Source organism: Agromyces sp. NPDC029043 (assembly GCF_055564615.1).
This window is the reverse complement of sequence record NZ_JBVHVX010000010.1, coordinates 1-57,671: the sequence shown is the minus strand read 5'-3', so window position 1 is coordinate 57,671 and position 57,671 is coordinate 1. Positions and strand designations below refer to the sequence as shown.

Here is a 57,671-nt window from a genome sequence, read left to right as displayed (position 1 = left end):
TGGGCCGCGATGCGGCCGGGCCACGTGCCGACGGCGGCGAACTCGTGCGGCGGCCCGCCCGCGGCATCCGGCACCACCAGCGCGATGGTGCAGTGGAAGTGTGCGGTGCGGTGGGGGTCGCGGATGTCGGCGAGCTGGGCCAACAGCAGCTCGAGGTTCGCCTCGGCACCGCGGCCCGGCCCGGCCCAGCGGGCGGAGAAGATGCCCGGCGACCCACCCATGACGTCCACCGCGATGCCCGAGTCGTCGGCGAGCGCGATGCGGCCGGTGTGGGATGCCGCGGCGCGGGCCTTGATGAACGCGTTCTCGTCGAACGAGGTGCCGTCCTCGACGGGCTCGGGTCCGTCGTACGCCAGCACCGTGATCCCGGGCACGTGCTCGCCGAGGATGTGCTGGAACTCCGCGACCTTGTGCGCGTTGTGCGTGGCCAGCACGACCTCGAGCCCGGTCTGCGACATCCGCTCGCCCCCGTTCACCCGGCGCGGCCGGGGAGCGGCGCCTCGAGCGCGGCGCGCTGGACGGCGGTCAGCTCGGCCGTGCCCGCGAGCGCGAGCTCGAGCAGGTCGTCGAGCTCGCGGCGGTCGAACGGCGCGCCCTCGGCGGTGCCCTGCACCTCGACGAAGAGGCCGCGGCCGGTCGCGACGACGTTCATGTCGGTCTCGGCGCGCACATCCTCGACGTAGGCCAGGTCGAGCATCGGCGTGCCGTCGATGATGCCGACCGACACGGCCGAGACGGTGTCGATGAGCGGCGTCGACTTCTGGCCGATGAATCGCTTGCCGCGCGCCCACTCGATCGCGTCGGCGAGCGCGACGTACGCGCCCGTGATCGCGGCGGTGCGCGTGCCCCCGTCGGCCTGCAGCACATCGCAGTCGATCTGAATGGTGTTCTCGCCGAGCGCCTTCGTGTCGACGACGGCGCGAAGGCTGCGGCCGATGAGGCGGCTGATCTCGTGCGTGCGACCGCCGATGCGGCCCTTGACCGACTCGCGGTCGTTGCGCGTGTTCGTCGAGCGCGGCAGCATCGCGTACTCGGCGGTGACCCAGCCCTTGCCCTGGCCGGTCATCCAGCGCGGCACGCCGTTGGTGAAGCTCGCGGTGCACAGCACCTTCGTCTGGCCGAAGGAGATGAGCGCGCTGCCCTCGGCGTGGGCGCTCCAGCCGCGCTCCACGACGATGTCGCGCAGGGCGTCGGGAGTGCGGCCGTCGGCGCGCACGAGGTCGGGTGCGGGATGCTCGGTCACTGGGATCTCCTGTCGGTCGGAAGCGTGAGGGCGCCGGTCTGCACGAGCTCGACGCTCGAGATGTCGGGGCCGATGAGCCGGTGCGCGAGGTCGAGGAACGCGGCGGACGAGTCGCCGGTCGCCTCGAAGCGGTGGAACGGCGCGCTGGGACTGCGGCGCTCGAGCCCCTGCGAGACGAGCACGCGGTAGACGTCGTTGGCGGTCTCGACGTCGCTCGAGACGAGCGAGACGCCGTCGCCCATGACGTACGAGATGGCGCCCTTCAGGAACGGGTAGTGCGTGCAGCCGAGCACGAGCGTGTCGACCCCGGCGTCGCGCAGCGGCGCGAGGTACTCCTCGGCGACGGCGAGCACCTCGGGCCCGGTCGTGACGCCGGCCTCGACGAACTCCACGAAGCGCGGGCACGCGGCCGAGGAGAGCTCGAGGTGGGGCGCGGCGGCGAACGCGTCGTCGTACGCGCGCGACTGGACGGTTCCGGCCGTGCCGATCACGCCGACGCGGCCGGTGCGCGTGGTGGCGACGGCGCGCCGCACCGCGGGCTGGATGACCTCGACGACGGGCACGTCGTACCGTTCGCGCGCGTCGCGCAGCATCGCCGACGACGCGGTGTTGCACGCGATGACCAGCATCTTCACGCCCTGGGCGACGAGATCGTCGAGCACGGCGAGCGCGTAGCGGCGCACGTCGGCGATCGGCTTCGGCCCGTATGGGGAGTGCTCGAGGTCGCCGACGTAGAGGATCGCCTCGTTCGGGAGCTGGTCGCGCACCGCCCGGGCGACGGTCAGGCCGCCGACGCCGGAGTCGAAGATCCCGATGGGTGCGTCCGTCACGGTCATCCAGCCTAGACCGGCCGATCGCGCCGTCAGGCGGATGGCTCGGCGAGCGCGGCACGGATCGCCCGCGCGATCCGCCCGGTCGCGGGGTGCCGGTGGTTGCGGTGCCACGCCAGGCGGACCTCCATCGGCGGCGCGTCGGCGAGCGGGACGAACACGACACCGGGTCGCGGCAGGTGGTGTGCGGTCGCCTCCGAGGTGACGCCGATCGCGTCGCCCGCGGCGATGAGGTCGAGCCACTCCTCCACGTCGCCGGTCAGAACGAGCCGGGGCGCCCTCGCGCCGGTCGCCTCCCAGAGGTCGGGGGTCGTCGTGCCCGACCGCCGGTCGACCCCGACCTCGTACGGGGTGAGGTCGGCGAGCCGCACTGCGTCGTGCTCGGCCAGGGGATGGTCGACCGGCACGGCCACGACACGGCGCTCGCGCCCCACCACCTCGGCGTCCAGTTCGGGTCGGTCGAGCGGATGGCGCACCACCGCGAGGTCGACGTGGCCGTCGAGGAGCCCGACGTCGCGGGTGTTCAGCCGGACCAGCCGGAGCGGTCCAGCCGGATGCGCGCGATTCCAAGCGCGCAGCACCGGCGTGGTGTGGGCGCCGAGCGCCGCCCACGCGTACCCGAGGCGGATGACGCTGCGCTCGCCGCGCAACGCGGCGACCGCGCGGTCGAGCTCGCCCAGCACGCGCCGGGCGGTGCCCGCGAGCGACGCGCCCTGCTCGGTCGGCTCGACGCGGCGGGTGGTGCGATGCATGAGCGGCGCACCGATCTGGTGCTCGAGGGCCGCGAGCGAACGCGAGACGGCGGCCTGCGACATCCCGAGCCGGTCGGCCGCCGCGGTGAACGAGCGCTCCTCGTCGATCGCGACGAGCACGCGCAGGTGTCGCAGCTCGACATCCATGCGCTCAGCGTATCAATCGACCCGGATTGCATTTCTCCGGGCATCGATTTCGAACTAGCGTTGCCGCATGACCGCTGCACGCCGCGACCGACTCGACGCCGCGTCCGTCGTCGGCGGCGCCGCCTCCGTGCAGGTCGGCGCGGCACTCGGCGCCACGATCTTCCCGCTCGTCGGACCGGCAGGCGTCGTCGCCCTCCGGCAGGCGTTCGCCGCGGTGGCCCTCCTCGCCGTGTCGCGTCCCCGCGTACGCGGCCTCAGCTGGGCAGCGACGCGCCCGGCGATCGCGCTCGGCGCGGTGCTCGTCGTGATGAACTTCTCGCTCTACGCCGCCGTCGAACGCATCGGGCTCGGACCGGCCGTCACGCTCGAGTTCCTCGGCCCGCTCGCGCTCGCACTGCTCGCCTCGCGCCGGCGCCTCGACCTCGTCTGCGCCGTCATGGCCGCCGCCGGCGTCGCGTTGCTCACCGGCAGCGTGCCCGGCATCGACGTGCTCGGCGTCGGGCTCGCACTCACGGCCGCGGTGGCGTGGGCCGCCTACATCCTGCTCAGCCAGCGAGCCGGGCGCACGCTGCCCGGCGTGCAGGGCACCGCGATCGCCACGCTCGTCGCGGCCGTCCTCACCTCGCCGATCCTCGTGCTCGCCCTCGCCTCCCTCGAGGCGCACGAGATCCTCCTCGTGCTCGCGGTCGGCGCCGCGGCCGCCCTGCTCTCGTCGGCGCTCCCCTACTCGGTCGACCTCGTGGTGCTGCGCCGGATGCCACGACAGCGCTTCGGCGTCCTCCAGAGCGTGCACCCGGCCGCCGCCGCTCTCGCCGGGTTCGTGGTGCTCGGCCAGGCGCTCGCTGCGTGGCAGGTCGCCGGTCTCGCGCTCATCACGGTCGCGAACGCCGTCGCAGTGGGCGCGGCGCCCGCGGCCCGGGCGACGGCCGCTCCGCGGCATCCGGAACCCGCCGCACTAGGCTGAGCGGCGTGACCGGCTCCGCAGCGCTCTTCACCGACCGATACGAACTCACGATGGTGGACGCCGCCCTGCAGGACGGAACCGGCCACCGCGAGAGCCTCTTCGAGGCCTTCGCGCGGAGTCTGCCGAACGGCCGCCGCTACGGGGTCGTGGCGGGCACGGGCAGGCTGCTCGAGCTCATCGAGCGATTCCGATTCGACGACGCCGAGCTCGAGTTCCTCCGCGACCAGCACGTCGTGAGCGACGCGACCCTCGACTGGCTCGCCGACTACCGGTTCCGCGGCGAGATCTGGGGCTACCGCGAGGGCGAGGCGTACTTCCCGGGCTCGCCGCTGCTGACGATCCAGGGCTCCTTCGCCGAAGCCGTCATGCTCGAGACGGTCGTGCTGTCGGTGCTCAACTACGACTCGTCGGTGGCGAGCGCCGCCGCGCGCATGGTCTCCGTGGCGCTCGGCCGGCCCATCGCCGAGATGGGCTCGCGTCGCACGAACGAGGGGTCCGCGATCGCCGCGGCCCGAGCGGCGTACATCGCGGGTTTCGACGCGACGAGCAACCTCGAGGCCGGGCGATCCTGGGGCATCCCCACGATGGGCACGGCGGCGCACGCCTTCACGCTCCTCCACGACTCCGAGGAGGCCGCCTTCCGCGCGCAGGTCGACGCGATGGGAACCGGCACGACCCTGCTGGTCGACACGTACGACATCCCCACCGGCGTCGAGACCGCGATCCGGGTGGCCGGCACCGGCCTCGGCGCCGTGCGGATCGACTCGGGTGACCTGCCGACCGTCGTCGCCGACGTCCGCGCGCAGCTCGACGACCTCGGCGCGGTGAAGACGCGGATCACCGTGACGAGCGACCTCGACGAGTACACCATCGCCGCGCTCTCCGGCTCGCCCGCCGACGCGTACGGGGTCGGCACGTCGGTCGTGACGGGCTCGGGATCGCCCGCCGCCGGCATGGTCTACAAACTCGTCGCCCGCCGCGGCGACGACGGCGAATGGGTCGACGTGGCCAAGTCGTCGGCGAAGAAGCTGAGCATCGGCGGGCGCAAGAACGCCGCGCGGCGACTCGACGCCACCCGGACCGCCCGCGAGGAGCTCGTCTTCGTCGGCGACGGACCGGGCGGCACGGCCGAGTTCGAGGCGGGCGACGAGCTGCGCCCGCTCATGGTCCACCTCATGCACGAGGGCCGGGCCGACGCGGCGCACACCGGGCACGCCGGCGTCGCGGCCGCGCGCGAGCACCGCGCCGAGGTCATGCAGGAGCTGCCGGTCGATGCGTTCCGCCTGGGTCGCGGTGAGCCGGTGATCCCGACGAACTACCGCTGAGCCGGGAGCAGCCGAGCCGAGCTCAGCCCTTCTTCATGCGCTCGTAGATCTCCTTGCACGTCGGGCAGACCGGGAACTTCTCGGGGTCCCGGCCCGGCGTCCACTTCTTGCCGCACAGCGCCCTCACCGGCTTTCCGGTAACGGCCGACTCGAGGATCTGCTCCTTCTTGACGTAGTGGGAGAACCGCTCGTGGTCTCCGGGCTCGATGCCCTCCTCTTCGAGGAGCTTCTCGAGTTCGCGGTCGAGCACGGACGTGCCGCCGCCGGGCGCATCGGGGTCGGCGATGCTCGCCTGCACGGGTCGGATCATGCGGTCGAGTCTACGCCGCGATCACGCGCGCACAGCCGCCGCGAGGATCTCGGGACCGCGCCGCTCGAACACGCGGCCGCCCGCCCAGACGCCGAGCCCGAGCACGAGGATGCCGAGGCCGACGCCGGCCGCGAGCGACGCCGCGTGCCAGGACGGGTCGTCGAAGATGCCGAGCCACGCGAAGGCGATCGCGGGCGCCGCGACGAGCAGCGACCCGAACATCGTGAACGACTGCACGAGCGCCGTCACCGCGCCGGTGGACTGCGGTGCCTGGAACGGGCTGTCGCCCGGCTTCACGACGGGGTACGGCATCGCCGCCGAGGTGATCGACCCGATGCCGAGCCCCGCGAGCAACAGCGCCGTGCTCACTCCGAGCAGCGAGGGCAGCAGCCGCCAGTCGTCGAGGATGAACACCGTCACCGCGCTGCCGAGCCCGATCACGAGGATCCCCGAGATCAGCACGGGCACGAGCCGGCCGACACGGTCGGCGCCGCCCCGCACACCCGAGGCGACGTGGAGCCACACGGCCGTGCTGTCGTAGGCGGTGTCGTTGTGCAGGCTCCACCCGAGCAGCAGGCAGATGAGCGGCACCGGGATGAGCCCGAGGTACATGGCGGGCACGCCGGCGATGCCCAACGGCACGGCCACCAGGACGGGCGTGATCGGCACCATGAGCAGCGCCACCCAGTACCGCGCGTCGCGGAACCAGTAGGTGATGCTGCGGGCCGCGATGGCGCCGGTCGCGCCGTGCGGCATGCGCCCGAACCATCCGAGGCCGTGATAGCTGCGAGCGGATGCCTCGCGCCCCGGCGTCACGAGCATGCGGGCGACGAGCAACTCCCAGGCCTTCCAGGCGACCAGCACGGTCGCCGCGGCGATGACCAGCTTCAGGATGGCGGCGCCCCACTCCCCTGCCGCGGCATCGCCGGGCACGGCGAACGCGGCGCCGAGCGGCGTCCACGACAGCGCGCCGGCGATCGCCCCGATCGCCTGGGGAACGGAGGTCGCCCAGTCCACGGTCGTCAGCGCCACGAGGACCGGCGCGGCCATGACCACGAGCAGCACCCCGATCACCCCGGCGACCTCGCGGCTGCGCCGGGTCTCCAGCAGCATCCCCGCCAGGCCCGCCGCGAGGCGCGCGGCGAGCAGGCACGTGGCGAACGCGAGCACGGCGGAGAGGAGGGCGAGCAGCGTCTCGCCGACGCCGCGGGACCAGGTGACGACGGTGCCGCTCAGCGCGATGGCGAGCGCCAGCCCGGGAACGCCGATCGCCGCGGCGAGCGCGAGTCCGAGCGCGAGGGTGCGGTCGGGCATCCCGAACAGGGCGAACCGGCGCGGATCCATCGTGTCGTCGACGCCGAAGACGAGCGGTACGACCAGGAACGCCACGACCGTCGCGGCCCCCGCGACGACGAGGACGTCGCGGAGCAGCTCGACGTCGTCGAGCCCCCGAGCACCGGCGAGCACGGCGAACGCCAGTACGGCGGCGCCGAGTCCGTAGATCAGGCCGACGGCGATCCCCACGACCTGCCACGCGCTGCGCCGGAAGATGTTCCCGAGCAGCCGCAGCTTCAGTCGGAGAAGCTGTGCAACCATTCCATGCCTTCCGCTGCCTTGCGTCCGCCGGCGAGCTCGACGAAGCGGTCCTCGAGCGTCTGGCCGACGCGCACCTCGTCGAGGGTGCCGGAGGCGAGCACGCGGCCGCCGACGATGATCGCGGCCGAGTCGCACACGCGCTCGATGAGGTCCATGCCGTGGCTCGAGAGCAGCACGGTGCCGCCGCCGGCGACGTAGCGCTCGAGGATGTCGGTGAGGTTCGCCGCCGACACCGGGTCGACCGACTCGAACGGCTCGTCGAGCACGAGGACGCGTGGCGAGTGGATCATCGCGCAGGCGAGCGCGACCTTCTTCGTCATGCCGGCCGAGTAGTCGGCGACGAGGCGGTCGAGCGCGTCCTCGAGGCCGAACGCCGCGGCCAGGTCGGCGCTGCGCTCGAGAACGGTGCGGTGGTCGAGCCCGCGGAGCGAGCCGGAGTAGTACAGGAGTTCCGCACCCGTGAGCCGGTCGAACAGTCGCAGGCGGTCGGGCAGGACCCCCGTGACCCGCTTGGCGGCGCGGGGCTGCTTCCACACGTCGATGCCGTTCACGTGCACCGAGCCGGCGTCGGGGCGCAGCAGGCCCGTGATCATCGACAGCGTCGTGGTCTTGCCCGCTCCGTTGGGCCCCACGATGCCGTAGAACGACCCGGCGCGGACCTCGAGCGAGATCGCGTCGACCGCGGTGGTGTCGCCGAAGCGCTTCACGAGCGCGTCGACGGTCAGCACGCGGGGCGCATCGGCGGGCGGCGCCCCGCGAGCCACGCGCAGCGTCCGCTTCTTCCTCGGCGCCTGCCGCGCTGCCGCCAACGGGATGACGGCCACGCCGCGCTGGGCGCCGACCGCGCGGTCGCCCGCAGCAGCCACGTCGTCGGACGCCACCTCGGCGCCCTCAGCTGCGGGCTCGGAATCGGGCGCGGCGGCCGGCTCGGGCTCGGGCGCGGCAGGCTCGACGGCGTCGGGCTGCAGGGCATCGCCGGCGGCCACCGCAGCTGTCGACACCGACGCCGTCGCGGCCGCGAGGATCGCCGGGCCGACGTGGTCTTGCGCAGCCTGCGGTTCGGCCGCAGCCGGTCGATCAACCGCAGGAACAGGCTCAGCCGCGGGCACGGCGGGCGCGGGCTCAGCCACGGGAGCAGGCACAGCGACGTGCGCGGGCTTCGCGGCCGGCGCAGGCTCGACCGCAGTCGCCGGTTCGGCCGCCGGCGCAGGCTCAGCCGCCGGAGCAGTCTCGACGTCGGGAGCGGGGACCACCTCGGCGATCACCGCGGTCGTGACCTCCTCCGGCTGGGGCGCCGATTCCACGGCAGGAGCCCTATCGACGAGAGGAGCCGTATCGACTGCAGGAGGTGGGTCGACCGCGGGAGCAGGCTCGACGGCCGGCGAGGACGGCACGCCCGCCGCGCTCACGACGGGCTCCGTGGCATCCTGCCTGCGCGGGTTCCGCTCGGCCGCCGTCGTGTCGGTCGTCATCGCGGCCGCGACGCGTTGACGGGCCGGCGCGGCCTTCTGACGGGCATCGGTCGTGCGGGCGCGGGACTTCGCCGCGGACGACGACGGCGTCCGAGCGGCCTTCGCCGCCTCGCCGCGCGCCGCCGCCGCGCTCGCGGACGCCGCTCGCGAGGCCGCACTCCGCTTCGACGCCGGACGGGACTCGCCGGTCTCCGACGCGGAATCGGCGGCAGAGCCATCCGTCGCCGCCTTCGCCGCGCCGCGGGTGCTGCGAGGCGCCCGGGGCGTACTCGGCTCGGCGGCGCTGGACTTCGAGGGGTCGCTCGTCGCCGCTTCGGCGTGCGCTGCCCCGTCGCCCGACGGAGCGGTCCGTGACGCGGGCGCCTTCGACGCGGGCGCCTTCTCGGCGGAAGGCTTCTTCACGGCCGGCTTCTTCGCTGCCGGCTTCTTCGCTGCCGGCTTCTTCGCGGCCTGCGTCTTCGCGGCGGGCCGCTTCGCCGCGGCCGGCTCTCCGGCCGACGTCCCGGCGACGGCACGCGACGACCGCGTCCGCGGGGCTCGCGACGAGGCCGCGCGCCCCGGCGCGGGCGCGGCCAGATCCCCCCGATCGGCGGGCACCCCCGTGCCGGTGCCTCCGGGAGTCTCGTCGTCAGGCCCTGATCGCGAAACGGAAGTCACCCCGACAACCTACCAACCAGCGCCGTCCGCACGCTTGCGGGCTCGCGTGCCTGAGCGGAAACTGGGTGTCGCATCACGATCGGGCTACGGCTTGTCAACGGAATCGTCGGTCGCAGGAAGCCTCCGGTATCCTGTGAGTCGGCATAACGGCGTGTCCAGAAGTGAACTTGCGGATGAACTCCCGGCGAACTCGTGTGGAAACGAGGGCGTCGCGCCATCCGATCGACGAAGGAGATGCAGTGACCACGCAGATCGTGATCCTCGCAGCCGGCATGGGGAGCCGGCTCGGGCGTTCCCTCCCCAAACCGCTCACCGAGCTCAGCGACGGCCGCACGATCATGGGCCAGCAGTTCGACAACATCCACCACGCCTTCGGCCGCAACGCCAGCGTGACGATCGTCGTCGGCTACAAGCTCGAGCACATCATCGAGGCGTTCCCGCAGGCGTCCTTCGTCTACAACGAGGAGTACGACCAGACCAACACGTCGAAGTCGCTCATGCGCGCCCTGCAGGCGTCGCAGCCCGGCGGCGTGCTCTGGATGAACGGCGACGTCGTCTTCGACCCGCGCATCCTCGACCGCGCCCTGCCCTACATCGCGCGGGACCAGTCGTTCGTGACCGTCAACACCGCCAAGGTGTCCGACGAAGAGGTGAAGTACACGACGAGCGCCGAGGGCTACATCAAGGAGCTCTCCAAGACGGTCAAGGGCGGTCTCGGCGAGGCGGTGGGCATCAACTACGTGTCCAGCCGCGACAAGGCGACGCTGCTCTCGCACCTCGCGCGCGTCGGCGACCAGGACTACTTCGAGCGCGGCATCGAGCTGGCGATCGAGCAGAACGGCATGCTCGTCGAGCCGATGGACGTGTCCGACCTCTACGCGGTCGAGATCGACTTCGCCGAAGACCTGGAGCGCGCGAACCACTTCGTGTGACCTGCGACGCAATCCCACAGCACGAGAAGCGGATGCCACGAGGCATCCGCTTCTCGCATGTCAGGGCGCGGCACGGCGGGCCTCTACGATGATGAGCGTGATGAGCTACGCGGACTCGCATCCGTTCTCGCGGACGCCGTGGGCCGGGTACCGGCACTCCCTGTGGCTCCTCACCACCCGCGACCTGAAGGTGCGGTACTCGACGTCCGCCCTCGGGTACCTCTGGTCGATCCTCGACCCGCTCGTGATGGCCGGCATCTACTGGTTCGTGTTCACCCAGGTGTTCCAGCGGCCCGTCGGGACCGAGCCCTACATCGTGTTCCTGCTCGCCGCGCTGCTGCCGTGGATGTGGTTCAACGGGGCGGTGTCGGACTCGACGCGCGCGTTCCTGAAGGACGCGAAACTGGTGCGCTCCACCAAGTTGCCGCGGACGATCTGGGTGAACCGGATCGTGCTGTCGAAGGGGATCGAGTTCCTGCTGTCGCTGCCGGTACTCGCGCTCTTCGCGATCCTCTTCGGCGCTGAGGTCGGGTGGGCGCTGGTCTGGTTCCCGCTCGCGATCGCGCTGCAGGCCGCGCTGACGGCCGGCGTGGGCCTCGTGATCGCTCCGCTCGTGGTGTTCTTCCGCGACCTCGAGCGTGCGGCCAAACTCGTGCTGCGGTTCCTGTTCTACGCCTCCCCCATCGTGTACGGCACGAGCAACCTTCCCGAACAACTGCACTTCTGGGCGGCGTTCAACCCGCTCACGGGCATCTTCGGACTCTACCGGGCGGCCTTCTTCCCGTCCGAGCTCGACTGGTTCGCCGTGGCGGTCGCGGCCGGAATGTCGCTGGCCATCCTCGCGCTCGGGCTCTGGATCTTCCGCAACTCCGAGCGCCAGGTGCTGAAGGAGATCTGATGCCGGACGCCGCCATCCGAACCCACGACCTCGGCATCCGGTTCCGCCGCAACCGGCGGGGCCGGCGCTCGTTCAAGGACCTGCTCTCACGCCGCCGCCGCCGCGTGCAGCCCGACGAGTTCTGGGCGCTCCGCGAAGTGTCGATCGACGTGCAGCCCGGCGAGGCCATCGGAGTGGTCGGCCGGAACGGGCAGGGCAAGTCGACGCTGCTCAAGCTCGTCGCGGGCGTCATGCTGCCCGACGAGGGCGCCGTCATGGTGAACGGGGGCGTCGCGCCGCTCATCGAGATCACCGGAGGGTTCGTCGACGACCTCACCGTTCGCGACAACGTCTACCTCACCGCCGGCCTGCACGGCATGACCCGCCCGCAGATCGACACGCGGTTCGACGAGATCATCGAGTTCGCCGAGATCGGCGACTTCCTCGACACCCCGTACAAGCACCTCTCGAGCGGCATGAAGGTGCGGATCGCGTTCGCCGTGATCTCGCAGCTCGAGGAGCCCATCCTGCTCGTCGACGAGGTGCTCGCCGTCGGCGACAAGGCCTTCCGCGAGAAGTGCTACCGCCGCATCGAGGAGCTGCTCGCCGGCGGCCGGACGCTGTTCTTCGTCTCGCACAACGAACGCGACCTGCGCCGGTTCTGCACCCGCGGGCTGTACCTCGACAAGGGCAGGCTCGTGCTCGACGCCCCGATCGACGACGTGCTCGACCGGTACAACGCCGAGTACGGCACGGCGAAGTAGCGTCACCCGGCGCGGGGGCGGTGCTGCGGGTGCGTGGTGATCGTGCGCCCCGACGGACTTCGCCAGTGCACGACGCCGTCGTGGTCTTGATGGACGCGCCAGGCGGTGTGGTGCTTCACGCGGTGGTGCCTGCGGCAGAGGCTCGCGAGGTTGTCGTGGTCGGTCGGACCGCCGTGCTCCCACGCGCGTGTGTGATCGAGGTCGCTCCGCTCGGCCGGCGCCGTGCAACCCGGGAAGCGGCACCGTCCGTCGCGGTCGCGCACCAGGCCGGCGAGATCGGCGGGCACCCGACGGGTCGTGCGGCCGTACCGCAGCGTCGCGCCGGTCTCGGGATCGGTGAGCAGCCTGCGGAGGCTCGGGGCATGGGCGGTCAGCGCGGTCGCGGTGTCGATGTCGATGGGCTCGCCGTCGAGCGTCGCAGCCTGGTCGCCGTACCCGAGCAGCGTGAGCACGGGCACGGTGAGGTGGACGACGGGACGCACCGCCCCGAGGTCGCCTCGGGCGGGCCGAGTGGCGGGATCGTCGATGCCGAGCAGGAGCGCAACCGCGGCGTCGGCCGACCGTTGGGGTCGGGTACGTTCGTCGCCCTCGGCCCGGGTCGTCGTGATCGCATCGAGGCGAGCCCGGATCGCAGCGGCGTGCTCGCCGGCGCAGAACACCGACACCCACGCCATGCCGTCCGGAGCCGACTCGATCGCGACGCGCCGTTCGGTGACCGCACGCGCATGGCGGATCTCGGCCGCCTCCTCGACGTATCGGTGGCCGAGCCGGCGGAGCGCGGCCCGGAATGCGGGCGGCGTCATGCGTCTGGCCCGCTCGAGGGCCGCCGCGGCGAACTCGGCCTGACGGTCGACCGGCACGAGCTCGGCGGCGTCGGCCAAGTCGCGGAGGTGCCGCATCGAGATCTCGCCCGCCGCGAGCGCGGCACCGGCCTCGGGGAATCGGACCACGACGGTCTCGGCGTCGCGAAGCATCACGTGCGCGGTTCGCTCGTGCACGCCCACCGTGGTGGCGAGCTCGGCCGCGACCGAACGGGTCGCCCATTCCCGGTTCTCCCGCTCACTGCGCGAGGGATGCGCCTCGACGACGAGCGCGGCCGCGTGGGCCTCGTGGATGGCGGCACACTGCTCGGCCTGCAGACCCCGGATGGCACGCTCGAGCTCGGCCACACGCTCCAGCGCGGCGGCGAGTCGGCTCTCCGGATCCATGGCGACATCGCACCACGACCCGCCGACATTCGATTCGTGACCTGACCGGCTATTTTCCTGTGAACATCACGGTGCCGAAGCCACCTGTGGAGGACCAGTCGAACGGCGGCGACACGTGACGCCCCGCCCCGTCAAGCCCCCGAGCCGGATGGCGCGTCCCCGGGGGCTTCACACCCGATCGGCCTAGGATCATCGGCATGTCCGATCGCGTCCACCGCATCACGTCGATGAGCTCCGGCGCGCCGCACGAGGGCGAGTCGCCGCAGGGATCTCAGCCCGGTCCCGTCGGGTCCGACCCGGCCGACCGGGCCGCGGGCCTCGAGCGCAGCCTCGACCGCCTCCTCGCCATTCAGCGGCCCATCGTGATCGCACACCTGCGCAGCATCCGCCGCAACCACCCGGCCGCGACGCCTGATGAGCTCGTCCGCATCCTCGAGCGCCGCTACCTGACAGCCGTCACCACGGGCGGCGCGGCCGTCGGGGCGACCGCGGTCGTCCCGGGCATCGGCACCGGCGTCACGCTCGCGCTCTCCGGTGTGGAGACCGCGGGCTTCCTCGAGGCGACGGCGCTGTTCGCGCAGTCCGTCGCCGAGGTGCACGGGCTGCACATCGAGAACCCCGACCGCGCCCGCGCGCTCGTGATGACGCTCCTGATGGGTCGCGAGGGCGTCGACCTCGTGCGCCAGTTCGCGTCGCAGGCCACCGGTACGGGACTCAGCCGCAACGCGTACTGGGGCGAGGTCATCACCAGCGGGCTGCCGAGGGCCGTCATGGGCACGGTCGTCGACCGGCTCCGCCGCCTGTTCATCAAGCAGTTCGCCGTGCGCGGCAGCGCCGGCATCATCGGGCGCGCCATCCCGTTCGGCATCGGCGCCGCGATCGGCGGCGTGGGCAACCACGTGCTCGGCCGACGCGTGATGCAGCAGTCGCGGGTCGCATTCGGCGCGGCCCCGCCGGTGCTGCCGATCGAGCTCGAACCGCGGGGGCCGCGCGAGCCGGGCGCCGCGCGCGCCGTGCGTCGCGGTTCCGAGATCAGCACGGCGATCATCGCGGCGTCGAGCCGCGGCATCCGCTCGGCAGGGCGCGCGATCGGTCGCCGACGCGGCGGGCGAGCCGACGGCGGTCACGGCGAGATCGCCGCCGACGCCCCTCCTCCGACGGTACCCCCGACCGTGCCCCCGGCCGGCGACCGCCCCTAGTCGACCTCGAGTTCGTCGGACTGCTCGGCCGCCTCGCCCTCGGCGTCGTGGTCGTCGATGTCGGGATCGGCCGCGTGCAGCGCGGCGAACCGCTCCCACTCGGCCATGAGGTGGTCGACGGCGTCATGGAAGCGCGCAGTGGTCACGCCGGGCGTGGTGTCGCCGAAGTACCGCTCGACCCAGTAGCCGAGGCGGTCGAGCGCGGCCGGATCGTGCGCGACCTCGTCGACGCGGGCCGCCATCGCGTCGCCGTCGGCGGCGTCGAGCCACTCGCACGCCGACAGGTAGCCGCCGGTATCGATCTGGGCGTCGGGGTTCGCCGGCCGGGTCACGAGCAGGGGCTTCCCGGCGGCGAGCCGGTCGTAGACCATCGCGGAGATGTCGACGATCGCGACATCGGCCGCGGCGAGCTGCCAACCCAGGTCGGGTCCGGTGTCGACGACGTGGTGCGCGGATGGGTCGGCGGCGTTCGCCTGCTCGAGCATCCGCATGATCTCGCGGTTCGCGGCGCCGTAGTCGTGGTCGACCACGCCCGACCGCGGGTGCGGACGGTAGATCACGCGGTGCCGGCCGGTCGCGATGAGCGCCGTGACGAGCCCGACGCCGTGCGAGGCGATCGACCCGTACGCCGCGGCGCCCCGGTCGCCCTCCCACGTCGGCGCGTACAGCACGACATCGCGCTCGTCCTCGGGATAGGGCAGCGGCCGCCCGTCGAGGTAGTGGTCGGCCTGCGGACGGCCGATCGGAATGGCCCGCTTGTCGAAGTCGTAGTCCCACAGCACCTTCTCGAGACGCGCCCGAGCGGCGTCGCCCGCGATCAGGGCGTAGTCGTAGGCCTTGAACTGGTTCGTGGTCATGTACATCTTGTCGGACTCGCCGTGGTTGATGAACACGTGCCACCGCCGCCCGTAGCGCATCATCTGGAAGTTCTTGGCGTTCTGGTTGACGTAGAACACGACATGCAGGTCCTGGTCGTGGATGACCTGTTCGAGATCGGCGACGCGCCGCACGTAGGCGACGGGCAGCGGCGACTCCTCGAGGAGCTCGAGCGCGGCGCCCGAGGCGCGGCTGAGGATGAGCACCGGATGGCGCTGCGCGAGTTCGACGAGCGGCTTGTACCACTGGCGCAGCTGGTAGAGATTCACCTTGCCGTCGGCGAAGTAGACGCCGATGCGGTACCGGTGCGGCTCGGGCGCGGGAATGTCGGCCAGCCTCCGCTGGGCGCGGCGTGACCGGACGACGTTCTGGACCAGCTTCACGGCACGACGCGCGTCTCTGCTCAAACCCACCGTCCAAGGGTAGCCGTCGCGTCGGCGGGCGGACGGCTCAGATCACCGGCGGCCGCCCGGCACGCGTCATCCGCCACACGGTGCGCCAGCGCAGCGGATGCCGCGGTCCCGGGTCTTCGCGCCAGCCGGCGCGCCATCCGCCGAACCACGCCGTCAGCGCGGCCGGATCGCGGAACCAGCGCAGCACCTGGATGCCCGTCCACGAGCCGACGTAGAGCGGAATCAGCACCGCTGGCAGGTTTCGGCGCGCGAGCCACACGCGGTTCCGGGCGTTGAGCCGGTGGTAGTAGGCGTGGCGGGCCGGATCGATCACGGGGTGCGCGGCCTCGAGGTCGCCCGCGTACCAGGCTCGGTGGCCGGTGTCCCAGACCCGCCAGGCCAGCTCGATGCCCTCATGCGCGTAGAAGAACGGGTCGGCCCAGCCGCCGGTCGCCTCGAACACGGCGCGGGGCATGAGCACGGCGCCCTCCCAGCACGAGAACACGTCGCTCGAGTGCGCCGGGTCGCCCTTGCGGATGCGCGGGATCCAGCGGCGCGGCGCGGTGAGCCCGGTGGGGTCGACGACGCGCGGCTGCACGAGGCCGAGGTCGGGGTGCTCGGCGAGGAGGCGGCATCCGTCGGCCAGGAAGGTCGCGCTCGGCAGGAACGCGTCGTCGTCGAGGAAGAACAGCACGTCGCCCGTGACGTGCGGCACCCCTCGGTTTCGGCCCGCCGGGATGCCGAGGTTCTCGGGCAGGTGCACGGTGCGCACCTCAGGGGGCAGCGGCGGGTCGGCGGTCGCGGGGTCCCATCCGTTGCCGACGCACGCGACGTCGACCTCGACGCCGACCTGGTCGACCACGCTCCGGATGCCGCGCGCGAGCTCGGCCGGCCGTCGCCCCATGCTCAGGACGACGACGCCGACGCGCGGCAGCGGCGCGACCGGGTCAGGCGCGGACACGGCGGGACGCCATGATGGCGACGAAGTGGCCCACGAGCGCGAGGGCGGCCAGCGGCAGCAGCGCGCCGACGACGAGCCGGTCGACGAGCGGCTGGCCGGCGAACAGGCCGACGATCGCGGCGGCCAGCGCGATGAGGGTCAGCTCGACCGAGTGGTAGAGGCGGTGGAACGGGACGAACCGCGCCGCGCGACGCAGCTTGGCGACGAGCCCGGCGCGCGGCGCCGTCTCTCCGTGCGTGTCGGCGAGCTTGGGCAGGCCGGCGTTCGCGCGGGCGACGTGCACCATGTCGTTCAGCGCCTTGTTCAGGACGATCACGAGGGCGAGCATCGCGCCGACCGTGGTCCAGAGGAAGTCGGCGGGGAACTCCAGCGGGTAGGCGGCAGCACGGATGCCGAGCGCGAGCGGGATGAGCGCCTCGGTCGTGTAATGGCCGACCTTGTCGAGGAAGACGCCGGCCGGGCTCGACGTGCGACGCCACCGGGCGACCTCGCCGTCGCAGCAGTCGACGAGCATCTGGAGCTGGCCGAGCACGACCGCGAGGAGCGCCCCCCAGATGCCGGGGATGAGCAGCGCGGCGGCGGTCGACCACCCGACGAGGATCATGAGGCCGGTCACGCCGTTGGCCGAGATCCGAGTGCGCAGGAGCAGCCACGTGAGGTACGGCGAGAGGTCGCGCAGGTACAGCGACGCGGTCCAGTGCTCGGCGTTGCGTCGGCCCCGCACCTCGGGCGGCTGGGTCACCGCGCGGAGCTCGGCGATGCTCGTCGGCTTGCCGCGGTCGGGCTCGGTCTGCGTCATGCTCACCTTCCCGTGTGCGTCGCGATGTTGCTCGTGAGCGACAGGTAGCCGAGCACGAAACCGGTGCCCCAGGCGACGTGGATGCACGGCAGCACCACGAGGAACCACCCCGCGGTGCCGGGAGCCCGCCCGCGAGCGTACACGAGCGTCGCCACCACGACGAAGAGCAGGTACACGAGCGGCACGGCGAAGCCGACGAGCAGCCACGGCGTCTCGCCGAGCGCCAGCTGCACGAGGCCCGCGATGCCGAGGAGGATGCCGAGGACCACGCCGATCACCATGGCCGGCGGGATGAAGTAGCGGATGCCGTTGGCGGCGGGGAAGCGCCGAGCGAGCTCGCCCCGCCACAGGCCCGTGGAGAACATCTGCCTCGCGAGTCGTTCCACGGTGGACCGGGGGCGGTAGGTCACCGCGAGACGCGGCGTGAACCACACGGTGCCGCCCGTGTCGCGGAGCCGCCGGTTCAGCTCCCAGTCCTGTCCGCGCTTGATGGTCTCGTCGAAGAGGCCGACCCGCTCGAGCGCGCTCTTGCGGAAGACGCCGAGGTACACCGTGTCGACGGGGCCCTCCTCACCCCCGACGTGGAACGCCGAGCCGCCGAGGCCGACGGGGGTCGTGTAGGCGAGCGCGACCGCGCGCTCGAAGGGCGTCTCGCCGCGCGCGTCCATGATGCCGCCGACGTTGTCGGCCCCGGTGCGCACGAGGGTGTCGACCGCGAGCCGCGCGTAGTCGCGCGGCAGCATCGAGTGCGAGTCGACGCGGATGACGATCGGGTGCGTCGCGGCGCGGATGCCGATGTTGAGGCCCGCCGGCGTCGATCCGACCTCGTTCTCGAGCACGCGGACCCGCGCGTCGCGCGCCGCGAGGTCGGCCACCAGCTCGGTGGTGCCGTCGATCGAGGGTCCGAGCGCGATGAGCACCTCGACGGGGCCGTCGTAGTCCTGGTCGAGGATGGACTCGACCGCGGCGCGCACGTGCGAGGCGTCGTTGAGGACGGGCATGACATACGAGACGCCGATCGGCGGCGCCAGGTCCGCCGGATGGTGCTGATCGGGCATGTTCCTCATTCGTGCACTGGGTCGATCGAGCCTAGCAGCCGGGTGCTGCGCCGCCGCGGGCGGCACGGCGACGGGGGCCGGCCCCTCGCGGGTCCGGCCCCCGTCGGATGGGAGCGTGCGGGCGATCAGCCCTCGAAGGTGCCGAGCGTGACCGTGGTGGTCTGCGACTCGCCGTCGCGCGTGAACGTCACCTCGGCCTCGGCGCCGCCGGGCAGCGCCCGGACCTGCGCGGTGAGGTCGGTCTGGTCGCTGACCGGGATGCCGTTCAGCGCCGTCACCACGTCGCCGGACTGGAGGCCCGCGGCCTCGGCCGCGCCGCCCGGGCTGACCTCGGAGATCAGGGCGCCGACCGTGTCGCTCTCGCCGCTCGCCTGCGCCGAGGTCACGGTCGCACCGAGCAGGCCGTGCGTGGCCGCGCCGTTCTCGATGATCTCCTCCGCCACGCGCTGGGCGAGGTTCGAGGGCACCGCGAATCCGACGCCGATGTTGCCGGCCTCGCCCGAGGCGCCGCCGGTCGAGAGGATGGCGACGTTGATGCCGATGAGCTTGCCCTCGGAGTCGAGGAGCGCGCCGCCCGAGTTGCCCGGGTTGATCGCGGCATCCGTCTGGATGACCGGGATCGAGATGAGCCCGCCGCCCTGGGACTGCTGCTGCCCCGGCTCCTCGCCGTCGTAGTTCCAGAAGTCGAACGGGCTCTGCTGCGAGCCGTCGCCCTCACCCTGGTCCTGGCCGTCGTCGGGCGTCGTGGGCGCCGCCGACGACTCGACGTCGATGCTGCGGTTCAGCGCGCTGACGATGCCGTCGGTCACGGTGCCGGAGAGGCCCAGCGGGGCGCCGATGGCGATCGCGGTGTCGCCGACGTTGAGCTCGTCGGAGTCGGCGAACTCGATGGGCGTGAGGCCCGAGGCGTCCACCAGCTTGATGACCGCGAGGTCGCTCAGCGGGTCGGTGCCGACGAGCTCGGCCGAGTAGAGCCGTCCGTCGTCGGTCTTGACCTGGATGGAGGGGTCGCCCGTGGCGCCGTCGAGCGTGACGACGTGGGTGTTGGTCAGCACGTAGCCGTCCTCGGAGAGGATGACGCCGGAGCCCGTGCCCTGGCCCTGGCCGCCCGCGACCTCGATGGTCACGACGCTCGGGCTCGCCGACGCGGCGACCGCGGTCACCTGGTTCACGGACTCGGTGTCGTTCACGACGATCCGCTCGGCACCCGACGTGGTCTGCGTCGTCGCGTCGTCGTCGCCGCCCGTCACGAGCGCGGTCACGCCGGCACCCGATGCGCCGCCGATGAGTGCGGCGGCCACGATCGCGGCCGCGACGCCGAAGCCGACGCGCCGCTGCTTGGCGGGCGCGGGGGCCGGTGCAGCGGATGCCGCGGCGGGCCCGCCGAACGCGGGCGGGACGCTGCCCGACCCGCCGGCGGCGGGGTACTGCGGCGCCGACGTCGGCGCGGCGGCACCGGCGGCGCCCGCCGTGAGCGGGGTGGTCGGTGCGGTCTGGCCCTGGGCCGGCGCACCGGCGGGCTCGTGGTGGTACTGGCCTGCGAGGTACGGCTGCGGCGCCTGCCCCGGCGTGTAGACGGTGCCCGTCGGCCGCGGCGAGGCGACCGGCTCGGCCGGCTCGGCCGGCTCGGCCGGCGCGGGTGCGCCCTCGGCGGTGGTGGTCTCCGGGCGGGCCTCAGGGTCCTGGTGGTGCCCGCCGGTGGTGGTGTCGGTCATGTGTCGCTCCCTTCCAGCGAAGCCAGCATCGCCCTGCAAGCTGTGCGGCGCGTCGGCGGATTCTATGACCTGGCTGTGCCGGGGCCGGGAACCGCCCGGGCGCCCACGCAAGCGTATCGGCCGTACCGTGACGTACGGTGTGAGCGTGGACGGCATCCCCTCCCCCCGATCGGCACCCTGGCAGCGCACGGCCGCAGGTGCCGGCCTCCTCGCCCCCGACGGCACGGTCGCCGCGACCGTGTTCGCCGAGATGAGCGCGCTCGCGACTACGACCGGCGCGATCAACCTCGGCCAGGGCTTCCCCGACGAGGACGGCCCCCGCGAGGTCCTCGACGCCGCGCGGGAGGCGATCGCGACGGGCGTGAACCAGTACCCGCCGGGGCCGGGCATGCCGGTGCTGCGCGAGGCGATCGCCCGTCACCAGCACCGCTGGTACGGCCTGTCCGTCGACCCGATGCGCGAGGTGCTCGTCACCGCGGGCGCGACCGAGGCGCTCGCCGCCACGATCCTCGCGTTCGTCGACGACGGCGACGACGTCGTCACGTTCGAGCCCTCCTACGACGCCTATGCGGCGCTCGTCGCGCGCGCGGGCGGCCGCCATCGCACGGTCCCCCTCCGGTTCCCCGACTGGCGCCCCGACCTCGACGAGCTGCGCGCCGCCGTGACCGATCGCACGCGCATCATCCTCGTCAACTCGCCCCACAATCCCACGGGCGCCGTACTGGATCGCGAGGCCCTCGAGCTGGTCGTCGAGCTCGCGCACCGCCACGACGCACTGATCGTGACCGACGAGGTCTACGAGCACCTGGTCTTCGATGGCGAGCACACGCCCATCGCGACGCTGCCGGGGGCGTGGGAGCGCACGATCTCGATCTCCTCGGGCGGCAAGACGTTCAACACCACCGGCTGGAAGATCGGCTGGGTGACGGGGCCCGCCGACCTCGTGACCGCGGTGCTCGCGGTCAAGCAGTACCTGACGTTCGTCAACGGCGCGCCGTTCCAGCCGGCGATCGCCGCCGGGCTCGACCTCCCCGACGCGTTCTTCGCGGGTGCCGCCGCCGCGCTCGCCGCCAAGCGCGACCTCCTGGTCGCGGGCCTCGAGGCCGCGGGCTTCGCCACGTCCGTGCCATCCGCGGGCTATTTCGTCGTGGCGGATGCCGCGACCCTCGGCGAGCCCGACGCGCAGGCGTTCTGCCGCGACCTGCCGCGCCGCGCGGGCGTCGTTGGCGTGCCGGTCAGCGCCTTCGTGCATCCGGACCGGCGCGATTCCGTGCGCAGCCTCGTGCGGTTCGCCTTCTGCAAGCGGCGCGAGGTGCTCGAGGAGGCCTCGTCGCGGCTCGCGGCGCTCCGCTCCTCACCAGGCGGGCGCGCCCATCGTTCGGCGGCAGCTGTCGCCGATCAGGGCCCGATCCGCGGCTGACCGTCCGACCACTCGAGGGGCAGGCGGTGAACCCGGCGCTCGAGCAGGTTCTCGTCCCAGGCGTGGAAGACGAGCAGGTCGGCGCCGTCGAGCGAGACCACGTCCTGGCCGCCCGGTCCGACGCCGGCCCCGTCGAGGTCGTCGGTGGCGACCAGCGGTTGGGGATCCTTGCTCCATGGTCCGTCGAGGGATGGCGCAGACGCGTGCCCGATCGCATACCGCCCGTCCGCGTAGGAGTTCGCCGAGTAGAAGAGGTGATACGTCCCCTCGCGCTCGATGAGCGTGGGAGCCTCGACGAGGTCGCCCTCCCAAGGCAGGTCCTGCTTCAGCAGGCGCCGCGCCGGGCCGGCGAGGGCCAGACCATCCGGCGTCAGCGGTGCCAGCTGCAGCCAGGTGTCGAGGCCGCAGCAGTTGCCGTCGTTCTTCCACAGCAGGTACCGCGTTCCGTCGCCGTCGGCGAAGGTCGAGGCGTCGATCGCTCCCCCTTCGTCTTCCGGGCACACCAGCATGCCCGGCCCGGCAATCTCGTACGGGCCTTCCGGCGTCGATGCCGTGGCGACGCCGATGCACTGCAGGGCCGGCGAGAAGTTCGTCGCCGTGAAGTACATGACGAAGCGGTCATCGGCGAACTGCGTCACCTCGGGGGCCCACGTCTTTCCGGGGATCACCCAGGACGGGAGCTCGGGCATCGCGTCCTCCTCCGAGACGGTCCATTCCTCGAGATCGTCCGACTCCGCGAACCGGACGTTCCTCATGCTGTCGTTCGTGGCGAAGAGGAAGTGCCGGCCGTCGACGGACAGCACGTCCGGGTCCGGGAAGTCGTCGTCGATGATGATCGAGGCTGTGCCGGTTTCAGCGGGCTCGGCACTCGCCTCCCCGGACGGCGTCGAGGAGGTCGCGCAGCCCGTCAGGGCGACCGCCGTCACGGCGGTCGCCCCGAGGACGAGTGCGCTGCGCGCCATCCGCACTCAGCCCTTCAGCCCGGATCGGGAGACGCCGGCGATGATGAAGCGCTGAAGGAAGACGAACAGCAGCAGCACCGGTACGCTCGCGATCACCGCGCCGGCCATCAGCAGGTCGTACCGGACCGCGTTCGCGGATTGCAGGGTGCTGAGCCCGGCCGGCAGCGTCTGCACGTCGGCGCTGAACAGCACGTACACCGGCCAGAGGAAGTCGTTCCAGTTGGTCAGGAACGCCAGCAGCGCGAGCGTCGCCATCGCCGGCTTCGACAGGGGCAGGATGATCTTCAGGAAGATGTCCCACCGGTTCGCACCGTCGAGCAGCGCCGCCTCCTCGAGCTCGTCCGGCAGCGACAGGAAGAACTGCCGCATGAAGAACACGCCGAACGCAGAGGCCGCCGTCGGGACGATGATCGCGACCAGCGTGTTCAGCCATCCCAGTTCGGAGACGATCAGGTAGTTCGGGATGATCAGGATCACCGGAGGGATCAGCAGCGTCGCGATCACGATGGCGAATACGACCCCTCGGCCGCGGAACGTCATCCTCGCGAGCGGGTATGCCGCCAGCGATGCCGTGACCACCACGAGCGCCGCGTGCAGCACCGCCGCGATGAGGCTGTTGGCGAACCAGACGAGCACCGGGGTGTCATCGGCTCCCAGGATCGCCTCGTAGGCCTGCGTCGTGAAGGGATCAGGGATCCAGCTCGGTGGGATGCTCGTGGCATCCGCTCGCGTCTTGAACGAGGTCGCCAGCATGAACAGCACGGGGCTGATGTAGAGCAGCGCGAGCAGGCCGAGGAGGGCGTAGCGAACCACCACTACCCAGGTGCGCGTTCGGCCGCTCCGTTCGCCGCCCTCGCGCACGGGGGCCGCAGCCGTCTCGGTGCGCGGTTCGTCGGTCGCGGTCATCGCACTGCTCCTGCCTGTACGGGCGACTCGGCCTGGTCACGCTCGGCCGTCAGCACCTCGGGCGGGATCGGCTTTTCCTTCCTCTCGCGGAACGACCAGAACACGATCACGCTGATGATGAGGAGGAACAGCGTGAGCACGTAGCTCATCGCTGCGGCATCCCCCATCTGGAAGTTGCGGAGGCCGGTCTCTGCGATCTGGTAGATCGCCGTCCGCGTCTCCCGGCCCGGTGCGCCCTGCGTGATGATGTAGGACTGTCCGAACATGTTCGCCGAGGCGATCAACGTGTTGATCGTCACGAAGGTGAGGATCGGCCGGAGCCCGGGCAGGGTGACGTTCCGGAACTTCTGCCAGCCGTTCGCGCCGTCGACCTCGGCCGCCTCGTAGAGCTCGGCCGGGATGTCCTGCAGCGCGGCGAGGTAGATGACGGCATTGAAGCCGAGCGTCCACCACACCGTCACCCCGACGAGCGCCACCCAGGCGGCGGGCACCGACGTCGTCCACGCGGTGTCGTCGGGAAGACCGAACAGCCCGAGGTAGAAGTTGACGAGGCCGATGTTGCTGTCGAGGAGGTAGCGCCACAGGAGGCCGATGACCGCGACGCCCAGCACGTAGGGCGCGAAGTAGACGGCACGGAAGAAGTTCCGGCCCGGGAACGACTTGTTCATCAGCAGCGCGACGAGCAACGGCAGCACCAGCAGCAGCGGCACGCTGAAGAGCGTGAAGATCGCGGTGGCGCGCATCGACAACCAGAACGCGCCCGACGTGACCGAGCCCGGGTCGAAGAGATCGGCGTAGTTCTCGCCGCCGACGAACGGTTGGTTCGGCAGGGTGTAGTCCCAGTTGTGCAGGCTGATCCAGAGGCCGAACACGGACGGCACGATCACGAACACCGTGAACAGCAGCAGGTACGGCAGCAGGAAGAGCCATGGGGTGAAGGGCTTGGGCCGGGTCGGTGCTGCACCGCCACGGCGGGCTGCGACCAGGGCGGATGCCGCGGCGGGCGCCTCCGATGCGAAGGCGCCCACGCGCGTCTGGGCTTGGGACACGATCAGCCGCCGAACGTCTCGAGGTTCTCCTGCATCAGCTGCGTCGCACGATCCGCTTCGCGGGAGAGCGCCTCTTCGGGAGAAGCCTTGCCGAGCATGGCGTCCGCGACGGCGATCTCGAGCGTCTCGGCCTGGACCGCTCCCAGTCCGGGGACCGCGGGAAGGAACCGCATGTTATCGATCTGCTCGGCGATCGGCGCCTGAACCGTGCCGCCGATGACCTCGTCGCGCACCGACTCGCGAGCCGGGATCATGCCCGCCTTGGCCCACTCGTCCGAGTTCTCGCTCATCCAGGCGATGAAGACCTTCGCCGCGTTCGCCTTGTCATCATCGGGCTGTGCCTGCCGCGGCAGGAAGAACTGGTGCGAGTTGGCCCAAACCGCCGGGTCTCCGGCGAGCGCGGGAACCGGCGCGGCCGCGAACGGCAGGCCCGAGTCCGTCAGGTCGTTGATCTGCCAGATGCCGTCGAACGTGATCGAGGTCTCGCCGTTCTTGAAGGCGACATACTGCGAGTCGATCGCCACGTCGCTCGGGCTGTAGCCTTCGTCGACCATCGACCGCAGCCACGTCAGCGCCGCGACGCCCTCGGGCGAGTCGAAGGTCGCCTCCGAGCCGTCCTCGGCGTACGGCTCACCGCCGCCCTGCCAGATCAGCGAGAGGTCGATCAGGTGCGCCGGCCACAAGCTCGGTGCCCAGAACGGGGTCGCGAATCCGGCAGCCTGCAACTTGGTCAGCGCCTCCTCGAAGGAGGCGGCATCCGTCGGCGGCTCGGTGATGCCCGCCGCCGCGAAGTGATCGGTGTTGTAGTACATCGCCAGCGAGTGCACGTCGAGCGGGATGCCGTAGCGCGCGTCCTCGTAGACGGCGGCGTCCCAGACCTCGTCGCTGAAGTCGTCACCGCTGAGCTCGAGCTCGTCGGCGAGGTCGTCGACGGGCACGATGACGTTCCGGGCGGCCATCGTCGCCAGCTGGTCGACGTGCATGACGCCGACGTCCGGGCCCTCGCCGGCCGTCACCGCGGCGGGCAGCTTCTGGTAGAAGTCGGACCAGTCCTGCGTCGTGTTCTCGATCTTGATGTTGTCGTGCTCGGCCATGAAGTCGTCGACCATCTGCTGCATGAACGGTCCGTCACCGCCCGTGAACCCGTTCCAGTACTGCAGGGTCACCTCGGGCCCGTCGTATTCGCCGGTGAACTCCCCGCCGGCGCTCTGGTTCGACTGCCCGCCGCCGCATCCGGTGAACACCACCGCTGCCGTGGCGGCGAGCGCAGCACCCTTCGCCAATCGCGTGAACCGAAGCCTCTTGCTCACAACGTCCTCCTCATTGAAAACGGCCGGACCTGCCGGTGCCGACATCCGCCACCGCGACTGCGGCGACGCAAACCCAAATGTACAGCGCTGTAAAGATCTGTCAACCCCCTTGCGGCTGGCCCGGAGGTCCTACACTGTTCGTCGGGATCGAGGGGAAGGCATGGGTCGAGTACGGCTGGTGGATGTCGCTGAGCGCGCCGGAGTGTCCATGAAGACGGTCTCGAACGTGGTCAACGGCTACGCGCACGTCCAGCCGGCGCTTCGTGCGCGTGTTCAAGCGGCGATCGACGAACTCGGTTACCGGCCGAACCTCACCGCTCGCCGGCTCGCGACCGGACGCACCGGGATGATCGCCCTCGCGATGCCCGAGATCGACCACCCGTACTTCGCGGAGATCGCGAGCCATGTCGCCGATGTCGCGTCGCGGGCGGGCCTGCGGGTGATCATCGAGCAGACACTCAACGATGCCGCCGCCGAGCAGGCGGTGCTGCGCGACCGCGAAGCGGGCCTGGTGGACGGCGTCATATTCCAGCCGACGCGGATGGCCACTCTCGACATCGCACGGCTGCACGACGACCTCCCACTGGTCCTGCTCGGCGAGATCGAGGCCCCCGTCAGCACCGACCACGTCATGATCGACAACGTCCGCGCCGCGCACGACGGCGTCCTGCACCTCCTGGCACTGGGGCGGCGGCGCGTGGCGTTTCTCGGGCTCGTCCCCGGAGACATCACGGTGACCAACCGTCGTCGCCTGCTGGGATACCAGGAGGCCCTCGTCGGCGCCGGGATCGCGCCCGACCCCGGGCTCGTACTCATGCCCGATGGATTCGCCTCCCTCGACGCCGAGGCGGCCGTCGCCGCGGCGATCGGTCGAGGGCTCCAGTTCGACGCCATCCTCTGCCGCGACGACCGCTTCGGCGCCGGAGCCCTGTCCGCCTTGCGTCGGGCGGGGATGCGGGTGCCGGAGGACGTCGCCGTCGTCGGGTGGGACGACACGGCCATCTCCGCCTATACGGCTCCGACCCTCACGTCGATCGCGCCCGACAAGCGCGCCCTCGCCGCCCAAGCGCTGGAGCTGCTCGAGCAGCGCATGTCGGGACACCACGGACCCGGCAGGCACGTGATCGTCGGGCACGCCATCGCCGTCCGGGAGAGCGCGCCCGCGGCTGAATGAACCGCCCGGGTCGTCAATCGATCACCACGACTTTACAGCGCTGTACAAATGGGGGATCATTCCTCGCATGGACATCACGACGACGCGCGCCTCCCTCCAGGACGGCACCTATCCGCGGCCGCAGCTCATGCGTCGGAGGTGGACCGACCTCAGCGGCCCGTGGCAATTCGCCTTCGACGACGAGGAGCTCGGCCTCGAGCGGGGTTGGCAGACCGGTGAGATCGAGCTCGACCAGTCGATCGTCGTACCCTTCCCGCCGGAGGCGCCGGCGTCCGGTATCGGCGACACCGGGTTCCACCACGTCGTGTGGTACCGACGTGTCGTGACCGCCGCCGAACTCGAGGGAGCTGGTCGCGATGATGACGACTCCGTCGTGCTGCTCCACTTCGGTGCCGTCGACTATCGCGCGCAGGTGTGGGCCGAGGGCCGGTTCCTGGGCGGCCACGAGGGCGGCCACACGCCGTTCGCCCTCGCGCTTCCGGCGGAACTCGCCGCGCGCGACTCGATCACCATCGTCGTCCGCGCGGAGGACGACCCCGCCGACGTCGCCCAACCGCGGGGCAAGCAGGACTGGCTCGAGGATCCCCACGTCATCTGGTACCACCGCACGACCGGGATCTGGCAGCCGGTGTGGCTCGAAGCCGTGCCGAGCCAGCGGGTCGAACGGCTCACATGGAAGGCCGACGTGCCGAGCGGCACCGTCGACCTCGCCGTCCGACTCTCGGGGCGACCCCGTCCCGGCACTCGGATCGAGGCCGACCTCCGCTACGAGGAGATGCCGCTCACCTCCATCTCGGTCGCGCTCACCGAACCCGAGCAGGTACTCACACTCCACCTTCCCCATCAGCGGAATGGACAGGGATACGAGGTGCTGCTGTGGTCGCCCGAGCACCCGCGGCTCATCGACGCGAGCATCCGCCTCGTCGACGAGCAGGGCCGGACGATCGACGAGGTGGAGTCCTACCTCGGCCTGCGCAGCGCAGCGACGCACGGCCGGCGTTTCCTGCTCAACGACCGCCCCTACTTCGTGCGATCCGTCCTCGAGCAGGGCTACTGGCCGGATACTCACCTGGCGGCGCCGAGCGCCGGCGCCATCCGAGCAGAAGTGGAACTGATCAAGGAGCTCGGCTTCAACGGGGTCCGCCTGCACGAGAAGGCCGAGGACCCGCGGCTGCTGTTCTGGGCGGATCGCCTCGGGCTGCTGGTGTGGGGCGAGATCGCCAGCGCGTTCGAGTTCGCGCCGCGCGCCATCGAGCGGACGGTCCGCGAATGGATGGACATCATCGCCCGCGACGCATCCCACCCCTCGATCGTCACCTGGGTCCCCGTGAACGAGAGTTGGGGTGTGCAGCACGTCGCGCACGACCCGTCGCAACTGCACTACGTCCGTGCCCTGTATCACCTCACCAAGGCGCTCGACGGCTCGCGTCCCGTCGTCTCCAACGACGGATGGGAGCACGCGGAGTCCGATCTGCTCACCGTCCACGACTACGCCGGGACGGGTGCAGAACTCCGGAGGACCTACGACGAGACCACCTTCGTCGACCGGCTCGGCGAGATCGGCCCCGCGGGTCGTCGCCTGGTCCTACTGCCCGTCGACGGACCGACGCCGATCATGGTGAGCGAGTTCGGCGGCGTCTCCTACTCGCCCGACGGCGACGACGACTCCTGGGGCTACACGGTCGCCCGGTCTCCCGAGGAGTTCGAGGCGCAGCTCGCCGACCTCATCGGCGCGCTGCACGACTCCCCGCTGCTGTCGGGGTTCTGCTACACGCAGCTGACCGACACGCGCCAGGAGACGAACGGTCTCACGGACGAGCACCGCCGCCCGAAGCTGCCCGTCGAGCGGATCCGAGCGATCGTCACGGGCGTACCCGCTCCGTCGGCCTGATCACGTCCGGTCGTCGGGCCGCTCGGTGACGGCGAAGCGGCGCAGCGCGAGCGCCGGGTTGAGACGGCGCACCGCGGCGATGCGCTCGGCCGACAGCCAGGCGAGCGCGACCTCCTCCTGCTCGCCGACCGTGGCGAGCTCGACGCCCATCGGGTCGACGATCATGCTGTTGCCCGCCCCGACCGGGGGCGCGTGGTCGGCAGCGACGACGTAGCAGGTGTTCTCGAGGGCGCGCGCGGTCGTGAGCGTGCGCCAGTGCGCCTCCTTGAGCGGGCCGCGCACCCACTCGGCGGGCATGCAGATCACGTCGGCGCCGGCGTCGACGATGCGGCGGGCGACCTCGGGGAAGCGCACGTCGTAGCAGGTCTGCAGGCCGAAGCGGAGATCGCCGACCGGGAAGGTCTCGGGCTCGGCGATGTCGCCGGGCGCCACCCACTCCGACTCGCGCTGGCCGAAGGCGTCGTACAGGTGGAGCTTGCGGTACCGCGCCACCACGCCCCCGCCGGGCGCGACGGCGACGACCGTGTTCGCCACGCGCCGCTCCCCCTCGAGCCGTTCGATCAGGCCGGCGACGAGGTGCACGTCGAGGCGCTCCCCGAGGTGGGCGAGGGCCGCGGTGAAGGCCCCGTCGACGGGCTGCGCGGCGGCGAGCCACTCCTCGCCGGGGGTGGGCGTGAACCAGCTGGAGTACTCGGGGAAGACGACCACGCGGGCACCGCGGCCGGCGGCCCGCTCGGCCAGGCGGGCGATCGACGCGAGGTTCGCATCGGCGTCGTCGGTCGGTGCGAACTGCGCCGCGGCGACCGCGAGCTGCGTGCCATCCGTCTGCATGCCCCAAGCCTAGGCGGCGCGCCGTCCTCACTCGCCGGCGGGCGCCGAACGCGATGGATGCACTCGGGCACGCACGCGATCGACGATCGCCTGGAGGTCGTCGGTCGTGGCCTCGAGCTGCTCGAACGCGTCGAGCAGGTCGGACCGTCCGGTGCCGGCCTCCGCGGCGAGCAGGAGGTCGGTGCAGACGTTCAGCGCGGCGGCTCGCGTGCTGGCGGCGAGCGTGGCCGCGGCGACGCCGACGTCGGCCAGGAGCAGGGTGCCGGTGTCGTCGACGAGTTCCTTCAGCACCGGCACGAGGCTCGCGGCGAAGCGGCCGAGCGCCGCAGACGACTCGGCGGCCGCGATGCCGGCCTCCCGCCTGGCGCTCGACCGGTCCGCGGCGTCCTCACGTCCGTTGGCCTCGGCGAACCCCGCCGACGCGGCCGTGTCGCGGTCGGCCATGTCGGGCGCGGCCTCGCGGATGGCGGCGGAGAACGCCTCGAGGGTCCGTCGCCGCACCTCCGCGTCGGGTGACTCCGCGGTGGCGCGGTGCGCGACGACCATCTCGGCGAGCGCGGCCGCCATCCCGGCCATCAGCGCGGCCGCGGCGCCGCCGCCCGGCGTGGGTCCGGTGGAGGCCAGGGCGTGCAGCCACTCGGAGATGGGCTCGTCGGCCGTGAGTCTGCGATCCATGACTCGAGGGTATGCCCCGGTCTTTCATCGACGTCCATCGGTTTTAGAACTAGACTGGGGATGTGGAGACCGACCGGTCATCGAACACGAGCGCCGCACGCGGGCGGCGCATCAGGGCGATCACCGCCCTGTCCGACCCCGCGCGCCTCGCCCTGTACGAGTTCGTCTCCCGCAGCTCCGAGCCGATCACGCGCGACGCCGCCTCGGCGGCGGTCGGGCTGTCGCGCAGCACGGTGGCCTTCCACCTCGACCGGCTCGCCGACGAGGGCCTGGTCGAGGTGCGCTACCGGCGGCTGAGCGGTCGCACCGGTCCGGGAGCCGGACGCCCGTCGAAGCTGTATGCGCGCGCCGACGGCGAGGTGAGCGTCTCGCTTCCCGAGCGGCAGTACGACCTCGTCGGCGAGCTGCTGGCGAGCGCCATCGAGGAGGCGGGCGCGAGCGGCGCCGACGTGCAGGCGACGCTGCACGACCTCGCACATCGGGAGGGCCGCGAGCTCGCCGACGGCAGCCCGACCCTTCTGTCCGCGCTCGAGGGCCAGGGCTACGAGCCTGCCGACGACGGCGACGACGTGGTCTTCGGCAACTGCCCGTTCCATTCGCTCGCGCAGCGCCACACCGACCTCGTGTGCGGGCTCAACCGCGCCCTCGTGGGGGGCATGGCCGAGGTCGTGCCCGGCGCCGGCGAGGTCGTGACCGACCCGGGTGCCGGCAGGTGCTGCATCCGCCTGCCCGGAGCGGCCGCCACTCGGCACGCGAGCACGCCCGGCGGGACGTGACGCGAGCCGGGATGGAGCGACCGTGCTGCTGCTCGAGGTGGACTGGACCGGATGGCTGCTCTGCGGCCTGCTCGCCACCTCCGCGTTGACCGCCGTGATGATCGGCGCCCAGCTCGCCGGCCTCACGCGACTCGACCTGCCGCTCGTGCTCGGCACGCTGTTCACCGAGGATCCCGATCGGGCGCGTGTCGCCGGCTTCTTCCTCCACCTCGCCGCCGGCCAGGTCTTCGCGCTCGGCTACGCCGCGACCTTCGCCCTCGTCGGCGTCGCGACGTGGTGGCTGGGCGGCCTGCTCGGCCTGCTGCACGTCGCGGTCGCGCTGCTCGTCATCCTGCCACTGCTGCCGGGCGTGCATCCGCGCATGGCGTCCGAGCGCGCGGGCCCGAGCACGACCGCCGTCCTCGAACCGCCCGGCCTGCTCGGCCTCAACTACGGCTACCAGACCCCGGTCGTGGCGATCGTGGCGCATGTCGTCTACGGCTGCGTCCTGGGCCTGCTCCTGCAGGCGGGGGTGGGGTGAGCGCCACGCCGATCGCCGAGTACGGGCTGCTCGGCGACACGCGCACCGCGGCCCTCGTCTCCGGTGACGGGTCGATCGACTGGCTGTGCCTGCCGCGCTTCGACGGGGCACCGGTGTTCGGCCGGCTGGTCGGAGGCCCGGAGTCGGGCGCGTTCCGCGTGGGGCCGGCGGGCCGCGCCATCCGGGTCGACCGCCGCTACCGCGGCGACACCGCGACGCTGCAGACCACGTGGCGAGTGGACGACGCGCACCTCACCCTCACCGAGGGGATGATCGCCGAGGTGGGCGCGCGACTGCTCCCGTCGATGCTCCTCGTCCGACGCGTCACGGTGGAGGGATCGGAGGCCGACGTGGTCGTGCAGTTCGACCCGCGGCTCGGCGCGGCGCGAGCGGCGCCCCGCGTGCGGCACGACGGCGGGGCGGTCGTGTGCTCGTGGGGCTCCCTCGCGCTGATCCTCACGACGTCGCGCCCCTCGGCCGTGCGGCCGGGAGCAACGCAGGCCGTCCGGCTGCGACCCGGCGAGCACCTCACGCTCGCACTCGGCATGGCGCACCACGAACCGCTCGTGCGGGTCGACGCCGACGCCGCGTGGACGGCGCTCCTCGACGACGAGCGCCGGTGGCGCGCTTGGTCGTCGCGCATCGACCACGACATCCCGTTCCGCGATGCGGTCGTCCGCAGCGCGCTGACGCTGCGCCTGCTCACCTACTCCCCCTCGGGCGCGCCGGTCGCGGCGCCGACGACCTCGCTGCCCGAGCAGCCGGGCGGCATCCGCAACTGGGACTACCGCTACGCGTGGCCGCGCGACGCGAGCATCGGCGTGGGGGCGTTCCTCGGCATCGGCGACGACCTCGACGCGCATCGGTTCCTGTGGTGGCTGCTCCACGCGAGCCGGCTGCAACGGCCGCGACTGCCGGTGCTGGTGACCCTGGACGGCCGCCCGGCGCCGCGCGAACGGGTGCTGCCCGGCTGGCCCGGGTACGACGGGAGTCCTCCCGTGCGCGTCGGCAACGCGGCGGCTGCCCAGCACCAGCTCGACGGGTACGGGTGGGTGCTGGATGCCGCGTGGCAGATGGCTCGCCGCGGACGGCCGCTGCATGGCGAGACCTGGCGCACGATGCGCGGCTACGCCGACCTGGTCGCCGAGCGCTGGCGCGAGCCCGATGCGGGCATCTGGGAGGTACGCACGGGCGGTGCGCAGCACGTGCATTCGAAGCTGATGGGATGGCTCGCGCTCGACCGCGCGCTGCGGGTCGCGGAGACGCACCGCGTGTCCGAACGCACGCGCCGACGGTGGCGCGAAGCCCGCGACGAGATCGCGTCAGAGGTCCGGGCGCGCGGGTTCGACCCGGCGATCGGCGCCTACACGCGCACCTACGGCGGCGACGACCTCGACGCGGCGCTCCTCGCGGTCTCCTGGCTGGGCTTCGACGACCCGCACGGACCGCAGGTCGTCGGCACGGTCGACGCCGTCCGTCGCGGTCTCTCGGCCGGCGGCCCGCTGCTCTACCGGTACCCGCCCGGCCGGGACGGCCTGCGCGGCGGAGAGAACGCGTTCCTGCCCTGCTCGTTCTGGCTCGCCCGGGCCCTGGCCGAGACCGGCCGCGCCGATGCCGCGGCCGACGTGTTCGCCGACACGCTGGCGCTCGGCACGCCGCTCGCGCTGTTCGCCGAGGAACTCGACCCCGCCACCGGCGCGCACCTCGGGAACTTCCCGCAGGCGCTCACGCATTCGGCGCTGATCGACGCCGCTCTGGCCCTTCGGACCGCCCGGGCACCGCGACGGACCGCGGCCGTGCGCGGGTGAGGCGCTCCGGTCGACGAACCGCAGAGAAGAAGAGGCCGGTACCGGATCTCTCCGGTACCGGCCTCTCTCTGGTTGCGGGGGCAGGATTTGAACCTACGACCTCTGGGTTATGAGCCCAGCGAGCTACCGAGCTGCTCCACCCCGCGGCACAAGAGATAACACTAGCACGGGTACCGGAGTCGGTCGAATCGAGCTCAGCGCCCGGGCGCGTCGCGCCTCGCCACGACCTCGTACGACAACGGCAGCCACGACTCCGCGGGCCAGCCGTACATGCCGTCGCCCTTCGGCACGGTGATCGGGAAGATCTGCCAGGGCACCTCCGCGTGCTCGGCGAACTCGTCGACGACGAGGCCGGCGTCGCGCAGTGCGCGGAGCACCTCGCTGAGCGGATGGATCCACTCGATCGTCTTCGCGTTCTCGAGACGCGCCTCGGGGTCGGCGTAGTCGCTGGGATCGTCGAACTCGATCACGTCGGCCGAGGAGTACGGGAACGAGAACTCCGGGAGTCCGCCCCGCCCGCCGTCGCCGTCGAACACGTACGCCGCCGGATGACCGTCGGCGAAGTACAGCCGCCCGCCGGGCTTGAGGAACCAGGCGACGATACGCGCCCACTCCGCGACATCCGGAAGCCACCCGATCGTGCCCCAGGTCGTGAAGACGAGGTCGAACGACTCGGTCTCGGGGAGGCGGTGCCGCGCGTCGTACACGTTCGCCTCGACGAAGCGCGCCCGGTCGGCGACGCCGAGCTCCTCCGCCATCCGCCGGGCCTCCTCGACGGCCGGGCGCGAGAAGTCGAGCCCCACGGCCGTGGCGCCGGCCTGCACGAGCGAGAGCGTGTCGGAGCCGAAGTGGCACTGCAGATGCAGGACCCGCACGCCGGCGAGCCCGTCGGGGAAGAGCCGCGCGATGCCCGCCGCGGCGAGCGGGTCGAGCACGCTCCCGCCGGCGCGGAGGCGCGCGCGGTCGTACATCTCGGAGGCGACGTGCACGGGCACGCGCTCGTCCCAGTTCGCCCGGTTGCGGTCGAGCCAGTCGCCGCCCGTGAGCTCGACCCCCATCAGCCTTCGGCGGGCGCCTCGGTCGCGGGAGCCTCGGTCGACGGGACCTCGGCGGCCGCGCCCTGGTCGGCCAGCACGACGAGCTCGGAGATGATCTCGGCGAGCTCGGCGTCGGCCTGGCCGTAGGCCGCCCAGTCGCCCGCCTGGAGCGCCTGCTGCTTGTCCTGGAGCACCTGGCGGGCGCGGTTCAGCAGCGCCTGCAGCTCGGTGTCCTCCGTCGCGGGCTGGTCGGTCCCCTCCTCGGGCGGCGTGCCCGGCTCGGTGGGTTCGACCTCCTCATCGCCGGCCGCCGCTCCGGAATCGCCGCCGAAGAGCACGTTGAGCGCCTCGTCGAGGGTGTCCTGGAACGCGATCTGGTCGCCGAACGCCACGAGCACCTTCTGCAGCAGCGGGTAGCTGGTCTCACCCGTCGAGCGGACGTACACGGGCTGGACGTAGAGGAGGCCGCCGCCGACGGGGATGGTCAGCAGGTTGCCGTTGATGACGTCGGACTGCCCCTGCCGCAGGATGTTCAGCTGCGCGGAGATCGACGTGTCGCCGTTGAAGCGGTTCTGCACCTGGCCGGGTCCGGGCACGTTGTCATCCTCGGGCAGGTTCAGGAGCCTGAGCTTGCCGTAGCCGTCGGAGCGCTCACCTGCCTCGGAGCCGGCGTTGGAATCGACCGCGAGGTAGCCGCGGAGCACGTTCCGACTCGCCGTGCCGCGCGCCTCGGGGATGAACGTCGAGTAGATCGAGTACGTCGGCTCATCCTGGCCGGGCATCTGCATGCTCAGGTAGTAGGGCGGCTGCAGCAGCGTGGACGCCTGGCCCTGCGTCGGGTCGAGGGGCGTGGTCCACGCGTCCTCGCGCGAGTAGAACGCGTCGGCCTCGGTGACGTGGTAGCGGCCGAGCACGGCGCGCTGCATCTTGAACAGGTCGGCCGGGTAGCGCACGTGGCTCATCAGCTCGCCCGACATCTCGCTCATCGGCTCGATGGCGGCCGGGAAGACCTTCTGCCAGGTCTGCAGGATCGGGTCCTCGGCGTCCCACGCGTAGAGCCTGACCGAGCCGTCGTACGCGTCGACGGTCGCCTTGACCGAGTTGCGGATGTAGTTGACCTCGTCGAAGGCGAGCGGCTGCTGCACGCCTTCACTGTCGGAGATCGCCTCGCTGTAGCTGACCTTGTTCGAGTACGGGAACTGGTCGGAGAGCGTGTATCCGTCGACGATCCACACGACGCGCCCGTCGACGACCGACGGATACGTGTCGCTGTCGAGCGTGAGATACGGAGCGACCTTCTGCACCCGCTCGATCGGCGACCGGTCGTAGAGGATCTGCGACTCGTTGCTGACCTGGTCGGAGAGGAAGATCTGCTCGGACTGGAACTTCAGGGCGTACACGAGCTTCGTGAAGAGGTTGTCGAGCTGCGGCCCTCCGTCGCCGGAGAACGTCGTCTGCTGCGGCTCACCCTCGCCACCGGCCGGGAAGTCGAGCTCGATGGGCTGCTCGCCCTCGGGCGCGCCGACGATCGAGTAGTCGGGCGAGTTCTCGCCGAAGTACACGCGCGGCTCGAACTCGGGCAGCGTGCCCGCCGACGGGATGCCCGACTGGATGAAGACGGGCTGTCCGTCGCTCGAACGCTGGTTGCCGGCCGCGGCGACGAGCCCGTACCCGTGCGTGTAGACGAGGTGGCTGTTGAACCAGGTCTGCGCGTCGCCGAGCCCCTCGAGGTTCAGGTCGCGGATGGCGACGACCGTGTCCTGCATCTGGCCGTCGATCTCGTACCGGTCGACGTCGAGCGTCTCGGGGAACTGGTAGTACTGGCGGAACTGCTCGAGCTGCCGGAAGGCCGGGCTGATGACCGCCGGGTCCATGAGGCGGATGCTCGCGGTCGTCGCGGCATCCTCGCGGAGGGCGCCGGGCTCGGCGTCGGTCTTGGCCTCGTAGGGGATCTCCTCGATGTCGTCGACGCCGAACGCCTCGCGCGTGAGGTCGATGTTGCGTTGGATGTACGGCGCTTCGAGGGTCCGCGCGCTCGGGTCGACCTGGAAGCGCTGCACGACCCACGGGTAGAGCGAGCCGATGAGCAGGCTCGACACGACGAGCAGCACCGCGCCGATGAGGGGCAGGCGCCAGCGCCCGAGGATCGCCGTGATGAGGAAGAGCACGGCCACCACGGCGGCGATCACGGCGAGGATCTGGCGCCCTGGGATCGTCGCGTTGACGTCGGTGTACGACGCGCCCGTGATGAGCGAGCCGGCCTCGGTGACGGTGGCGTACTGGTCGAGCCAGATGCTGATCGCCTGCAGCAGGAGGTAGAGGCCCGCCGTGATGGCGATCTGGATGCGCGCGGCCTTGGAGATGACGACCTCGCGACCGCTGACCCGGATGGCGCCGTAGAGGTAGTTGGTGGCGATGACGAGCAGGCCCGACAGCAGCACGACCGCCGAGGCGAAGCCGACGATCGATCGGTAGAAGGGCAGCTCGAACACGTAGAAGCCGACGTCGAGGCGGAACTGCGGGTCGGTCGTGCCGAACGGCGTGCGGTTCAGCCACACCAGGACGGAGTCCCATCGACTGGCCGTCGAGACGCCGGCGAACACGCCGAGCACGATGGGAATGCCGTACATCGCGAGCCGGCGCAGCGGCTCGAAGATCTCCTGGTAGCGGTCGAGCTGCGAGTTGAGCTTCGCGTACACGGGGCGCGTACGGTACGCGACCTGGATCGAGATCCAGACGGGCAGCGCCATGGCGGCGAAGCCGACGAGGAAGAGCACGATCCGCGCGATCCACTCCGTCGCGAGGACCTCGACGAACCCCAGCTGCTGGTACCACAGCACGTCGGCGTAGATGCCCGCGAAGACGAAGAAGGCGACGACCAGCGCGCCGACGATGCCGATCGTGATCGCGATCGGCGCGCGACGGCGCGGCATCCTCGGTTCCTGCGGCTGTGCTGTGGACACTCTCGGCCTCATTCGGGGTCGGGGCGGGGTCGATTCCCCATCCTAGGGTCGGCGCATGTGGAAAAGGCTGCGGGGCGGCTGGGCACCGGATAACGCTCAGGTCACGCAGCGCAGCGGGCGAAGTCGGAGGTGTCGCCGCCCTCCGCGACGGTCTCGACGACCGTGCGCGCCTCGTCGAGCGTCGAGACGGCGAACACCTCGAGTCCGTCGGGCACGTTGCCGGCGACCTCGTCGCAGTTCGCCTCGGGCGCGAGGAACCATTCGGTGCCGTGCTCGCTCGCACCCCAGAGCTTCTGGCGGATGCCGCCGATGCCGCCGACCGACCCGTCGGAGTCGATCGTGCCGGTGCCCGCGACCAGTTCGCCCCCGGTCATCGCGCCGGGCGTGAGCTTGTCGACGATGCCGAGCGCGAACATCATGCCGGCGCTCGGCCCGCCGACGTCGTCGAGCCGGATCTGCACGTCGATCGGGAACTCGTACCGCATGCGGACGCCGACGCCGAGCACCGCCTGCCCGCCGACCGATTCGGGCGTCGCCTCGAGCTCGAGCACTTCGCCGTCGCGCACCACGTCGAGCTGCGCCGGTGATTCCGTGCCGTGCTCGCCGAGCGCGGTGCGCAGCTCGTCGACCGAGTGCACCTCCGACCCGTCGACCGCGATGATGATGTCGCCCTCCTCGAGCACGCCCTCGGCGGGCGTGCCCTCGCCGACCCCGAGCACGACGACCTCGCGCGGGAACTCGTAGCCGAGCTCGACCAGCGCCGCGGCGATCGCATCCTGCTGCGAGTCGACCATCTGCGCCGTGTTCTGGGCGTTCCGGTCGTCTTCGCTGAGGCCGGGTGGGTACACCGTCTCGATCGGCACCACCGCGCGTCGCGGGTCGACCCAGGCGGCGACGACGTCGAGCCAGCCCGGCGTGCGGCCCGGACGGCCGACGGCGGCCACGGTCAGCAGGTCGAGCGAGCCGTCGGTGGGATAGGTCTCCTCCTCCGGGATCTCGATCAGCGGGATCTCCTCGCCGTCGACCTCGGTCGTTCCGAGCGTGTCGTAGATCGGCCCGGGCTGCTGGATCACGTAGGGCGACGGCAGCAGGGCGAAGATGAGGCCGATGACGACGGCGATGCCGACCGCGGCCCACCCGATGCGCTCGCGCCGCGACCGCGGGCTCGCCGCATCCGTCTCGGGCCCGAACAGCGACATGCCCCGACATCCCTTCCCGGGGCCCGCATGGCGACCCCACCGGGGCCGGCGCTGTTCGCGACGGGCGGACACCCGGAAGGTCAGCCTAGGCCATTTCCCGGGAAGGAAGCGGGGTGACGGCGGTAGCGTGGAATGCCGAACGAGGGAGGTGGCCCGAGTGGCCGAAGGCGACGAGGAACGCGACCGGAACCCGGAGGACGAGTTCCGCGACATGCTCCGCGAGCTGCTGTCCGGATCGGGCGGCATCGACCCGTCGAAGCTCGCCGACGCGGCAGGCCTGCCGAGCGATCCTGCGAGCCTCGCGGCCATCTTCAGCCAGCTCCAGCAGGCCATGCAACGGTCCGAGGACGAGGGCATCGACTGGTCGCTCGCGCTCCGGCAGGCCGAGCAGCGCGCGTCGGCCGGGCAACGTCAGGTGGAGCCGGGCGAGGCCGAGCGGCTCGACGCCGCGTTCGACCTCGCCGCGCTGTGGCTCGACGAGGTGGTCGACGTGACCGCGCTCCCCGGCACCCCCGAGCTCCTCACGCGGCGTTCGTGGGCCACGGCCACGCTGCCGATCTGGTCGCAGCTGGCCGAGCCCGTCGCGCTCAGCATCGCCGACTCGCTCACGCGGGTGATGAGCGAGCAGGCGCCCGAGGAGATGCGCTCCATGATCCAGGGTGCGAGCCGGATGATGCGGGGCATCGGCGGGGCGATGTTCGCCATGCAGCTCGGGCAGGTCGTGGGCCAGCTCTCGACCGAGGTGGTCTCCGGCGGCGACGTGGGCATCCCGCTGCTGGAAGACGGCCGGGCCGCACTGCTGCCGCAGAACGTGGCCGAGTTCGGCGAGGGCCTCGACATCCCCGGCGACCAGGTCGAGCTCTACCTCGCCGTGCGCGAGCTCGCGCACGCCCGGCTGTTCCGGCACGCCCGGTGGCTGCGACTGCACCTCATCACCGCGATCACCGCGTTCGCGCGCGGCATCGACGTCGACGTCGAGCGGCTCGAGGAGCTGGCCGAGGGCTTCGACCCGTCGAACACCGACGAGCTCCGCGACGCGGTGGCCAACGGTGCGCTGCTGCGCCCGAAGAGCCCCGAGCAGGAGGCGGCGCTCGCGCGCCTCGAGACCATGCTCGCGCTCATCGAGGGCTGGGTCGACGTGGTCACGGCGGATGCCACGGCTCGCCTCCCGAAGTCCGACGCGGTCGCGGAGACCATCCGCCGGCGCCGCGCCACGGGCGGTCCGGCCGAGTCCGCACTCGCGACGCTGGTCGGACTCGAGTTGCGCCCGCGCCGGCTGCGCGACGCCGCGGGGATGTGGCGGGCCGTGACGGAGGCCGTGGGCGTCTCGGCGCGCGACGCGCTCTGGACGCACCCCGACCTGCTCCCCACCGCGGCCGACCTCGACGATCCGGCACCCCTCGCGGCACGCCTCGCGGCCGGGGGCCAGGCCGCGGGCGAGGCCGACGCCGAGTTCGACGAGGCGCTCGAGGCGCTCCTGCGCGGCGAGCTGCCCGACGACGACACGCAGGGCGACGGCACGACGGGCGACGAGCGGGCCTGACCTGCCGAAGGGCCCCGGCCTGTGGACGAAGCCCGGCGCGGTCGGCTCGGCTGCGGCATGCTTCGAGGCATGACGCCGCGACTGGACCCCGCCCTCCCCCTCGTCTGGCGCTCGCCGCGCGAACTGCAGCTCGGCGGCGCACGTCCCGCGGCGGTGCTCGACGACCCCGGCGCCGCCGAGCTGGGGTTGCTGCGGGCACTGTCCTCCGGCGCGTCCGTTCCCACGCTCCGGACGATCGGGGCAGGGCTCGGTGCGACCGAGTCGGAGGTCGACGCGCTGCTCGGGCGGCTCGAACCCGCGTTGGCGCCCCAGGCGGCTCCTCGACGGTCCGCCGTGGTGGCGATCGGCGGGGACGCCGGGCCGGTCGCGTCGCTCGGAGACCTCCTCGCCCGGATGGGTCACCGCCCGGTGGACGCGGATGCGATCGACCCGGGCGAGGCCGACGCGGCCGTGCTGCTGGGCTCCTGGGTGGTCGCGCCCGGCGCGCACCTCCGGTGGCTCGCGGCCGACGTCCCGCACCTCGCCGTGGTGCACGACGAGCGCGGCGTCGAGGTCGGCCCCCTCGTGCGTCCGGGGTCGGGTCCGTGCCTCCGGTGCGTCCACCTGGCGCGACGCGATGCGGATGCCGCATGGCCGGCGATCGCCGCCCAGCTCGCCGCGACGGCCCCGCCGCCCCGCGCGGCGCGGGCCGAGCACGAGGCGCTCGCGCTCGCGGCATCCGTCGTCGACGACCTCGTGCACGCCGGTCGCACCGCACTCGACGCGGCGACGGTCGTGTTCAGCGACGCGGCGGGTTCGCCGCCACCCCGACCCCGCCCGCTCGAGGCGCATCCGGAGTGCGGATGCCGAGCTCTCGGAGGAACCGCGACGGCTCCCGTTCACCTCGATGCGCGGCGGCCCGCCCCGCCCAGCTCAGCGTCAGCCGCCGCCGTGCCCGCGTGAGGCCCACGTACAGCAGCCGGCGTTCCTCGTCGACCGCTTCCAGCCCGGTCGCGTACGCGATCGGCAGCATGCCCTCGGTGAGGCCGACGAGGTGCACCTCGTCCCACTCGAGGCCCTTCGCGGAGTGCAGCGTCGCCAGCGTCACCGCCGCGATTGCCGGTTCGTGCTGCGCCTCGGCGCGGGAGCGGAGGTCGTCGGCGAACGCGCGGAGCGTGGTGCCGGCCGGCAGGTCGTCGACGAGGCGGGCGATCGCGTTGAGCGACTCCCACCTCGCGCGGACCGCGCCCGGACCGGCGGGCGGCTCGACCGACCAGCCCAGCGAGCGCAGCACGTCGCTGACGGTCTTGAAGATCGGCTCGTCGCGCACGACCAGGGCCTCGGCGCGGATCGCATGGACGGCCTGCCTCACCTCGGGCTGGTCGAAGAACCGCTGCGCGCCCCGCACCCTCGTCGGGACGCCCACCTCCCCGAGCGCCTGCTCGAGCAGCGCCGACTGCGAGTTCACGCGCAGCAGCACGGCGACCGACTCGGGCGGGACGCCCGCATCGATCCGGTCCCGGATGCGAGCCGCGACGCCACGCGACTCGGCGAGCTCGTCGGAGTAGGCGATCACCTCCGGGGCCACGCCGTGCGGTGGCGGCGCTGGCGCCCGATGGGCGGGCGGTGCGTCGGCGCCGTCGATCGCGGGATCGCCTCCGTCGGGTGCCGACGCGACGAGCCGGAGCGCGCCCGGCCGGCCGCGCATCAGGCGGTTCGCGACCTCGACGATCTCGGGAGTCGAACGGTAGTTGCGTTCGAGCCGGACCAGCGTGGCATCCGGATACCGCCGCTCGAAGCCGAGCAGGTACTCCGCCGACGCGCCCGCGAACGAGTAGATGGTCTGGCTGGCATCGCCGACGACGCACAACTCGTCGCGGCCGCCCAGCCAGAGGTCGAGCAGCTGCTGCTGCGCGGGCGAGACGTCCTGGTACTCGTCGACGACGAAGTGGCGGTAGCCCTCGCGCACCTGCATCGCGACCGCCGGCTCGGACTCGATCATGCCCGCGGTGGCGAGCAGCACGTCCTCGAAGTCGATCATGCGCCGCTCGTCCTTGAGCGTCTCGTACGCCTCGACGAGCTCGAGCAGCTGGCCGGCGTCGAGCGCGCCGGGCGCGCCGCGGCTCGCCACTCGCGCTCGGTACTCGTCGGGCGACAGACCGGTGACCTTGCGCACCTCGATCTCCGCCGCGACATCCCGAAGCGTCGCGGTGTCGACCTTCAGCCTGCAGCGCTCGGCCGCCAGGCCCAGCAGCCGGCCCTTGAACTCGAGCACGCGCGGCGCCGGGCCGCCGACGACGATCGGCCAGAAGTGGTTCAGTTGCGCGAGCGCGGCCGCGTGGAACGTTCGCGCCGGCACGCCGCCCGCGCCGAGCGCGTGCAGCCGGCTCCGGAGCTCGGCGGCCGCGCGGTTGGTGAAGGTGAGCGCCATGACCCGGGACGGGTCGTACGCACCCGACGCCACGCCGTAGGCGATGCGATGCGTGATCGCGCGCGTCTTGCCGGTGCCGGCACCCGCGAGCACGCACACGGGCCCGTTCAGTGCCTCCGCCGCGATGCGCTGCTCGTCGTCGAGCGCGGCGAGCAGCGGATCGGTGGTCGGAGCCGTCACGACGTCGACCACGGCACGGACGACGCGAGCGGTCCGCCGTACCACCGCTCGAGCATCCAGCGCGCGATCGACGTCTCGCCGGGAAGGGCCATGCGTCCGAGCGCGGCCGTGAGCTCGTCGCGGTCGAACCAGCGCAGCTCGAGGATCTCCTCGCCGTCGGGAACGGCGGTCACGGGGGCGCCGTCGGCCACGCGGGCCCGGAACGCGCACATGAGGCTCGCGGGGAACGGCCACGGCTGCGACCCGAGGTACTCCACGCGGTCGACCGGGAGCCCGGTCTCCTCCGCGATCTCGCGCACGACCGCCGCCTCGAGCGACTCGCCCGGCTCGACGAAGCCGGCGAGGACCGAGAAGCGATCCTGCTGCCACATCGCGTTCGAGCCGAGCAGCACGCGGTCGTCGTCGTCGGTCACGATCACGATCACGGCCGGGTCGGTGCGCGGGAACCGCAGTCGATCCTCGGCGAGGCACCGTCGGGCCCACCCCGACGACACGACCTCGGTCGGGCTGCCGCAACTCGGGCAGAACGCGTGGGTCGCGTGCCAGTTCGCGAGCGCGACCGCCTCGATCGCGAGCCCGGCGTCGCGGTCGTCGAGCTCGATGGCGACCGTCCGCAGCCCGGCCCAGCGCTCGTCGGGTGCGAGCTCGCCGGCTCGGGCGTCGTCGAGGACCCAGGCCTCGACGGGACTTCCGGTCGGCAGCTCCTCGCCCGACCCGTCGAGCCCCGAGTCGAGGGTGCGGCCGAGGTAGCAGCGCAGCTCGGGCTCGGGGAGGGTCGACGGATGCCGCAGGCCGAGCGTGCGCGCGGAACCTCCGCCGCCGAGCAGCACGCGGCCGTCGCGGACGACGAGCACCCGCGCGTGGGCGTCGGCCCCGAACTCGCCCTGGCGTTCGAGCGACGTGCGGCTCGCGGCATCCCGGTCGAGGTGCTCGCGCGCGAGCGGCGGCGCGTCGACCGCGAGCGGCGCGTCGGGTTCGAGCACGGTGCCCCTCTCGCTTGCGGCCGGAGTCGTTCGGAAGGCGTGGCGGTCGCCGGGCAGGCGGGAACACCTGCTTAGGCTGTGTGCCATGGCCAGACCCCCACTCACTCTAGCCGCGTTGGCCACGGCCGCGGTGGCCGGACTCGAGGTGCGGGCGGCCCGGGCGCACACCCGCAGCGCGGGCGGCGCGTTCGACGCCGTCGAGCTCCATTCCAGCGACGGACGACGCCTGCTCATCCGCGCTCCGCGGACGCAGAGCGCGGAATCCGAGCAGTCCGCCGACCTCGTGGCGCTGCGCGCGCTGACGCCCGGCATCCGCTCGCGACTGCCCTTCGCCGTGCCCGAGTTCGTCGGACAGGCGCCGATCGGCCCGACGCGCGCGGTCGTGACCGGGTTCATCCCGGGCGCCGTCCGCTCGGCCGACGAGCTGACCGCGAACCCGGCGCTCGCGGCCGCGATCGGCCGCGCGATCGCCGCCATCCACTCGCTGCCGCCCGGCTTCGTCGGCGAAGCCGGGCTGCCCCGGCGCTCCGCGGCCGAGGCGCGCGAGTCGGTCGTCGCGGTCATCGACCGCGCCGCCGACACCGGCCGGCTTCCGGCGGCGCTCGTGCGCCGGTGGGAGGAGGCCACCGACGACGACACGCTCTGGCGGTTCGTCCCCACCGTCGTGAACGGCCAGCTCGGCGCGGACTCGTTCCTCGTCGAGGGCGACCGCGTCTCGGGCGTGATCGGGTGGTCGGGCCTCGCGCACGACGATCCCGCTCGCGACCTGCACTGGGTGCTCACGTCGACGGGCGCCTCGGCCGAGGAGGCGCTGACCTCGTACGTGGCCGCACGATCGGGCGGCGCCGATGCCGAGCTCGCGCGCCGGGCGCTCCTCTACGCCGAGCTCGAGCTCGCGCGCTGGCTGCTGCACGGCGTCGACACGCACGACGAGGCCGTCATCGAGGATGCGGTCGCGCTGCTCGACGGACTCGTCGCGAGCGTGCACGACCTGTCGTCCGAGCCGCTGACCAGCGACACGGGACCGATCCTCGCGGTGGCCGAGGTCGAGCGCCTGCTCGAGGAGACGCCCCGCGACGTCCGCGCCCGAGAGGCCGGGTCGACCATGCTGACCGACAGCTACGACGTAGAGGAGCTGCGGCGCCACCTCGACGGCGACCGATCGGGCGGCGCCACCGGGCCGGTCACGACCGGCGCCGGCGACCCGCCCGTCGCACCACCGATGGACGCGACGGCGCCGATCCCCCTCGACCTCAGCGACTGGGGCGACGCGAAGCCGCCCGCGAGCGGCGACGCGCGCGACCGCACCGCCTAGGCTCGGGCGATCGCCGTGCGCACCCTCTCGGGCAGGACGGCGGCCGCGGTCGGCTCGGCCTGCACGGCACGCGTGGCGACGCCGGCCCACACCCGGCGGATCGCCTCCTCGTCGTACAGCACGTCGGGACGCAGGACGCGGTCGTCCTCGACGTAGTAGAAGACCGCGTCGATGGCCGCCGCCGGCACGTCGGCCCAGCGGGCGTACGCGAGCCGGTACAACGCGAGTTGCGTCTGCCGCAGCTCGAGCTCCCTGGCATCGCGTGCCGCCGCCCCGGTCTTCCAGTCGACGACCTGGTAGCGGATGCCGCGGCGACCCGCTTCCGAGTCGGGCTCGACCTCGTACACCGCGTCGATCTTGCACACGAACACGTGCTCGTCGAGCGGAAGGTGCAGCTCGAGCTCGACGGCCGCCGGCCGCCGGTCGGCCCATTCCGACGCGGCGAAGATGGAGCGGAGCCGCTCCAGCCGTGCCTCGACGGGGTCGCCGGGGCGACCCGAGCCGTGGTCGACGAGGTCGTCGGCGACGTCGAACTCGAGGTCGAGCGCGTCGAGGTCGGCGGACGTCGAGTCGACCGGCGCGCTGCCGCCCGCACCCGGACCGCCGGTCGAGCGCTGCTCGACCCATGCGTGGAAGAGCGTGCCGATGCGGGTGGCCCGGTACGGACGCTGCGGCATCGGCCGGGCGAGCTCGGCGGCGACCGCGTCGGGGTCGTCGACGTAGTCCTTGAAGCGCGAGGCGGGGACGCGGGTCGGCACGCCACCGCCACGTCGCTCGCCGCGCCGGCGCCGTTCCTCGAGCAGCATCCGGATGTCGTCGGCGAGGGCCGGCCCGATCCCCGCGCCGCTCGGACCGGCCGCGGCCTCGCGCACCGCCTCGGCCGCCCGCAGGACCGCGGGGCGGCGAGCCCCCAGCGGATCGAGCGGCCAGGTCACGCGCGACGCCTCGGCCGCGCGCGGGTTCTCGGATTCCTCGGGTGCAGGCGGAAGCGAATCGGGGTCGACGACTCCGGCCACGACCAACTCGCGCAGGAACGTGCTCGGCGAGCGCGGTGACCTCTGCGTCGCCCACCACGATCCGGTCAGCAGCAGCTCGGACCGCGCGCGGGTGACGCCGACGTAGGCGAGCCGCCGTTCCTCCTCGGCGTGACGTTCCCGGTTCTCGGCCGAGTAGGCGCGGACGGACTCGTCGAACTCGGCTTGGCTCTGCACACCGCGCCACACGAGCTCGGGGATCTCGTCGCGGTCGCCGCGGAACTCGTCGGGGAGCATCCCGAACGCGAGCCACCCCTTGCCGCTCCGGGGCTTGGAGGGCAGTTCGTCCTCGACGAGGCGCGGGATCGCGACGACATCCCATTCGAGCCCCTTGGACCCGTGGATGGAGAGCACCTGGACGGCGCCGGGCTCGGGATCGTCTTGGCGGGGGCTCAGCCGGTCGCGCTGCTCGGCTTCGGTGAGCCAGCCGAGGAACGCCCCGAGCGTCGGGTGCTCGGCCGTGTCGACGAAGCCGGCGACGAGGTCGCCGAACGTCTCGAGGCTGGCGGAACCGAGCGGCTGGGAGGGGTTCGCAGCGACCTCGATGTCGAGCAGCAGCTCCTGCTCGACGAGCGTGACGAAGTCGACGAGCCCGAGCCCGGCACGGCGACGGAGCGACTGCAGCTGCGCGCCCGCGCGCCGGAGCCGAGCAAGCCCCTCGACGGTGAATCGGCCGAGCGCGCGGTGCTCGTCTGGTGCGGTGAGCAGGAAGTCGAGGGCGTCGACGATCGACGGCGACTCGTCGGGCGCGATGGAGCCGCGGATACCCTGCCGCACCTCGTCGGCGAGGCGCCGCGTGCTGAGGTCGCGTTCCGCCAGCCAGCGGGCGAGCCCGCCGAGCGCGGCGAGATCGGCGGTGCCGATGCGCCAGCGCGCGCCGCCGAGCAGGCGCAGCAGTTCGGATCCGGCGGTGGGGTCGTGCACGACGCGGAGGGCGCAGACGAGGTCGGCGATCACGGGCTGGTCGAGCAGCCCCGCGACGCCGAGCACGTGCACCGGCACGCCCCGCTCGCGCAGCGCGGCCGCGAAGAGGTCGACATGGGCGAACGTGCGGCACAGCATCGCCCCCGTGCGCCCGCCCGCGCGCATGCGCGCGGCGAACCAGTCGGCGAGGGCCGCGGCCTCGTCGTCGATGGTCTCGTGCCACGACACGTCGAGACGGCCCGGCTCCGCGAAGGGCGAGGGACGGAGCGACGCCTTCGGGATGCCGGCGTCGAGGGGTGCGATGAGCGCGTTGGCGGCCTCGAGCACGACGATCGGATTGCGCCAGCTCGTCGACAGGTCGTACGCGGCCGCGGAGCCCGACGTCGAGAAGTCGGCCGGGAACCGCGCGAGGTTCGCCGCACTTGCGCCGCGCCATCCGTAGATCGACTGGTCGGGATCGCCGACCGCCATGACCGGGCGCCCTCCGAACAGCGTCGCGAGCAACCGGGTCTGCACGACGCTCGTGTCCTGGTACTCGTCGAGCAGCACGGTCGCGTACCGCTCGCGGTGGGCCTCGACGACGTCGGGGTGGGCGGTGCAGATCTGCAGTGCGAGCGCGACCTGGTCGGAGAACTCGACCACGCCCCGTCGCAGCTTCGCCTCGGCGTACGCGTCGGCGAGGTCGAGCAGGGGCGGGAGCGCATCGACGACACCGAGGGCGGAGACGAAGCTCTCGAACGGCGTGCGCTTGCGCGGCGCCTCGATGGGCAGGTCGGCCATCGCGAGGAACTCCCGCGCGAAGGCGCGGACGTCGCGGCTGTCGGTCACGTTCTCGGCGAGCGCGCGACTGAGGCCGAGGACCGCGCCCGTGACCCGGTCGAGCGACGCGTCGAGCTCGACGAGCCGCTCGTCGGCGGATGCGGCGACGATGCTGCGCGCGAGCTGCCAGGCAGCGGCCTCGCCGAGGATCGCCGCATCGGGCTCGCGACCGATCCGGAGGGCGTGCTCGCGGTAGATCGCCCCGGCGAAGGCGTTGTAGGTGAACACCGCGGCCGACTCGAGGGGATCGAGCCGGACGTCGGCGATGCCCTCGTCGACCAGTTGCGCCACGCGTTCGCGCACCCGCTCGGCGAGCTCGCCCGCCGCCTTTCGCGTGAAGGTGAGCCCCAGCACCTCGGGCACGTCGACCAGCCCGTTGGCGAGCAGCCACACGACGCGATTGGCCATGGTCTCGGTCTTGCCGCTGCCCGCCCCCGCGACGACGATGCTCTGCCCGTGAGGGTCTGCCTCGATCACCGCGCGTTGCTCCGGGGTGGGCTCGTGAAGCCCGAGGCGACGCGCGATCTCGTCGGCGCCGATCCGGACCGGCTCGGCTGCCGGGCTCACGCCGACACCGCCGGCACCAGGTGGACGCGGTACTGCCAGTCGCCGAACCGCGAGCCGTGGGGCAGCTCGACGGGCGACTCGAACGATGCTCCCGCCATGACCCGGCCGACCTGGTCGAGGCGCTCGCGGAATGCGGCCTCGGCCTCGTCGTCGAAGGGCTGCTGGGCGCGCTCGGTGTAGAGGCGGCCGCCCACCGGCCGGGCGACGTACACCAGCTTCGCGCCCCCGAGGCGGCCCGCGTTCGGCAGCACTCCTGCACGCGCGGCGAGCTGGTACGCCGCGAGCTGCGGATGCGATGCGGTCTGCGCTGCCGTGGGCGGCGTGCGGCCCGTCTTCAGGTCGACGATCACCGTCGTGCCGTCAGCGGAGGCTTCGACGCGGTCGATCGTGCCGGTGATCCGGACGCGCCCGCTCACGAGCGTGAACCGACCCTCGGCGCCGAGCACCACGACCCCGTCGTCGACGGCGTTCCGGAGGTAGTCGGCCGCGCCCTCGGTCATGCGCCGCGCGCCCCGCAGCTCGCGCTCGGCCACCCAGCCCGCATCGAACCTGAGGTCTCGCCAGCGGCGCTCCACCGACGCCCACAGCGTCTCGACGTCGAGCTCGCCCTCGCTCGCGGCGGCCTCCTCGACGACGGCGTGCACGATCGTGCCGATCGAGGCCGCGAGACCCGACGGCGGCTGGGCGACGTGATCGACGAACCAGCCGAGCGGCGACTCCTCGACGCGATCGATCTGCGACGGCGAGACGGCGACCAGCGCCTCGGGATCGCCGTCGAGGTCGACGAGCGGCGCGGTGGTCGTCGGCTCGGCGAGGCCGTACCACTCGTCGGGGTGCGCACCCGCGACGCCCTGCTCGGCCAGGAGCGCGAGTGCCGCCGCTGCTTCGGGGTCGCCGGTCGCGGCATCGCGGCGCAGTGCGCCGACGAGACCGCGCAGGTGCAGTGGGCGGCGCCGACGCGCCGGCGGCCTGACGGGCGCGAAGCCCATGAGCACCGACGGCTGCTCGTCGTCGGTGGCCGTGCAGGCGAGCACGACCTGCCGGCGAGCACGTGAGACGGCGAGCGCGAACAGCCGCAGCTCGTCGCCCCGCACCGCCGCGCGGACCGCCGCCGCGCTCTCGGCTTCGGGCTGCGGCTCGCCGGCGCGCATGGCGGCGACGGCCGCGCCCAGCGCGCCGGCGTGGAGCAGGGTGCCGCGCGGGCGGAGGTTGGGCCACACCCCGTCCTGCAGGCCGGCGACGACCACCACGTCGAACTCGCGGCCGATGAGTGCCGGCGGGGTCGCGAGCACCACGGCCCCCACTCCGCGCTCGGGCGCGAGCGAGTCCTCGGGCAGGGCGTTCTGGAGCATCTCCTCGACGAAGCGGCGGGCCGGCGCACCCGGCTCGCGCTCCACGAAACGCCGGGCGGCGGCGAACAGCGCCACGACCGCGTCGATCGAGCGGTCGGCCTCGTCGGCGAGGACGCCGCTGCCCGCCGCCTGTGCGGCCCATTCGCCCTCGAGGCCGCTGTCGTGCCAGAGCAGCCAGAGCAGTTCCTCGACCGTCGCACCGCGTGCCGCCGAGCTGCGCGCGGCATCGAGCAGCGACGCGAGCCGCCCCGCGCGCCGACCGGACGGCGCGTCGATCGTGGCGAACCCGCCGGGTGCGCCGAGCGCCTCGACGAGCAGCTCGTCGGCACTGCGGACGCCGCCGGCCGCGAGTTCGTCGTGGCGGAGCGCGAGCCGGAGCCGACGCAGCCCGACGCGGTCGAGCCGACCGAGCGGCCCGGTCAGCAGCGCCGTCGCGGACTCGGCCGTGGTCGGCTCGATGCCGAGCACGCACGCGGCCGCGGCCAGGAGCGCCGCGGAGCCCGGTGCGTCGCGGAGCGCGCTGCGCGCGACGCCGCCGGAGACCGGCACGTCGGAGGCGGCGAGCGCTCGCGCGAACGCCGGGATCTCGGCCCCCGACCGCAGGACGACCGCCATCGCCGACCACGGCACCCCGTCGAGCAGGTGCCGTTCGCGCAGCAGCGCGGCCACCTGCCCCGCCTCGGCCGCGGGCGACGGCGCCTCGATCCCGACGACCGGCTCGAGCGGGTCGTCGTCGTGCTCGAGCGCGTGGGCGGCCGCCCGATGCGCGCCGCCCAGCGCCGTGCCGATGTGGCTCGCGACCTGCGTGAACAGCACGCGGTGCGCGGGCCGGCCCCGGTGCACGACGGGGAGCTCGACGCGCCGGACCTCGCGCCCGCCGAGCGCGGCCGAGAGCGACCCGAGCAGGTCGGCGCGGCCGCCGCGGAACCCGTTGCTCGCCACGTCGGGGTCGCCGAACGCGACCACGTCGACGCCGCGCTCGGCGAACGCGCCGAGCAGCGCCGCGCCCGCCTCGGTGGCCTCCTGCGCGTCGTCGACCACGATCAGCCGGAGCCGCGCGAGCGGGCCGAGCGCGGCCTCGTCGCGCGGATCACGGAGGCTGCCGTGGACGATCGACGCGGCGAACGCGCCGAGCTCGGCCGAGTCGAACTGCGTCGGTCGCAGCTGTTCCTTCACCTCGGCGTACTCGGTGAGGAACCGGGCGGCGGCGACCCACTCGGTGCGGTCGGCTCGCACGCCGAGCGCCTCGAGCTCGGCCGGGGTCACGCCCTGCTCGACGGCGCGCATCATGAGGTCGCGCAGCTCGGAGCGGAACCCGCGCAGCGCCCGCACCTCGGCCGTGAGCGCCTCGGGCCATTCCGGCCCCCCGCCGTCGAGCGCCTGCGCCTCGAGGAGCTCGCCGATCACCTGGTCGTGCTCGGCGCCGGTGAGCAACGTCACGGCGCGACCGGTCCGGGCGCGCACGAGGTCGTACGCCACGGCGCTCGCAGTGCGGGCCAGCGCGCCGCGCGTGGTGAGCCCGAGGCGCACCGCGAGGGCGTCGCGCAGGCCGGCCGCCGTGCGGCGCGTGGCGGCGAGCACGAGCACCTCGGACGGGTCGAGCCCGCCCTCGACGCGCTCGGCGACGAGCTCGATCGCGAGCCGGGTCTTGCCCGTTCCGGGCGCCCCGAACACGGCCGCGTGACCCCCGCCGACGAGGTCTGGGGCCGGGCGGACGAGGGTCGCATCGAGGTGCATGCCGCCCACGGTATCCGTGTCCGCCGACAGTGAACGCGACGGGGCCGGACCCGCGCGTGTCGTAGGGTGGCGTCAACGACAGAAAGGCGCACAGTGGACCTTCGCATCGGCATCCAGAACTCCCCCCGCGAGCTCGGCTTCGAGACCTCGCAGACGGCGGCGGAGGTCGAGCAGGCCGTCGCCGCAGCCCTCTCCGGCCAGTCGCCGGTGCTGCGCCTGACCGACAGCAAGGGAACGGTCTACGTGGTGCCCGCCGCTGCGCTCGCCTACGTGGAGATCGGCACCGAGGAGGCCCGCCGGATCGGGTTCGTCGGCTGATGGAGCTCCTCTTCGTCACGCTCGGCGGTGCGATCCTCGGCCTCGCGGCGCGCTATGCGATCCCCCGACGCCGCACGCACGGCGTGGTCCTCGTGCCGGCAATCGGCGCCGCCGTCGCGGCGGTCGTCTGGGTCGCGCTGACCTGGCTCGGATTCGCGTGGGACGGCGGGTGGATCTGGGTGATCTCGCTCGCCGCCGCCGCCGCGGCCGCGGCCGGCACCGCGCTGTTCATCGGACCGCGCCGCGAGCGGAGGGACGCCGAGACGTTCGCCCGGCTCGCCAAGTTCGGCGTGTCGCACGGCTGACCGGACGAGTCGCGGCACGACGCCGGAGCGGCCGCGTCAGGCCGTGAGGCCGAGCGCGTCCATGCGTCGCGTGTGCGCGGCGATGAGCTCGGTGAACACCGGCTCGACGTCGGTCCCGAGCGCGCCGGTCGACTCCGACGCGCGCAGCGCCGAGTGCGCGATCAGCAACGTGTCGCCGACCAGGCTGCGGCCCCAGAGCGCGAGGCGGTCGCCGAGCGTCGCGTCGGCCGCGATAGCCTGTGCGAGCTCGCGCACGACCACATCGTCGGCCCCGTGCTCGCCGAGGATCGCCCGCACCCGCGCGCCGAGCTCGGACGGCAGGCCCTCGGACAGCCGGGCGAAGTAGTCGTCGAGCATGCCCGAGGTGATGTGGATCCCGAGCAGCAGCTCGGTCCAGTCGGCGCCCGAGGTCGCCTGCCGGAACCGGTCGGTGGCGGGCGCGAACGGCGCCATGACCTCCGCGGGCTCGGCGTCGAGGCGGCGCAGCTCGGCGATCAGGTCGTGGTGCTTGCGCAGTGCGACGCCGGCGGCGGCGCTCAGGCCCTCCTTCGCGGCCAGGTCGGGCGCCGTGGCCACGGCCTTCGCGAGGCTCTCGAAGAACTCGAGCTGGATGTACGCGGCCTGGCCGAGGAAGGCCACCGGGTCGGGCACGACCTCGGTGAAGTCGATGCGGGTGAGCTCGGTCGGCGCCACGCGCGGACGCATCCTCGGCGCCTCGGGCCGCGGAAGCCGCGGCTTGGACCAGTTCACCACGCACGACAGCATAGAGGCCTTCCCAGCCCGCTCGGATAGGCTGGTCGGGCACGCGGGCGATGGAACCGCGGCCGTGCGCCTGACGATCGGAACAGGGCGCACCCCTCTCCGCATCACCGACAGGTAGAACACGTGACCACTTTCACCGAACTCGGCATCGCGCCCGACATCGTCGAGGCCCTCGCCGGGAAGGGCATCGCCGATGCCTTCCCCATCCAGGAGCAGACCATCCCGCTGGCGCTCACCGGCCAGGACATCATCGGACAGGCCAAGACCGGAACCGGCAAGACCTTCGGGTTCGGCCTGCCGCTGATCCAGCGACTCGGCGATGCCCCCGAGCCCGGCGTGAAGGCGCTGGTCGTGGTGCCCACGCGGGAGCTGTGCGTGCAGGTGACCGAAGACCTCGAGCTCGCGACGTCCAACCGCCCGACCTCGATCGTGTCGATCTACGGCGGCAAGGCGTACGAGGGCCAGATCGAGCAGCTGAAGGCCGGCGCGCAGATCGTGGTGGGCACCCCGGGCCGCCTCCTCGACCTGGCGAGCCAGCGGCTGCTGTCGCTGAAGAACGTGACCGAGATGGTGCTCGACGAGGCCGACAAGATGCTCGACCTCGGCTTCCTCGCCGACATCGAGAAGCTGTTCTCGCAGACGCCCGCGAACCGCCACACCATGCTCTTCTCGGCGACCATGCCCGGTCCGATCGTGGCGCTCGCGCGCCGCTTCATGACCCGGCCGATCCACATCCGCGCGAGCGACCCCGACGAGGGCCTCACGCAGGCGAACATCAAGCACCTCGTCTACCGCGCCCACTCGCTCGACAAGGACGAGGTGATCGCCCGCATCCTGCAGGCCGAGGGCCGCGGCAAGACCGTGATCTTCACGCGCACCAAGCGCGCCGCCGCGAAGCTCGTCGAGGAGCTCAACGACCGCGGGTTCAACGCGGCCGCCGTGCACGGCGACCTCAACCAGGACCAGCGCGAGCGCGCCATGGCCGCGTTCAAGGCCGGCAAGAAGGACGTGCTGATCGCCACGGATGTCGCGGCGCGCGGCATCGACGTCGACGACGTGACGCACGTCATCAACCACACCATCCCCGACGACGACAAGACGTACCTGCACCGCGCGGGCCGCACCGGTCGCGCCGGCAAGACCGGCATCGCGGTGACCTTCGTCGACTGGGACGACCTGCACAAGTGGGCCCTGATCAACCGCGCGCTCGAGTTCGGCCAGCCCGAGCCGACCGAGACGTACTCGTCGAGCCCGCACCTCTACACCGACCTCGACATCCCCGAGGGCACCAAGGGCCGCCTGACGCCCGCGCCGAGCGCGCCCCCCACGCGGTCGAGCACCGCGGGCCGCCGCGAGGGCGAGGCCGCGACCGACGACGCGTCCCGACCGCGTCGCTCGCGCTCGCGCCGTCGCACCCGATCGGGCGAGCCGGTCGGCGAGGGCGCCGCGCAGGGCGGCGACGCCGCGTCCAGCCAGGCGGGCGCCTCGGCCGACGCGAAGGAGCCGGGCGCCGGCACGCACGACGGCAAGGGCTCCGAGCACCACGACGGCAACGCCGCGCCGCCGCGCCGCCGACGTCGTCGCCGCGGCCCGCGCACGGGCGGCGCCGCGCCCATCGCATAGCGCCTCGCGCCCCGGGGCGAATCGCGGCCGCGACCTGGCGGGCCGCAGTTCAGCGCGCCGCGGGTTCGCCCGCGCGAGGCACCACGGGTCGGCTGCCCGTCGCCTCGGCGACGATGCGCGCGACCACCTCGGGCGGCGTCGTGTGCTCGGCGAGCCGATTCGCCTTGCCGAGGCCGTGGTAGTCGCTCGAGCCGGTCACCGCGAGTCCGTACCGCTCCGCGAGCGCACGCAGTCGCGGCCGGGAGGCCGCGGTGTTCTCGGGATGGTCGACCTCGAGGCCGAAGAGCCCGGCGTCGACGAAGCGGCGCAGGCGCTCCTCGGTGATCACGTCCTCGGCACCGCGCGTTCCGGGGTGCGCGAGCACGGGAACGCCTCCGGCGGCGCGGATGAGCCGGATGCCGGTGAGCGGATCGGGCGCGTAGTGCGGCTGCGCGTAGCCGGTGCGCCAGTGGAGGATCCCCGCGAACGCCTCGGACCGGGTGGCGGCGTGGCCGCGCGCGACGAGCGCGTCGGCGATGTGCGGGCGGCCGATGGTCGCGCCGTCGGTGGTCTGGGCCAGCACGTCGTCCCAGGTGAGGTCGTAGTCGGCCGAGATGCGGCGCACGATCTTCTCGGCCCGGGTCATCCGCGACTCGCGGATCCGCGCGGTCTCCGCGAGGAGCCCCTCGTCGCGCGGCTCGACGAGGTAGGCCAGCACGTGCACGCTCGCGAACTGCACGCGCGTCGAGAGCTCCATCCCCGGGATGAGCACGATCCCGTTCCGGATCGCCGCGTCGGCCGCCTCCGCCCAGCCGGTCGTCGAGTCGTGGTCGGTGATGGCGATCGCGCTCAGCCCGGCGCGGGCGGCAGCCTCGACGAGCTCCGCTGGGGTGTCCGTTCCGTCGGAGACCGTGGAGTGCGTGTGCAGGTCGGCCGCGACGTGGACCGGGGCATCGGCCATCCCCCCATCGTAGGCGCGGCCGACCGGTCCGTCGGCGCGGCTAGGCTGGTGTGGATGCTCCCCCGCACCCTCGGCTGGGCGATCGCGCTCGGCACCGCAGCCGTCCTGGCGGTGCTGCTCTGGCCGCAGGCGTTCGGCCTGCAGAACCAGTGGATCGCCGCCCACGTCGTCGCGCTCCGCGCGGCGGCGGCCCTCGGCGCCGCGGCCGCCGCCGCGGTGTTCGGCATCCTCGCGCTGACCGGCGCGGCGCGCCGGTTCGGGGCCGCGATGGCGGCGATCCTCCTCGTGTTCACGATCGGGAACGCCGGCATCCTCGCCGTGCGCGGATTCGGCGCCGGGGTCCAGCCCGCCGACGCGGCATCCGACTCGGTCACGGTGCTCTCGTGGAACACGCTGGGCGAGGTGCCCGACGCGTCGACCATCGCCGGCCTCGCGCTCGCCGAGGGCGCCGACGTGGTCGTGCTCCCGGAGACGACCGCGCCGCTCGGCGAGGAGGTCGCGATCGAGATGCGAGACGGCGGACGCCCCATGTGGGTGCACACCCAGTTCTTCGACGAGGTCGCGAAGGCGCGATCCACGACGCTGCTCATCTCCCCCGACCTCGGCGACTACCAGGTGGTCAACGAGCCGTGGCCCGGTCCACCCGGCAACACGAACACGCTGCCGAGCGTGGTCGCCGAGCCCGTCGGCGGCGTGGGGCCGCGCATCGTCGCGGTGCACGCCGTCGCGCCCATCCGCTGGGAGCTGCGGAACTGGCGCAGCGACCTCGACTGGCTCGCCGAGCAGTGCTCGGGCGACGACGTCATCATGGCCGGCGACTTCAACGCCACGCTCGATCACTTCGCCGGTCGCAGCGTCGACGGCGGCGATCTCGGGCGGTGCGCGGATGCCGCGGCGCGGGCCGGGTCGGCGGCGGTGGGCACGTGGCCGACCCGCGTCCCCGCCCTGCTGGGGAGTCCGATCGACCACGTGCTGGCGACACCCGGATGGAGCGTCGAGGCGTTCCGCGTGATCGAGGGCCTCGACGACGCGGGCAGCGACCACCGCCCGATCGTGGCGACGCTCGCCCGCGGCTGAGCACCGGGCCGCGACATCCGTCGGTGCCAGAATGGAACGCATGACGAACACCGGCGACGCCACCGCGACGGCCCACGAGGCCCGCCCCACCGACGAACTGCCCGCCGAGGAGTCCGACGTCCGGAACGCGAACCGTTCCACGACGCCCGAGTCCGAGGGCTTCAAGGCCTTCATCTTCGGCGGCTGGGCCGAACGCGACGAGCCCCTGCCGACGCCGCGAGCGCAAGCCGCGTACGCCGCAGCGCGCCGCGAGCGCCTGTCGGCCGAGTTCCGCGGGCAGCGGCTCATCGTCCCCGCCGGCGACATGAAGCAGCGCGCGAACGACACCGACTACCCGTTCCGCGCGCACTCGGCGTTCGCCCACCTCACCGGCTGGGGCTCCGACTCCGAGCCCGGGGCCGTGCTCGTGATGGAGCCCGCCGGCGAGTCGGGTCACGATGCGACCGTGTACTTCCGCGAGCGCGCCGGCCGCGACTCCGACGAGTTCTACGCCAACGCCGCGATCGGCGAGTTCTGGATCGGGCCGCGCCCGTCGCTCGCGCACGTCGCCGCCGACCTGCAGGTCGCGACGAAGGGCATCGCCGAGTTCGACCGCGTGGTCGACGCGGTCGACACCGCCACGCTCGTGGTACGCGTGGCCGACGCCGCGATCACCGAGCGCGTCGACCACGGGCGCCTGCGCTTCGCCGCCGAGGCCGCGCTCTCCACGAACGCGTCCGACGCGCCGTTCAGCATCGAGGTCAACGCCGAGCACGAGCCCGACGGCGAGCTCGCGCGCGCGGTCTCCGAGCTGCGGCTCGTGAAGGACGAGTTCGAGATCGCCGAACTGCGGGCCGCGGTCGACGCGACCGAACGCGGCTTCGCCGAGGTCCTCGCCGAGCTGCCGCGCATCACGAGCGAGGTCCGCGGCGAGCGCGTCATCGAGGGCGTCTTCGCCACCCGCGCTCGCCTCGAGGGCAACGACGTCGGCTACGGCTCGATCGCCGCGGCCGGCCCGCACGCCACGATCCTGCACTGGACCCGCAACGACGGGCCCGTGGTGCCGGGCGACCTGGTGCTGGGGGGGGGGGGGGGGGGGGGGGGCACCCCCCCCGCCCCCGCCACCCCACCCACGTTTCCCGTGGACGACTGTTTCTCTCCCCTGTGGTAGCGAGGGTGCTAGGAGATGCTTGAGGCGGAAGAGG

At 72.8% G+C, this 57,671-nt stretch carries 46 protein-coding genes, 1 tRNA gene and 1 pseudogene (1 of these 48 running past the window's edge); 19 read left to right on the top strand and 29 right to left on the bottom strand.

Going from position 1 to position 57,671, the window contains the following annotated elements; translation table 11 throughout:
• The 4 genes in view from rdgB to ACZ4TW_RS13600 are tightly spaced (at most 32 nt apart) and all read right to left on the bottom strand, a layout consistent with a single transcriptional unit that may run on beyond the window.
• Positions 1-458: the 5' portion of an RdgB/HAM1 family non-canonical purine NTP pyrophosphatase gene (gene rdgB / locus ACZ4TW_RS13615; protein ID WP_465543264.1), read on the bottom strand. It extends 175 nt beyond the left edge of the window; only the first 458 of its 633 coding nucleotides appear in the window; the start codon lies at positions 456-458; its stop codon lies off the left edge, out of view.
• Positions 459-472: 14 nt separating this feature from the next.
• Positions 473-1,243, bottom strand: a complete 771-nt coding sequence (gene rph, locus ACZ4TW_RS13610) for a ribonuclease PH (protein WP_465543263.1) — start codon at positions 1,241-1,243, stop codon at positions 473-475.
• The gene (gene murI, locus ACZ4TW_RS13605; protein WP_465543262.1) at positions 1,240-2,073 is read right to left on the bottom strand and encodes a glutamate racemase; all 834 of its coding nucleotides are present in this window, start codon (positions 2,071-2,073) and stop codon (positions 1,240-1,242) included. Before murI ends, rph begins: the two co-directional genes overlap by 4 nt.
• Before the next feature lie 32 nt (positions 2,074-2,105).
• On the bottom strand, positions 2,106-2,972 hold the full coding sequence (locus tag ACZ4TW_RS13600; RefSeq protein WP_465543261.1) for a LysR family transcriptional regulator: 867 nt from the start codon (positions 2,970-2,972) through the stop codon (positions 2,106-2,108).
• A 67-nt stretch (positions 2,973-3,039) separates the two neighbouring features.
• On the opposite strand from ACZ4TW_RS13600, the gene ACZ4TW_RS13595 reads away from it, so the two are divergent.
• Together ACZ4TW_RS13595 and ACZ4TW_RS13590 are read left to right on the top strand one after the other, a co-directional pair.
• Positions 3,040-3,936, top strand: a complete 897-nt coding sequence (locus tag ACZ4TW_RS13595; protein ID WP_465543260.1) for an EamA family transporter — start codon at positions 3,040-3,042, stop codon at positions 3,934-3,936.
• 5 nt (positions 3,937-3,941) lie between these two features.
• Positions 3,942-5,261 carry a nicotinate phosphoribosyltransferase gene (locus ACZ4TW_RS13590; protein WP_465543259.1) on the top strand — a complete coding sequence of 440 codons (1,320 nt, stop codon included), beginning with the start codon at positions 3,942-3,944 and terminating at the stop codon, positions 5,259-5,261.
• Between the two features lie 22 nt (positions 5,262-5,283).
• Here the strand turns inward: ACZ4TW_RS13590 and ACZ4TW_RS13585 are convergent, their stop codons facing one another.
• The 3 genes from ACZ4TW_RS13585 to ACZ4TW_RS13575 are packed head-to-tail and all read right to left on the bottom strand — an operon-like array spanning position 5,284 to position 9,041.
• Positions 5,284-5,571 (bottom strand): DUF3039 domain-containing protein, encoded by a 288-nt coding sequence (locus ACZ4TW_RS13585; protein WP_465543258.1) that lies wholly within the window; start codon positions 5,569-5,571, stop codon positions 5,284-5,286.
• Between the two features lie 21 nt (positions 5,572-5,592).
• Positions 5,593-7,167, bottom strand: coding sequence for a hypothetical protein (locus ACZ4TW_RS13580; protein WP_465543257.1), 1,575 nt, complete (start codon positions 7,165-7,167; stop codon positions 5,593-5,595).
• Positions 7,143-9,041 carry an ABC transporter ATP-binding protein gene (locus ACZ4TW_RS13575; protein ID WP_465543256.1) on the bottom strand — a complete coding sequence of 633 codons (1,899 nt, stop codon included), beginning with the start codon at positions 9,039-9,041 and terminating at the stop codon, positions 7,143-7,145. Before ACZ4TW_RS13575 ends, ACZ4TW_RS13580 begins: the two co-directional genes overlap by 25 nt.
• Positions 9,042-9,535: 494 nt before the next feature.
• Here ACZ4TW_RS13575 and ACZ4TW_RS13570 point away from each other — a divergent pair, with 494 nt between their 5' ends.
• The 3 genes from ACZ4TW_RS13570 to ACZ4TW_RS13560 all read left to right on the top strand — a co-directional run bounded on the left by ACZ4TW_RS13570 (position 9,536) and on the right by ACZ4TW_RS13560 (position 11,869).
• Positions 9,536-10,228, top strand: coding sequence for a phosphocholine cytidylyltransferase family protein (locus ACZ4TW_RS13570; protein WP_465543255.1), 693 nt, complete (start codon positions 9,536-9,538; stop codon positions 10,226-10,228).
• Between the two features lie 100 nt (positions 10,229-10,328).
• A complete protein-coding gene (locus ACZ4TW_RS13565; protein WP_465543403.1) occupies positions 10,329-11,126 on the top strand; it encodes an ABC transporter permease in 798 nt (265 codons plus the stop codon).
• Positions 11,126-11,869 (top strand): ABC transporter ATP-binding protein, encoded by a 744-nt coding sequence (locus tag ACZ4TW_RS13560; RefSeq protein WP_465543254.1) that lies wholly within the window; start codon positions 11,126-11,128, stop codon positions 11,867-11,869. The genes ACZ4TW_RS13565 and ACZ4TW_RS13560 overlap by 1 nt, the downstream gene beginning before the upstream one ends.
• A gap of 2 nt (positions 11,870-11,871) precedes the next feature.
• Here the strand turns inward: ACZ4TW_RS13560 and ACZ4TW_RS13555 are convergent, their stop codons facing one another.
• Positions 11,872-13,077: an HNH endonuclease signature motif containing protein gene (locus tag ACZ4TW_RS13555; protein WP_465543253.1), complete on the bottom strand. Its 1,206-nt coding sequence runs from the start codon at positions 13,075-13,077 to the stop codon at positions 11,872-11,874.
• A gap of 197 nt (positions 13,078-13,274) precedes the next feature.
• On the opposite strand from ACZ4TW_RS13555, the gene ACZ4TW_RS13550 reads away from it, so the two are divergent.
• Complete coding sequence (locus ACZ4TW_RS13550; protein WP_465543252.1) at positions 13,275-14,276, top strand: hypothetical protein; 1,002 nt, start codon at positions 13,275-13,277, stop codon at positions 14,274-14,276.
• Here the strand turns inward: ACZ4TW_RS13550 and ACZ4TW_RS13545 are convergent.
• The 5 genes from ACZ4TW_RS13545 to ACZ4TW_RS13525 form a co-directional block, all read right to left on the bottom strand.
• Entirely contained in the window at positions 14,273-15,565 is a 1,293-nt protein-coding gene (locus ACZ4TW_RS13545) for a CDP-glycerol glycerophosphotransferase family protein (protein WP_465543251.1), read from the bottom strand. The two genes, ACZ4TW_RS13550 and ACZ4TW_RS13545, sit on opposite strands and share 4 nt — an antisense overlap.
• A 37-nt stretch (positions 15,566-15,602) precedes the next feature.
• The gene (locus tag ACZ4TW_RS13540; protein WP_465543401.1) at positions 15,603-16,448 is read right to left on the bottom strand and encodes a glycosyltransferase family 2 protein; all 846 of its coding nucleotides are present in this window, start codon (positions 16,446-16,448) and stop codon (positions 15,603-15,605) included.
• Positions 16,449-16,491: 43 nt separating this feature from the next.
• Positions 16,492-17,304 (bottom strand): CDP-alcohol phosphatidyltransferase family protein, encoded by an 813-nt coding sequence (locus ACZ4TW_RS13535; RefSeq protein ID WP_465543250.1) that lies wholly within the window; start codon positions 17,302-17,304, stop codon positions 16,492-16,494.
• Positions 17,305-17,306: 2 nt separating this feature from the next.
• Positions 17,307-18,362, bottom strand: a complete 1,056-nt coding sequence (locus ACZ4TW_RS13530; protein WP_465543249.1) for a glycosyltransferase family 2 protein — start codon at positions 18,360-18,362, stop codon at positions 17,307-17,309.
• A gap of 125 nt (positions 18,363-18,487) precedes the next feature.
• Positions 18,488-20,077: a S1C family serine protease gene (locus ACZ4TW_RS13525; protein ID WP_465543248.1), complete on the bottom strand. Its 1,590-nt coding sequence runs from the start codon at positions 20,075-20,077 to the stop codon at positions 18,488-18,490.
• Positions 20,078-20,222: 145 nt separating this feature from the next.
• On the opposite strand from ACZ4TW_RS13525, the gene ACZ4TW_RS13520 reads away from it, so the two are divergent.
• Entirely contained in the window at positions 20,223-21,497 is a 1,275-nt protein-coding gene (locus ACZ4TW_RS13520; RefSeq protein WP_465543247.1) for a pyridoxal phosphate-dependent aminotransferase, read from the top strand.
• On the opposite strand, the gene ACZ4TW_RS13515 is transcribed toward ACZ4TW_RS13520, so the two are convergent.
• From ACZ4TW_RS13515 to ACZ4TW_RS13500, 4 genes are read right to left on the bottom strand one after another with little or no spacing between them, the layout of a single operon-like run.
• Positions 21,476-22,459: a glycoside hydrolase family 43 protein gene (locus ACZ4TW_RS13515; RefSeq protein WP_465543246.1), complete on the bottom strand. Its 984-nt coding sequence runs from the start codon at positions 22,457-22,459 to the stop codon at positions 21,476-21,478. The two genes, ACZ4TW_RS13520 and ACZ4TW_RS13515, sit on opposite strands and share 22 nt — an antisense overlap.
• A 6-nt stretch (positions 22,460-22,465) precedes the next feature.
• On the bottom strand, positions 22,466-23,365 hold the full coding sequence (locus tag ACZ4TW_RS13510) for a carbohydrate ABC transporter permease (protein ID WP_465543245.1): 900 nt from the start codon (positions 23,363-23,365) through the stop codon (positions 22,466-22,468).
• Entirely contained in the window at positions 23,362-24,414 is a 1,053-nt protein-coding gene (locus ACZ4TW_RS13505) for a carbohydrate ABC transporter permease (RefSeq protein ID WP_465543244.1), read from the bottom strand. The genes ACZ4TW_RS13510 and ACZ4TW_RS13505 overlap by 4 nt, the downstream gene beginning before the upstream one ends.
• 2 nt (positions 24,415-24,416) lie before the next feature.
• Entirely contained in the window at positions 24,417-25,724 is a 1,308-nt protein-coding gene (locus ACZ4TW_RS13500; RefSeq protein WP_465543243.1) for an ABC transporter substrate-binding protein, read from the bottom strand.
• 178 nt (positions 25,725-25,902) lie between these two features.
• On the opposite strand from ACZ4TW_RS13500, the gene ACZ4TW_RS13495 reads away from it, so the two are divergent.
• A complete protein-coding gene (locus tag ACZ4TW_RS13495; protein ID WP_465543242.1) occupies positions 25,903-26,898 on the top strand; it encodes a LacI family DNA-binding transcriptional regulator in 996 nt (331 codons plus the stop codon).
• A gap of 67 nt (positions 26,899-26,965) precedes the next feature.
• Positions 26,966-28,789 carry a glycoside hydrolase family 2 protein gene (locus ACZ4TW_RS13490; protein ID WP_465543241.1) on the top strand — a complete coding sequence of 608 codons (1,824 nt, stop codon included), beginning with the start codon at positions 26,966-26,968 and terminating at the stop codon, positions 28,787-28,789.
• Here ACZ4TW_RS13490 and ACZ4TW_RS13485 read toward each other — a convergent pair whose 3' ends face one another.
• Positions 28,790-29,620: a carbon-nitrogen hydrolase family protein gene (locus ACZ4TW_RS13485; protein ID WP_465543240.1), complete on the bottom strand. Its 831-nt coding sequence runs from the start codon at positions 29,618-29,620 to the stop codon at positions 28,790-28,792.
• A 27-nt stretch (positions 29,621-29,647) separates the two neighbouring features.
• Complete coding sequence (locus ACZ4TW_RS13480) at positions 29,648-30,295, bottom strand: cyclodeaminase/cyclohydrolase family protein (protein WP_465543239.1); 648 nt, start codon at positions 30,293-30,295, stop codon at positions 29,648-29,650.
• A 62-nt stretch (positions 30,296-30,357) separates the two neighbouring features.
• Between ACZ4TW_RS13480 and ACZ4TW_RS13475 the strand changes: the two genes are divergently transcribed.
• Genes ACZ4TW_RS13475 through ACZ4TW_RS13465 form a run of 3 tightly spaced genes read left to right on the top strand, consistent with a single transcriptional unit; the run spans position 30,358 to position 33,399 of the window.
• Complete coding sequence (locus ACZ4TW_RS13475; RefSeq protein WP_465543238.1) at positions 30,358-31,071, top strand: helix-turn-helix transcriptional regulator; 714 nt, start codon at positions 30,358-30,360, stop codon at positions 31,069-31,071.
• Between the two features lie 22 nt (positions 31,072-31,093).
• On the top strand, positions 31,094-31,591 hold the full coding sequence (locus ACZ4TW_RS13470; RefSeq protein WP_465543237.1) for a hypothetical protein: 498 nt from the start codon (positions 31,094-31,096) through the stop codon (positions 31,589-31,591).
• Positions 31,588-33,399 (top strand): glycoside hydrolase family 15 protein, encoded by a 1,812-nt coding sequence (locus ACZ4TW_RS13465; RefSeq protein WP_465543236.1) that lies wholly within the window; start codon positions 31,588-31,590, stop codon positions 33,397-33,399. Before ACZ4TW_RS13470 ends, ACZ4TW_RS13465 begins: the two co-directional genes overlap by 4 nt.
• A 69-nt stretch (positions 33,400-33,468) precedes the next feature.
• Here the strand turns inward: ACZ4TW_RS13465 and ACZ4TW_RS13460 are convergent.
• From ACZ4TW_RS13460 to ACZ4TW_RS13445, 4 genes are all read right to left on the bottom strand, one after another.
• A tRNA-Met gene (locus tag ACZ4TW_RS13460) sits at positions 33,469-33,545 on the bottom strand.
• Positions 33,546-33,593: 48 nt separating this feature from the next.
• The gene (locus tag ACZ4TW_RS13455) at positions 33,594-34,457 is read right to left on the bottom strand and encodes a class I SAM-dependent methyltransferase (RefSeq protein ID WP_465543235.1); all 864 of its coding nucleotides are present in this window, start codon (positions 34,455-34,457) and stop codon (positions 33,594-33,596) included.
• Complete coding sequence (locus ACZ4TW_RS13450; RefSeq protein WP_465543234.1) at positions 34,457-37,369, bottom strand: UPF0182 family membrane protein; 2,913 nt, start codon at positions 37,367-37,369, stop codon at positions 34,457-34,459. The genes ACZ4TW_RS13455 and ACZ4TW_RS13450 overlap by 1 nt, the downstream gene beginning before the upstream one ends.
• A 131-nt stretch (positions 37,370-37,500) precedes the next feature.
• The gene (locus ACZ4TW_RS13445) at positions 37,501-38,598 is read right to left on the bottom strand and encodes a YlbL family protein (RefSeq protein ID WP_465543233.1); all 1,098 of its coding nucleotides are present in this window, start codon (positions 38,596-38,598) and stop codon (positions 37,501-37,503) included.
• A 157-nt stretch (positions 38,599-38,755) separates the two neighbouring features.
• Here ACZ4TW_RS13445 and ACZ4TW_RS13440 point away from each other — a divergent pair, with 157 nt between their 5' ends.
• On the top strand, positions 38,756-40,141 hold the full coding sequence (locus ACZ4TW_RS13440; protein ID WP_465543232.1) for a zinc-dependent metalloprotease: 1,386 nt from the start codon (positions 38,756-38,758) through the stop codon (positions 40,139-40,141).
• A gap of 778 nt (positions 40,142-40,919) precedes the next feature.
• Here the strand turns inward: ACZ4TW_RS13440 and ACZ4TW_RS13435 are convergent.
• Complete coding sequence (locus tag ACZ4TW_RS13435) at positions 40,920-42,731, bottom strand: ATP-dependent helicase (RefSeq protein ID WP_465543399.1); 1,812 nt, start codon at positions 42,729-42,731, stop codon at positions 40,920-40,922.
• Positions 42,728-43,714, bottom strand: coding sequence for an NAD(+) diphosphatase (nudC, locus tag ACZ4TW_RS13430; RefSeq protein ID WP_465543231.1), 987 nt, complete (start codon positions 43,712-43,714; stop codon positions 42,728-42,730). Before nudC ends, ACZ4TW_RS13435 begins: the two co-directional genes overlap by 4 nt.
• A gap of 85 nt (positions 43,715-43,799) precedes the next feature.
• On the opposite strand from nudC, the gene ACZ4TW_RS13425 reads away from it, so the two are divergent.
• Positions 43,800-45,029, top strand: a complete 1,230-nt coding sequence (locus ACZ4TW_RS13425; protein WP_465543230.1) for a phosphotransferase — start codon at positions 43,800-43,802, stop codon at positions 45,027-45,029.
• Here ACZ4TW_RS13425 and ACZ4TW_RS13420 read toward each other — a convergent pair.
• Together ACZ4TW_RS13420 and ACZ4TW_RS13415 are read right to left on the bottom strand one after the other, a co-directional pair.
• Positions 45,026-48,373 (bottom strand): ATP-dependent DNA helicase, encoded by a 3,348-nt coding sequence (locus ACZ4TW_RS13420; RefSeq protein ID WP_465543229.1) that lies wholly within the window; start codon positions 48,371-48,373, stop codon positions 45,026-45,028. The two genes, ACZ4TW_RS13425 and ACZ4TW_RS13420, sit on opposite strands and share 4 nt — an antisense overlap.
• Complete coding sequence (locus tag ACZ4TW_RS13415; protein WP_465543228.1) at positions 48,370-51,462, bottom strand: PD-(D/E)XK nuclease family protein; 3,093 nt, start codon at positions 51,460-51,462, stop codon at positions 48,370-48,372. The genes ACZ4TW_RS13420 and ACZ4TW_RS13415 overlap by 4 nt, the downstream gene beginning before the upstream one ends.
• A 93-nt stretch (positions 51,463-51,555) precedes the next feature.
• Here ACZ4TW_RS13415 and ACZ4TW_RS13410 point away from each other — a divergent pair, with 93 nt between their 5' ends.
• Both ACZ4TW_RS13410 and ACZ4TW_RS13405 read left to right on the top strand, forming a co-directional pair.
• Entirely contained in the window at positions 51,556-51,780 is a 225-nt protein-coding gene (locus tag ACZ4TW_RS13410; RefSeq protein WP_465543227.1) for a DUF3107 domain-containing protein, read from the top strand.
• On the top strand, positions 51,780-52,085 hold the full coding sequence (locus ACZ4TW_RS13405; protein WP_465543226.1) for a hypothetical protein: 306 nt from the start codon (positions 51,780-51,782) through the stop codon (positions 52,083-52,085). Before ACZ4TW_RS13410 ends, ACZ4TW_RS13405 begins: the two co-directional genes overlap by 1 nt.
• A 36-nt stretch (positions 52,086-52,121) precedes the next feature.
• Here the strand turns inward: ACZ4TW_RS13405 and ACZ4TW_RS13400 are convergent, their stop codons facing one another.
• Positions 52,122-52,838, bottom strand: a complete 717-nt coding sequence (locus ACZ4TW_RS13400) for a ferritin-like fold-containing protein (protein ID WP_465543225.1) — start codon at positions 52,836-52,838, stop codon at positions 52,122-52,124.
• 132 nt (positions 52,839-52,970) lie between these two features.
• On the opposite strand from ACZ4TW_RS13400, the gene ACZ4TW_RS13395 reads away from it, so the two are divergent.
• On the top strand, positions 52,971-54,470 hold the full coding sequence (locus ACZ4TW_RS13395; protein WP_465543224.1) for a DEAD/DEAH box helicase: 1,500 nt from the start codon (positions 52,971-52,973) through the stop codon (positions 54,468-54,470).
• A 49-nt stretch (positions 54,471-54,519) separates the two neighbouring features.
• Here ACZ4TW_RS13395 and ACZ4TW_RS13390 read toward each other — a convergent pair whose 3' ends face one another.
• Positions 54,520-55,410 carry a PHP domain-containing protein gene (locus tag ACZ4TW_RS13390; protein ID WP_465543223.1) on the bottom strand — a complete coding sequence of 297 codons (891 nt, stop codon included), beginning with the start codon at positions 55,408-55,410 and terminating at the stop codon, positions 54,520-54,522.
• A gap of 54 nt (positions 55,411-55,464) precedes the next feature.
• Here ACZ4TW_RS13390 and ACZ4TW_RS13385 point away from each other — a divergent pair, with 54 nt between their 5' ends.
• Positions 55,465-56,487, top strand: coding sequence for an endonuclease/exonuclease/phosphatase family protein (locus tag ACZ4TW_RS13385; RefSeq protein WP_465543222.1), 1,023 nt, complete (start codon positions 55,465-55,467; stop codon positions 56,485-56,487).
• 40 nt (positions 56,488-56,527) lie between these two features.
• A pseudogene (locus ACZ4TW_RS13380) lies at positions 56,528-57,544 on the top strand (aminopeptidase P N-terminal domain-containing protein); the annotation flags it as partial.
• Positions 57,545-57,671 lie beyond the last annotated feature (127 nt).

Coding starts and splice junctions, on each gene's coding strand:
- ACZ4TW_RS13490 (WP_465543241.1), top strand. CDS start 26,966: ATGGACATCACGACGACGCGCGCCTCCCTCCAGGACGGCACCTATCCG.
- ACZ4TW_RS13530 (WP_465543249.1), bottom strand. CDS start 18,362: ATGCCCGATCAGCACCATCCGGCGGACCTGGCGCCGCCGATCGGCGTC.
- ACZ4TW_RS13425 (WP_465543230.1), top strand. CDS start 43,800: ATGGCCAGACCCCCACTCACTCTAGCCGCGTTGGCCACGGCCGCGGTG.
- ACZ4TW_RS13585 (WP_465543258.1), bottom strand. CDS start 5,571: ATGATCCGACCCGTGCAGGCGAGCATCGCCGACCCCGATGCGCCCGGC.
- ACZ4TW_RS13480 (WP_465543239.1), bottom strand. CDS start 30,295: ATGGATCGCAGACTCACGGCCGACGAGCCCATCTCCGAGTGGCTGCAC.
- ACZ4TW_RS13595 (WP_465543260.1), top strand. CDS start 3,040: ATGACCGCTGCACGCCGCGACCGACTCGACGCCGCGTCCGTCGTCGGC.
- ACZ4TW_RS13415 (WP_465543228.1), bottom strand. CDS start 51,462: ATGCACCTCGATGCGACCCTCGTCCGCCCGGCCCCAGACCTCGTCGGC.
- ACZ4TW_RS13445 (WP_465543233.1), bottom strand. CDS start 38,598: ATGTCGCTGTTCGGGCCCGAGACGGATGCGGCGAGCCCGCGGTCGCGG.
- ACZ4TW_RS13525 (WP_465543248.1), bottom strand. CDS start 20,077: ATGACCGACACCACCACCGGCGGGCACCACCAGGACCCTGAGGCCCGC.
- ACZ4TW_RS13600 (WP_465543261.1), bottom strand. CDS start 2,972: ATGGATGTCGAGCTGCGACACCTGCGCGTGCTCGTCGCGATCGACGAG.
- ACZ4TW_RS13455 (WP_465543235.1), bottom strand. CDS start 34,457: ATGGGGGTCGAGCTCACGGGCGGCGACTGGCTCGACCGCAACCGGGCG.
- ACZ4TW_RS13390 (WP_465543223.1), bottom strand. CDS start 55,410: ATGGCCGATGCCCCGGTCCACGTCGCGGCCGACCTGCACACGCACTCC.
- ACZ4TW_RS13535 (WP_465543250.1), bottom strand. CDS start 17,304: ATGACGCAGACCGAGCCCGACCGCGGCAAGCCGACGAGCATCGCCGAG.
- ACZ4TW_RS13450 (WP_465543234.1), bottom strand. CDS start 37,369: ATGCCGCGCCGTCGCGCGCCGATCGCGATCACGATCGGCATCGTCGGC.
- ACZ4TW_RS13405 (WP_465543226.1), top strand. CDS start 51,780: ATGGAGCTCCTCTTCGTCACGCTCGGCGGTGCGATCCTCGGCCTCGCG.
- ACZ4TW_RS13515 (WP_465543246.1), bottom strand. CDS start 22,459: ATGGCGCGCAGCGCACTCGTCCTCGGGGCGACCGCCGTGACGGCGGTC.
- ACZ4TW_RS13485 (WP_465543240.1), bottom strand. CDS start 29,620: ATGCAGACGGATGGCACGCAGCTCGCGGTCGCCGCGGCGCAGTTCGCA.
- ACZ4TW_RS13565 (WP_465543403.1), top strand. CDS start 10,329: ATGAGCTACGCGGACTCGCATCCGTTCTCGCGGACGCCGTGGGCCGGG.
- ACZ4TW_RS13560 (WP_465543254.1), top strand. CDS start 11,126: ATGCCGGACGCCGCCATCCGAACCCACGACCTCGGCATCCGGTTCCGC.
- ACZ4TW_RS13385 (WP_465543222.1), top strand. CDS start 55,465: ATGCTCCCCCGCACCCTCGGCTGGGCGATCGCGCTCGGCACCGCAGCC.
- ACZ4TW_RS13540 (WP_465543401.1), bottom strand. CDS start 16,448: ATGGGGCGACGGCCGGCCGAGCTCGCGCGCGGCATCCGGAGCGTGGTC.
- ACZ4TW_RS13580 (WP_465543257.1), bottom strand. CDS start 7,167: ATGGTTGCACAGCTTCTCCGACTGAAGCTGCGGCTGCTCGGGAACATC.
- ACZ4TW_RS13555 (WP_465543253.1), bottom strand. CDS start 13,077: ATGGATCCGGAGAGCCGACTCGCCGCCGCGCTGGAGCGTGTGGCCGAG.
- ACZ4TW_RS13550 (WP_465543252.1), top strand. CDS start 13,275: ATGTCCGATCGCGTCCACCGCATCACGTCGATGAGCTCCGGCGCGCCG.
- ACZ4TW_RS13510 (WP_465543245.1), bottom strand. CDS start 23,365: ATGACCGCGACCGACGAACCGCGCACCGAGACGGCTGCGGCCCCCGTG.